Annotated in this window: 71 protein-coding genes (1 of these 71 cut by a window edge); 55 read left to right on the top strand and 16 right to left on the bottom strand. The window is 72.7% G+C overall.

The genetic code is table 11. From position 1 onward, the window contains the following. From OG294_RS39885 to OG294_RS39910, 6 genes are all read right to left on the bottom strand, one after another. Positions 1 to 283: the start of a DUF721 domain-containing protein gene (locus OG294_RS39885; protein ID WP_327071879.1), read on the bottom strand. Its footprint begins 539 nt before the window's first position; 283 of the gene's 822 nt are visible here — the first part of the coding sequence; it begins with the start codon at positions 281 to 283; its stop codon lies off the left edge, out of view. Beyond that, positions 280 to 1,944, bottom strand: coding sequence for a hypothetical protein (locus OG294_RS39890; RefSeq protein WP_327071880.1), 1,665 nt, complete (start codon positions 1,942 to 1,944; stop codon positions 280 to 282). The genes OG294_RS39885 and OG294_RS39890 overlap by 4 nt, the downstream gene beginning before the upstream one ends. A 1,134-nt stretch (positions 1,945 to 3,078) precedes the next feature. Continuing rightward, positions 3,079 to 3,930, bottom strand: coding sequence for an NAD(P)-dependent oxidoreductase (locus OG294_RS39895; RefSeq protein WP_327071881.1), 852 nt, complete (start codon positions 3,928 to 3,930; stop codon positions 3,079 to 3,081). Beyond that, positions 3,927 to 5,138 (bottom strand): HAD family hydrolase, encoded by a 1,212-nt coding sequence (locus tag OG294_RS39900; protein WP_327071882.1) that lies wholly within the window; start codon positions 5,136 to 5,138, stop codon positions 3,927 to 3,929. Before OG294_RS39900 ends, OG294_RS39895 begins: the two co-directional genes overlap by 4 nt. Next, positions 5,135 to 6,148 (bottom strand): AAA family ATPase, encoded by a 1,014-nt coding sequence (locus OG294_RS39905; RefSeq protein WP_442789397.1) that lies wholly within the window; start codon positions 6,146 to 6,148, stop codon positions 5,135 to 5,137. Before OG294_RS39905 ends, OG294_RS39900 begins: the two co-directional genes overlap by 4 nt. A 206-nt stretch (positions 6,149 to 6,354) precedes the next feature. Beyond that, positions 6,355 to 7,101, bottom strand: coding sequence for a GntR family transcriptional regulator (locus OG294_RS39910; RefSeq protein ID WP_327071884.1), 747 nt, complete (start codon positions 7,099 to 7,101; stop codon positions 6,355 to 6,357). A 384-nt stretch (positions 7,102 to 7,485) separates the two neighbouring features. Between OG294_RS39910 and OG294_RS39915 the strand changes: the two genes are divergently transcribed. From OG294_RS39915 to OG294_RS40060, 30 genes are all read left to right on the top strand, one after another. Next, complete coding sequence (locus tag OG294_RS39915; RefSeq protein ID WP_327071885.1) at positions 7,486 to 8,049, top strand: hypothetical protein; 564 nt, start codon at positions 7,486 to 7,488, stop codon at positions 8,047 to 8,049. Between the two features lie 109 nt (positions 8,050 to 8,158). After that, on the top strand, positions 8,159 to 8,386 hold the full coding sequence (locus OG294_RS39920) for a hypothetical protein (RefSeq protein ID WP_327071886.1): 228 nt from the start codon (positions 8,159 to 8,161) through the stop codon (positions 8,384 to 8,386). A 264-nt stretch (positions 8,387 to 8,650) separates the two neighbouring features. Then, positions 8,651 to 9,145: an ATP-binding protein gene (locus OG294_RS39925; protein WP_327071887.1), complete on the top strand. Its 495-nt coding sequence runs from the start codon at positions 8,651 to 8,653 to the stop codon at positions 9,143 to 9,145. A 94-nt stretch (positions 9,146 to 9,239) separates the two neighbouring features. After that, positions 9,240 to 9,695: a hypothetical protein gene (locus OG294_RS39930; protein WP_327071888.1), complete on the top strand. Its 456-nt coding sequence runs from the start codon at positions 9,240 to 9,242 to the stop codon at positions 9,693 to 9,695. 29 nt (positions 9,696 to 9,724) lie between these two features. Continuing rightward, positions 9,725 to 10,015, top strand: coding sequence for a WhiB family transcriptional regulator (locus tag OG294_RS39935; RefSeq protein WP_327071889.1), 291 nt, complete (start codon positions 9,725 to 9,727; stop codon positions 10,013 to 10,015). A 102-nt stretch (positions 10,016 to 10,117) separates the two neighbouring features. Next, positions 10,118 to 10,798 (top strand): hypothetical protein, encoded by a 681-nt coding sequence (locus OG294_RS39940; protein ID WP_327071890.1) that lies wholly within the window; start codon positions 10,118 to 10,120, stop codon positions 10,796 to 10,798. Between the two features lie 120 nt (positions 10,799 to 10,918). Further along, the gene (locus OG294_RS39945; RefSeq protein ID WP_327071891.1) at positions 10,919 to 11,512 is read left to right on the top strand and encodes a hypothetical protein; all 594 of its coding nucleotides are present in this window, start codon (positions 10,919 to 10,921) and stop codon (positions 11,510 to 11,512) included. Between the two features lie 48 nt (positions 11,513 to 11,560). Beyond that, complete coding sequence (locus OG294_RS39950; RefSeq protein ID WP_327071892.1) at positions 11,561 to 12,214, top strand: hypothetical protein; 654 nt, start codon at positions 11,561 to 11,563, stop codon at positions 12,212 to 12,214. Then, complete coding sequence (locus OG294_RS39955; RefSeq protein ID WP_327071893.1) at positions 12,211 to 13,818, top strand: hypothetical protein; 1,608 nt, start codon at positions 12,211 to 12,213, stop codon at positions 13,816 to 13,818. Before OG294_RS39950 ends, OG294_RS39955 begins: the two co-directional genes overlap by 4 nt. A gap of 133 nt (positions 13,819 to 13,951) precedes the next feature. Continuing rightward, complete coding sequence (locus tag OG294_RS39960) at positions 13,952 to 14,221, top strand: hypothetical protein (protein ID WP_327071894.1); 270 nt, start codon at positions 13,952 to 13,954, stop codon at positions 14,219 to 14,221. Between the two features lie 229 nt (positions 14,222 to 14,450). Then, positions 14,451 to 14,996 carry a hypothetical protein gene (locus OG294_RS39965; RefSeq protein ID WP_327071895.1) on the top strand — a complete coding sequence of 182 codons (546 nt, stop codon included), beginning with the start codon at positions 14,451 to 14,453 and terminating at the stop codon, positions 14,994 to 14,996. 16 nt (positions 14,997 to 15,012) lie between these two features. After that, positions 15,013 to 16,143: a hypothetical protein gene (locus OG294_RS39970; protein WP_327071896.1), complete on the top strand. Its 1,131-nt coding sequence runs from the start codon at positions 15,013 to 15,015 to the stop codon at positions 16,141 to 16,143. A 49-nt stretch (positions 16,144 to 16,192) separates the two neighbouring features. Next, complete coding sequence (locus OG294_RS39975) at positions 16,193 to 16,567, top strand: hypothetical protein (RefSeq protein ID WP_327071897.1); 375 nt, start codon at positions 16,193 to 16,195, stop codon at positions 16,565 to 16,567. Between the two features lie 70 nt (positions 16,568 to 16,637). Further along, the gene (locus OG294_RS39980; RefSeq protein WP_327071898.1) at positions 16,638 to 16,784 is read left to right on the top strand and encodes a hypothetical protein; all 147 of its coding nucleotides are present in this window, start codon (positions 16,638 to 16,640) and stop codon (positions 16,782 to 16,784) included. 22 nt (positions 16,785 to 16,806) lie between these two features. Then, positions 16,807 to 18,936 (top strand): helix-turn-helix domain-containing protein, encoded by a 2,130-nt coding sequence (locus OG294_RS39985; protein ID WP_327071899.1) that lies wholly within the window; start codon positions 16,807 to 16,809, stop codon positions 18,934 to 18,936. A 68-nt stretch (positions 18,937 to 19,004) separates the two neighbouring features. Then, the gene (locus tag OG294_RS39990; protein WP_327071900.1) at positions 19,005 to 19,778 is read left to right on the top strand and encodes a hypothetical protein; all 774 of its coding nucleotides are present in this window, start codon (positions 19,005 to 19,007) and stop codon (positions 19,776 to 19,778) included. 147 nt (positions 19,779 to 19,925) lie between these two features. Further along, the gene (locus tag OG294_RS39995; RefSeq protein ID WP_327071901.1) at positions 19,926 to 20,561 is read left to right on the top strand and encodes a hypothetical protein; all 636 of its coding nucleotides are present in this window, start codon (positions 19,926 to 19,928) and stop codon (positions 20,559 to 20,561) included. Between the two features lie 30 nt (positions 20,562 to 20,591). Then, complete coding sequence (locus tag OG294_RS40000; RefSeq protein ID WP_327071902.1) at positions 20,592 to 20,816, top strand: hypothetical protein; 225 nt, start codon at positions 20,592 to 20,594, stop codon at positions 20,814 to 20,816. A gap of 116 nt (positions 20,817 to 20,932) precedes the next feature. Continuing rightward, positions 20,933 to 21,205 (top strand): hypothetical protein, encoded by a 273-nt coding sequence (locus tag OG294_RS40005; RefSeq protein WP_327071903.1) that lies wholly within the window; start codon positions 20,933 to 20,935, stop codon positions 21,203 to 21,205. Positions 21,206 to 21,218: 13 nt separating this feature from the next. After that, positions 21,219 to 21,614: an RRQRL motif-containing zinc-binding protein gene (locus tag OG294_RS40010; RefSeq protein WP_327071904.1), complete on the top strand. Its 396-nt coding sequence runs from the start codon at positions 21,219 to 21,221 to the stop codon at positions 21,612 to 21,614. A gap of 77 nt (positions 21,615 to 21,691) precedes the next feature. After that, positions 21,692 to 22,432: a hypothetical protein gene (locus OG294_RS40015; protein WP_327071905.1), complete on the top strand. Its 741-nt coding sequence runs from the start codon at positions 21,692 to 21,694 to the stop codon at positions 22,430 to 22,432. Between the two features lie 79 nt (positions 22,433 to 22,511). Further along, positions 22,512 to 22,751 carry a hypothetical protein gene (locus OG294_RS40020; protein ID WP_327071906.1) on the top strand — a complete coding sequence of 80 codons (240 nt, stop codon included), beginning with the start codon at positions 22,512 to 22,514 and terminating at the stop codon, positions 22,749 to 22,751. A 127-nt stretch (positions 22,752 to 22,878) separates the two neighbouring features. Beyond that, positions 22,879 to 23,328 (top strand): NUDIX hydrolase, encoded by a 450-nt coding sequence (locus tag OG294_RS40025; protein WP_327071907.1) that lies wholly within the window; start codon positions 22,879 to 22,881, stop codon positions 23,326 to 23,328. A 127-nt stretch (positions 23,329 to 23,455) separates the two neighbouring features. Then, a complete protein-coding gene (locus tag OG294_RS40030; protein WP_327071908.1) occupies positions 23,456 to 23,941 on the top strand; it encodes a hypothetical protein in 486 nt (161 codons plus the stop codon). 132 nt (positions 23,942 to 24,073) lie between these two features. Beyond that, complete coding sequence (locus OG294_RS40035; RefSeq protein ID WP_327071909.1) at positions 24,074 to 24,769, top strand: hypothetical protein; 696 nt, start codon at positions 24,074 to 24,076, stop codon at positions 24,767 to 24,769. A 139-nt stretch (positions 24,770 to 24,908) separates the two neighbouring features. After that, positions 24,909 to 25,325 (top strand): hypothetical protein, encoded by a 417-nt coding sequence (locus tag OG294_RS40040; RefSeq protein WP_327071910.1) that lies wholly within the window; start codon positions 24,909 to 24,911, stop codon positions 25,323 to 25,325. Positions 25,326 to 25,460: 135 nt separating this feature from the next. After that, positions 25,461 to 26,126 carry an OB-fold nucleic acid binding domain-containing protein gene (locus OG294_RS40045; protein ID WP_327071911.1) on the top strand — a complete coding sequence of 222 codons (666 nt, stop codon included), beginning with the start codon at positions 25,461 to 25,463 and terminating at the stop codon, positions 26,124 to 26,126. Beyond that, complete coding sequence (locus OG294_RS40050; RefSeq protein WP_327071912.1) at positions 26,126 to 26,533, top strand: Pycsar system effector family protein; 408 nt, start codon at positions 26,126 to 26,128, stop codon at positions 26,531 to 26,533. The genes OG294_RS40045 and OG294_RS40050 overlap by 1 nt, the downstream gene beginning before the upstream one ends. Positions 26,534 to 26,700: 167 nt before the next feature. Further along, positions 26,701 to 27,114 carry a hypothetical protein gene (locus tag OG294_RS40055; RefSeq protein ID WP_327071913.1) on the top strand — a complete coding sequence of 138 codons (414 nt, stop codon included), beginning with the start codon at positions 26,701 to 26,703 and terminating at the stop codon, positions 27,112 to 27,114. A gap of 119 nt (positions 27,115 to 27,233) precedes the next feature. Continuing rightward, positions 27,234 to 27,389 (top strand): hypothetical protein, encoded by a 156-nt coding sequence (locus OG294_RS40060; protein WP_327071914.1) that lies wholly within the window; start codon positions 27,234 to 27,236, stop codon positions 27,387 to 27,389. Between the two features lie 69 nt (positions 27,390 to 27,458). On the opposite strand, the gene OG294_RS40065 is transcribed toward OG294_RS40060, so the two are convergent. Then, a complete protein-coding gene (locus OG294_RS40065; protein WP_327071915.1) occupies positions 27,459 to 27,605 on the bottom strand; it encodes a hypothetical protein in 147 nt (48 codons plus the stop codon). Between the two features lie 205 nt (positions 27,606 to 27,810). Here OG294_RS40065 and OG294_RS40070 point away from each other — a divergent pair, with 205 nt between their 5' ends. The 11 genes from OG294_RS40070 (at position 27,811) to OG294_RS40120 (ending at position 34,070) form a co-directional block, all read left to right on the top strand. Beyond that, positions 27,811 to 28,710 carry a hypothetical protein gene (locus OG294_RS40070; protein WP_327071916.1) on the top strand — a complete coding sequence of 300 codons (900 nt, stop codon included), beginning with the start codon at positions 27,811 to 27,813 and terminating at the stop codon, positions 28,708 to 28,710. Positions 28,711 to 28,762: 52 nt separating this feature from the next. Further along, positions 28,763 to 29,116 carry a hypothetical protein gene (locus OG294_RS40075; RefSeq protein WP_327071917.1) on the top strand — a complete coding sequence of 118 codons (354 nt, stop codon included), beginning with the start codon at positions 28,763 to 28,765 and terminating at the stop codon, positions 29,114 to 29,116. Positions 29,117 to 29,249: 133 nt separating this feature from the next. Further along, positions 29,250 to 29,507: a hypothetical protein gene (locus OG294_RS40080; RefSeq protein ID WP_327071918.1), complete on the top strand. Its 258-nt coding sequence runs from the start codon at positions 29,250 to 29,252 to the stop codon at positions 29,505 to 29,507. Between the two features lie 43 nt (positions 29,508 to 29,550). After that, positions 29,551 to 30,288: a hypothetical protein gene (locus OG294_RS40085; RefSeq protein WP_327071919.1), complete on the top strand. Its 738-nt coding sequence runs from the start codon at positions 29,551 to 29,553 to the stop codon at positions 30,286 to 30,288. A 148-nt stretch (positions 30,289 to 30,436) separates the two neighbouring features. Then, entirely contained in the window at positions 30,437 to 30,718 is a 282-nt protein-coding gene (locus OG294_RS40090) for a hypothetical protein (protein WP_327071920.1), read from the top strand. Further along, positions 30,715 to 30,936, top strand: a complete 222-nt coding sequence (locus OG294_RS40095) for a hypothetical protein (RefSeq protein WP_327071921.1) — start codon at positions 30,715 to 30,717, stop codon at positions 30,934 to 30,936. Before OG294_RS40090 ends, OG294_RS40095 begins: the two co-directional genes overlap by 4 nt. After that, positions 30,933 to 31,340 carry a hypothetical protein gene (locus OG294_RS40100; protein WP_327071922.1) on the top strand — a complete coding sequence of 136 codons (408 nt, stop codon included), beginning with the start codon at positions 30,933 to 30,935 and terminating at the stop codon, positions 31,338 to 31,340. The genes OG294_RS40095 and OG294_RS40100 overlap by 4 nt, the downstream gene beginning before the upstream one ends. A gap of 3 nt (positions 31,341 to 31,343) precedes the next feature. Next, a complete protein-coding gene (locus OG294_RS40105; RefSeq protein ID WP_327071923.1) occupies positions 31,344 to 32,057 on the top strand; it encodes an Lsr2 family DNA-binding protein in 714 nt (237 codons plus the stop codon). 2 nt (positions 32,058 to 32,059) lie between these two features. Further along, positions 32,060 to 32,590, top strand: a complete 531-nt coding sequence (locus OG294_RS40110; RefSeq protein ID WP_327071924.1) for a hypothetical protein — start codon at positions 32,060 to 32,062, stop codon at positions 32,588 to 32,590. Positions 32,591 to 32,621: 31 nt separating this feature from the next. Then, a complete protein-coding gene (locus OG294_RS40115) occupies positions 32,622 to 33,323 on the top strand; it encodes a GGDEF domain-containing protein (RefSeq protein WP_327071925.1) in 702 nt (233 codons plus the stop codon). A gap of 21 nt (positions 33,324 to 33,344) precedes the next feature. Beyond that, positions 33,345 to 34,070, top strand: a complete 726-nt coding sequence (locus OG294_RS40120; protein WP_327071926.1) for a hypothetical protein — start codon at positions 33,345 to 33,347, stop codon at positions 34,068 to 34,070. 87 nt (positions 34,071 to 34,157) lie between these two features. On the opposite strand, the gene OG294_RS40125 is transcribed toward OG294_RS40120, so the two are convergent. After that, positions 34,158 to 34,979, bottom strand: a complete 822-nt coding sequence (locus tag OG294_RS40125) for a ParA family protein (RefSeq protein ID WP_327071927.1) — start codon at positions 34,977 to 34,979, stop codon at positions 34,158 to 34,160. Positions 34,980 to 35,058: 79 nt separating this feature from the next. Continuing rightward, on the bottom strand, positions 35,059 to 36,180 hold the full coding sequence (locus OG294_RS40130; protein WP_327071928.1) for a ParB/RepB/Spo0J family partition protein: 1,122 nt from the start codon (positions 36,178 to 36,180) through the stop codon (positions 35,059 to 35,061). 200 nt (positions 36,181 to 36,380) lie between these two features. Here OG294_RS40130 and OG294_RS40135 point away from each other — a divergent pair, with 200 nt between their 5' ends. Continuing rightward, on the top strand, positions 36,381 to 36,788 hold the full coding sequence (locus OG294_RS40135) for a hypothetical protein (RefSeq protein WP_327071929.1): 408 nt from the start codon (positions 36,381 to 36,383) through the stop codon (positions 36,786 to 36,788). Between the two features lie 82 nt (positions 36,789 to 36,870). Here the strand turns inward: OG294_RS40135 and OG294_RS40140 are convergent, their stop codons facing one another. Together OG294_RS40140 and OG294_RS40145 are read right to left on the bottom strand one after the other, a co-directional pair. Further along, positions 36,871 to 37,524 (bottom strand): GNAT family N-acetyltransferase, encoded by a 654-nt coding sequence (locus OG294_RS40140; protein ID WP_327071930.1) that lies wholly within the window; start codon positions 37,522 to 37,524, stop codon positions 36,871 to 36,873. A gap of 145 nt (positions 37,525 to 37,669) precedes the next feature. Then, entirely contained in the window at positions 37,670 to 38,536 is an 867-nt protein-coding gene (locus OG294_RS40145) for a hypothetical protein (RefSeq protein WP_327071931.1), read from the bottom strand. Between the two features lie 232 nt (positions 38,537 to 38,768). Here OG294_RS40145 and OG294_RS40150 point away from each other — a divergent pair, with 232 nt between their 5' ends. Then, on the top strand, positions 38,769 to 38,993 hold the full coding sequence (locus tag OG294_RS40150; protein ID WP_327071932.1) for a hypothetical protein: 225 nt from the start codon (positions 38,769 to 38,771) through the stop codon (positions 38,991 to 38,993). A gap of 60 nt (positions 38,994 to 39,053) precedes the next feature. Here OG294_RS40150 and OG294_RS40155 read toward each other — a convergent pair whose 3' ends face one another. Further along, positions 39,054 to 39,260 (bottom strand): hypothetical protein, encoded by a 207-nt coding sequence (locus tag OG294_RS40155; RefSeq protein WP_327071933.1) that lies wholly within the window; start codon positions 39,258 to 39,260, stop codon positions 39,054 to 39,056. Between the two features lie 152 nt (positions 39,261 to 39,412). On the opposite strand from OG294_RS40155, the gene OG294_RS40160 reads away from it, so the two are divergent. The 10 genes from OG294_RS40160 (at position 39,413) to OG294_RS40205 (ending at position 48,407) form a co-directional block, all read left to right on the top strand. Continuing rightward, positions 39,413 to 40,084 carry a hypothetical protein gene (locus tag OG294_RS40160; protein WP_327071934.1) on the top strand — a complete coding sequence of 224 codons (672 nt, stop codon included), beginning with the start codon at positions 39,413 to 39,415 and terminating at the stop codon, positions 40,082 to 40,084. A 5-nt stretch (positions 40,085 to 40,089) separates the two neighbouring features. Next, positions 40,090 to 42,603, top strand: a complete 2,514-nt coding sequence (locus OG294_RS40165; RefSeq protein WP_327071935.1) for a hypothetical protein — start codon at positions 40,090 to 40,092, stop codon at positions 42,601 to 42,603. After that, a complete protein-coding gene (locus OG294_RS40170) occupies positions 42,603 to 43,145 on the top strand; it encodes a hypothetical protein (protein ID WP_327071936.1) in 543 nt (180 codons plus the stop codon). Before OG294_RS40165 ends, OG294_RS40170 begins: the two co-directional genes overlap by 1 nt. Before the next feature lie 59 nt (positions 43,146 to 43,204). Then, on the top strand, positions 43,205 to 43,450 hold the full coding sequence (locus OG294_RS40175; protein ID WP_327071937.1) for a DUF6213 family protein: 246 nt from the start codon (positions 43,205 to 43,207) through the stop codon (positions 43,448 to 43,450). After that, on the top strand, positions 43,447 to 43,797 hold the full coding sequence (locus OG294_RS40180) for a hypothetical protein (RefSeq protein ID WP_327071938.1): 351 nt from the start codon (positions 43,447 to 43,449) through the stop codon (positions 43,795 to 43,797). Before OG294_RS40175 ends, OG294_RS40180 begins: the two co-directional genes overlap by 4 nt. Then, positions 43,787 to 44,683: a hypothetical protein gene (locus OG294_RS40185; protein ID WP_327071939.1), complete on the top strand. Its 897-nt coding sequence runs from the start codon at positions 43,787 to 43,789 to the stop codon at positions 44,681 to 44,683. Before OG294_RS40180 ends, OG294_RS40185 begins: the two co-directional genes overlap by 11 nt. 57 nt (positions 44,684 to 44,740) lie before the next feature. Then, positions 44,741 to 45,403, top strand: a complete 663-nt coding sequence (locus OG294_RS40190; RefSeq protein WP_327071940.1) for a Crp/Fnr family transcriptional regulator — start codon at positions 44,741 to 44,743, stop codon at positions 45,401 to 45,403. 78 nt (positions 45,404 to 45,481) lie between these two features. Further along, on the top strand, positions 45,482 to 46,000 hold the full coding sequence (locus tag OG294_RS40195) for a hypothetical protein (protein ID WP_327071941.1): 519 nt from the start codon (positions 45,482 to 45,484) through the stop codon (positions 45,998 to 46,000). 78 nt (positions 46,001 to 46,078) lie between these two features. Then, on the top strand, positions 46,079 to 47,005 hold the full coding sequence (locus OG294_RS40200) for a hypothetical protein (RefSeq protein ID WP_327071942.1): 927 nt from the start codon (positions 46,079 to 46,081) through the stop codon (positions 47,003 to 47,005). A 682-nt stretch (positions 47,006 to 47,687) separates the two neighbouring features. After that, on the top strand, positions 47,688 to 48,407 hold the full coding sequence (locus OG294_RS40205) for a hypothetical protein (protein ID WP_327071943.1): 720 nt from the start codon (positions 47,688 to 47,690) through the stop codon (positions 48,405 to 48,407). Between the two features lie 59 nt (positions 48,408 to 48,466). Here OG294_RS40205 and OG294_RS40210 read toward each other — a convergent pair whose 3' ends face one another. Beyond that, positions 48,467 to 48,673: a hypothetical protein gene (locus OG294_RS40210; RefSeq protein ID WP_327071944.1), complete on the bottom strand. Its 207-nt coding sequence runs from the start codon at positions 48,671 to 48,673 to the stop codon at positions 48,467 to 48,469. 9 nt (positions 48,674 to 48,682) lie between these two features. Beyond that, positions 48,683 to 49,258, bottom strand: a complete 576-nt coding sequence (locus OG294_RS40215; protein WP_327071945.1) for a hypothetical protein — start codon at positions 49,256 to 49,258, stop codon at positions 48,683 to 48,685. Between the two features lie 324 nt (positions 49,259 to 49,582). Between OG294_RS40215 and OG294_RS40220 the strand changes: the two genes are divergently transcribed. Together OG294_RS40220 and OG294_RS40225 are read left to right on the top strand one after the other, a co-directional pair. Continuing rightward, positions 49,583 to 49,909, top strand: a complete 327-nt coding sequence (locus tag OG294_RS40220) for a hypothetical protein (protein WP_327071946.1) — start codon at positions 49,583 to 49,585, stop codon at positions 49,907 to 49,909. A 16-nt stretch (positions 49,910 to 49,925) separates the two neighbouring features. Beyond that, positions 49,926 to 50,468 carry a bifunctional DNA primase/polymerase gene (locus tag OG294_RS40225; protein WP_327071947.1) on the top strand — a complete coding sequence of 181 codons (543 nt, stop codon included), beginning with the start codon at positions 49,926 to 49,928 and terminating at the stop codon, positions 50,466 to 50,468. A 78-nt stretch (positions 50,469 to 50,546) separates the two neighbouring features. Here the strand turns inward: OG294_RS40225 and OG294_RS40230 are convergent, their stop codons facing one another. Then, positions 50,547 to 50,960 (bottom strand): hypothetical protein, encoded by a 414-nt coding sequence (locus OG294_RS40230; protein WP_327071948.1) that lies wholly within the window; start codon positions 50,958 to 50,960, stop codon positions 50,547 to 50,549. Then, the coding region (locus tag OG294_RS40235) for a replication/maintenance protein RepL (RefSeq protein ID WP_327071949.1) at positions 50,954 to 51,558 on the bottom strand (605 nt) is incomplete at its 5' end. The genes OG294_RS40230 and OG294_RS40235, both read right to left, overlap by 7 nt.

The following is a 51,558-nucleotide window of genomic DNA, read 5'->3' on the forward strand; positions in this document are numbered from 1 at the left end:
GGTCGTAGCCGGCGAGGTGCCAGTGGGCGGCCGCCTCGGCGCCGACGATCGAGGGCCAGCGGTCGCGCAGGCCTCCGCCGGCGGTGCCGAGGGTCCAGCCGTGGGCAGCGACCAGGGCGAGGAACACGTCCGCGATCGGCTCGGGTTCGCGCGGGCCTCGCCGCGGTGCGGCCGTGGTCTGCCGGGTGGTGCGCTGGGCGGGGGCGTTGCCGCTGGTGCGGGCAGCCTGGCGGGCGGCGCGCAGAGCCGTTCGGGCGAGGTCGGCCCCGGTGGACGTGGTCACCAGCGGCTCCCGACGAGTTCGCGCTCACGGCGGCGGGCGGCCAGCTGCTCACGCAGGCTGATGCCCTCGGAGTGCTCCTCGGCCATCCAGGCCGGGACGGTGATGGGGGGCAGTTCGGCGCCGCCGATCGCCCGGGGAACCTTGGGCAGGGCGGGCTGGTCCAGCAACGGCGCGCACAGACCGCACGGCAGCACGGTCCGCACGTGCCGGTCGCAGTAGACCGGGAGCTGCTCCTCGGCCTGGTCGACGAGGTCGAGGGTGCCCGTCGGCGTGGGCGCCAGCGTGGTGTGGGCCGTGGCCTGCTCCCGCTCGGCCCGGCGGCGGATCGCGTGCCGGTGCTGGGCGCCTTCGACGTGGTACGCGCAGGTCTGGCACTCGCCGCCGCGCTCCACGTCCGTGCCGGACTCGCAGGTGGGCAGGTGGCAGCCGCGCCGGACCAGGCCGCGGTTGCGTCCGGGGACGGCGAGCCAGGCGTACGGGTCACGGATCTCGTCGCGCTCCAGGACGTACCGGCGCTCCAAGCGCTGGGCGACGCGCTCGACGTGGCCGCCGACCTCGCGGATCGCCTGGCCGATCGCCCGGGCCGCCTCCCGCTGCTGCCAGCGGTTCATCCGGTCCACCAGGTCCGGCACCAGGCGCAGCACCTGGTGGACCTCGGCGCTGACCGTCATCGGCGGTAGGGCCGAGGTCCCGTTCGTGGGGTTGGTCGTGGTCGCGCTGGGGGTCTTCGGCGGTTCCGGCGAAGCCGCAACCAGGCCAGCCACGACGTCGGTCTGCTCGGCGACGGCGGGTACCGGCTCGACCGCCGGGGCGGCCTCGGCCTCGCGTACGCGCGTGTCGCCCGGTACGGACGTTGCGGCTTCGCCGGAACCGCAACCACCAACGGCGCGCAGAGGCTTGTTCACAAGAGCTTGATCAAGAGAGCTTGATTGTGGAGCCGAAACGAGGGGGGAGGGTGGAGCCAGATCGAGGGGGGAGGATGGAGCCGAAACGAGGGGGGTCTCCACCGACTCCACCAGGGAGAACAGGTCGAGCTGACCCGGGCAGACGGACACCTCCTCGACCACCTCGTGGTCGGCCGGCTCCGCCAGTGGACGGGCCTGCTGGGGCTGCGCGAACAGCGCCTCCTGCGTCACCACGCCGACCAGCGGCGCCGCGTGCACGGTGTACCGGTACGCCCCGCCGCGCTCTCCCTCCCGGCTGACCCAGCCCTCCGCCACCAGCTGCGCTGCGACCACGCGGGCGGTCTCGGTCCGCAGCCCGCAGAGCGCGGCGAGCTGCTTCGCCGAGGTCGTTGTCTCCAGGTGCTCCCGGTAGGCCAGCGCGCAGTAGACCTTGAACCTGGTGCCGGCCAGCAGGTTCCGGGCGACCGCCGAGATCCACACCGCGCGCACGTCCCGGCCGGCCTGCTCGACCCGGCGGGCGATCGTGCCGCCCTGACGGTGCTCGCACTCCACCAGGACGCCCTCCACCTCGCGCAGCAGCGAGGCCACCGTCTTCTCGTGCAGGCCCAGCCCGCCCGCGATCGTCGCGTTCGACGCCCAGCAGTACCCGGCCTTGCTCCGGCAGTAGTCGCCCACCACGGTCACGGCACGGATCTGGTCCCCGGTGAACCGGGCGAGCCAGGCGACCGGGAAGCGGGTACCGAACGCGTCCTCCACAGCGTCGGCTTCGGGACGCGCGGGAGCCGGGGGCTCCGTTGACCCGCTGACCCGCTGGCCGGGAACGGCCGGAGCGGCCAGAACCGCCCGGTTCGGACCTGACCGTGTGACACCCAGAGCCTCACCCGAACGAGTGATGTGCGTCACATTGGCGGCCGAGTGCGTGGCGTATTCGACAACCGGTCCGCCAACCGGTCCCTCAACGAATCCCATGGCAGCACGGGGGGAGGAGAGATCTCCCCCCTCCCTCCCGGCATCCTCCGAGCTCAAACCGGGGACACCACTCGCCGCCACGGGGACACGGCGGGACTGGAACGGGCTCCTGACCTGCTGCAAAATGGCGTTGCTCCCTACAGCTACATGGGGACGCAGCGGCGCCCCCTCGGGGGTGTTCGTGAAAAGCACCCCTCGTGGGTGTTGGAAAGACCCCCTCCGGGGGGTGCCGAACTGCCTCCCTTCTTCTCGTCTCGTGCGGGTCGTGGGTGTCGGTGCGGTGCAGCCGAGGCCCCGGCAAGGGCCCCGACCGCGAACGGCTCCTGGCAAGGGAGCCGGGTACTGCGAGTGGCCCTTGGAAAGGGGCCGGTTGTGGTGCGAACCAGGTAGTGCAGCCGGTGGTCGGTTGGAAGCCGATCTCCAGCGAGCCCCGCTCGACGGTTTGGAAGCCCGAGAGCGAGGTGGAGCAGGTGGCCGCGTTGATCCGGGTGGAAAGTCCGGTGAGCGGCCAGCGGAGCTAGACCCCTAGGAAGGTCGAGCACCGCAGACGAGGGCTAGGTCACGGAACACCCCCGCCTCGGGGGCCGCCGTGGCCGGCCACATACACGACGACGGCACCCCGCCGGAGCGAGACCCGGGACTTCCCGGTCGACTCCACGGCGGGGTGCCGCGCGTATGAGGGGGTGCCACTGCGGGTACCCTGCATCACGTCACCACCTCCTACGTGGCTGACCGGGACGGGCCCCTGGCAGGGGGCGCCGATCCACTTGAACGCCGTCCGGACCCTCGGGTCCGGACGGCGAAGTTCGTTTTGGATCACTGACGATGCCACCCTACCCCTGTGGACAATTCGCGGAGTAGCGGCGGCCTCACCGTGTCGATCTGACGCTCCGACGGCCTGACGGCCCGGCAGGCCGTCGCTCATGTGGACTCCCGCAGCATCCTGAGGGCGCCCTCAAGCGAGAGCTCACCGTCGTCCTTCGCATCCGCCCAATGCTGGAGCGTGTTGGCCACCGCGCGCAGCACCTCGTCCGGCAGCCCCGCCGCCCGCAGGGTGTCGGCAGCCTCCTCCAGCTCCGGCGCCCACCTCCACGCCCGGGCCGCGGTCTTGGCGATGTAGTCGGGCTCGGCCAGGTAGCTGCCTTGCCGCTTGCTGGCCACCTCCAGCAGCGCCTCGTCAACACCGTGATGCTGCGCCAGGCCGTACGAGAGCGCGGCGAGCACCCGGTCGGCCTTCTGGTAGGTGGTGTAAGAGACCTTCAGCGCTGACGCCTGACCGATCGCCTCACCCATGAGCGGTGTCGAGACCGACGTGCCGGCGAACAGCTCCGAGACCAGCTCGGTAGCAGCCGGCGGGCCGGACAGAAACAGTCGCGTGCGCTTCGCCTTGATCGGCGGCGACCCGATCACCGCGCCGTCGACCACCGCCGAAGCGCTGCGGCCCACCAGCCTGCCGATCCGCTCTGCCCTCGCAGGGCTGATCGCGTTGCCCTCGACGAACACGCCTGCGAACCCGTAGCTGGCGACCTCGCGGGCCACGTCCTCGGCAGCGGCAGGCGGGCACAGGCTCAGCACCACCTCAGCCCGCTCCAGCAGCTCACGCAGCTCGGCCACCGGCTGCAGCCCGGCCTGCTCGGCGCGCCGCACCGTTGCCGCGCTGCGTCCGGCCGGACACCAGAGCACCTCTGCGCCAGCCGACGCGGCGCAGGCTGCGACGGCCGCGCCCATACTGCCCGGGTGGAGCACGCCGAGTACCGACCGCCGAGCCATCATTGGGCACCGCCGAGCACGTGCTCCAGCGCGTCCAGGATGTTAGAGGCGCTGTAGTCCGGTTCGGGACCGCCCGGCCAGGGGCGGCCGTGGGAGATCCATACGGTGCGCAGCCCGGCCTCGCGGCCGCCGACTACGTCCAGCTCCGCGTTGTCGCCGATCATCCATCCGCCCTCGGAGAGGTCCCGGGCCACGCTGGCGGCCGCGGCCTCGAAGATGAGCCGGCTCGGCTTCCGGGCGCCGATTTCCTCGGAGATGCACACGGCGTCGACCACCTCGGCGATGCCAGAGGTCTGCAGCTTGGCGCGCTGGATCTCGGTGCCGCCGTTGGTGACGACGACGACCTGGTGACCGGCTTCCCGGGCCGAGGCCAGCGCCTCCACCGTCCCGGGGAACGGCTTGACCGACGCGGCGAGTTCCGGCTCGTACCGGGCCCAGAGGGCCTCGGCGGAGTCCGGCAGTCCTAGGTCCGCGGCCAGGCGCTCGAACGTGGCCGGGTCGGTTCGGACGCGCATCGCATCCAGCATCCGCTCCTCGGCCACCGCCCCGAGCGTGTACTCCGCGCAGTACCCGGCCACCCAGGCGGCCACCGCGGCATGGCGGTCGATCAGAGTGTCGTCGAAGTCCGTCAGGATCAGCGAACTGCCGCGTTGGGCGAGCGCTTGGCGGATCTGGTCGGCTGCCCGCTCGGGCGAGACAGTGTCGGTACGGATCGTCAGATCGAACGTGAAGTCTGGGTTGGCCTCGAGGTCGGCATGGGTTGCGTCCCATGCGGCCAGCCGTGCCGGAGTGTCCGCGTCACCCCGGCCAACCGACCGAGCCGCAGTCGCTTCCCGCGGACACCACAGCAGCACGGTCAGCCAGGCCGCCGGGTAGCCGTCGAGCACCGCCCGTACCCCCTCAACCTGGCCGAGGTGCATCACCGGCGTGCCGGCCGCGAATGCCTGGTGGAGGCCGGGCCGGTCGGTCACGTAGACGGCGTCATACCGGCTGTTCTCATAGACCACCGCGTCGGCAGCGCGCAGTCTGGCCAACAATTCCGGGCTGCCCATTCGGTAGCCGGTCGAACGGCCAGGGCCGACCTTGACTCGGGCGAACAGGGCGAAGGCCGGATCGAGTGCGACGAGCGCGCGAGTGACGGTGTCCTTCCCGGAGGCGGGCGGCCCGTAGAGGATCACGCCAACACCGCGCTTGGCGTGCTGCTCGCTCACGCGTAGACCTCCCGGATTGCCTGCCGAGCCTGATCCGCGAGCGAGATTGCCGCGCCGAGACGGTTGTCGACCACCAGGTGCGGCACAGCCGGCCGCAGGTCGGTGTCGATGGTCTGGAGGTACTCGTCCCAGCGCTGCAGCTTCCAGGCGTCCCGGGCAGCCGAGCGGAACGTGATGTACTCGCGCATCGACTCCGGGTCGCATCGAACCCAGATCGGTGCAACATCGACGCCGAGAGAGGCACACCGGTTCGTGAGCCGCTGCATCCAGTCCGGGTTGGTCATCTCCGAGATGAACGGCGCGGACAGCACGGTGCTGATACGGCAGTTGATGTTGGCCCAGGCCGCCTGCATCAGGCAGTCGTACTCGATGTTGCGCACCTGCTCGCGGTACAGGTCGGTGTGCCGGTCATGCGGGTCACCGCCGAGTGCCACCAGCAGTCGTTCCACCAGCGGCCGGGTCAGCGGATCCTTGTCCAGCAGCGGCCAGCCGGTCAACTGGGTCAGGAACTTGGCGAACTCGCTCTTCCCACTGCCGGCATACCCGCCGACCAGGACAACGACCGGCCGGTGCGGGTCGCCACCGGTGTGCCGGCGCTTCCAGGCGTCCAGGATCCGCTGCTGCACGCCCATGTGGTCGGCCTCGTCGTTGCCAGGGGCGATCCGGTGGATCGCCCGCTCGACAGCAAGCACGTGCGTCCCGTTGTGATCGTCGCTGGCCGGCGTCAGACGGAACTTCGTCTCCTCACCCGGCAGAGCAGCCCGGAACCCGAGCTCAGGATCCGTCGCCCTGTAGAGAAGGCAGTACGCCCGACGGTAGTGCGGGCCGGGGTAGACCTCACCCTGCTCGTGCTGCCACAACGTCTGCGGGTTCGCGGCCGGGATGCCCTTGAGCTTCGCCTCCTCGGCGACCTGGCGCAGCCGCTCCCCCGCCTTCTCCAACGTCAGCCCGTGCGCTTCCCGCTGCGCGCGCAGCAGGTCAGGCCGCCACCCCGTACGTCCCTTGGCCATGCCCCCGCCCTCCAGTGTCACCATGCCCGGCAGCCTAGGGCTGACCAGCCAAAACCCATGTGTACGCAGATGTGAATACGTGTGTATGAACGTGTTGATGGAGCTAATGACGTCGTTGTGATTCTTCGTCAGGTCCCCAGCCGCTGTGATGGGTCTCGCAGCCAGCCGTGAGTTGGAGGACGGACGTGAGCTTGATGTGTAAGAAGTCAGCCGGCGATGCTCAGTGTCAGCAGATGGTGCAGAGGCGCGGTGTTGACCGTCACGAAGACCGTGGCCTCCTGTGGGTCCCGAGCAATACTCAGGATCCGGAAGCCGGGGGTGCCCTCTGCCACACCGAGCGCTGCGGCCGCGGCCTGATCCATGGGTTCGGCAGAGATCACAGTATCGGTGCGCTGTACGTTCCAGCCGAGCCAGTCCGCGAAGCGGACCCCGTCCGGGGGAGACATGCGGGCGGCTCCGACTGGAGCCAGCAAGGGCGGGACCCCTTCGTGGCCCTCAGGCTGACGAGAGGCCAGCTCGTACGGCACGATGGTCAGCTTGTGCTGAACCGGGACGCCATCTACCGAGCGGACCCGCGTGCGCTCCACGACATCAGTGCCAGCGATCCCCCACGCTGCCATGTGGGGTGGTGCAGGCAGCTGACGGACAAGGGTGGTGTCTTCGCTGGCCTCACCACCGGTAGCCGGCTTCCAGATCGGGACGCTCAGATCAGGGGGGCCGAACGTGCCGAGGTGAGCTTCGGCGGTTCGGCCAGCGGTCACGACGGTACCGCTGCCGGGCTCGGTGCGGACCATACCTAGGGCCGCCAACTGGGCGTAGGCCGCAGCGACAGTCTGCTGACTTACGCCGCGTTCCTCAGCCAACTTGCGAACTGCGGGAAGGCGCGTCCCGTGGCGGTAGCGCCCAAGGGAGATCCCTTCTCGGATCTCGGCCGCGATGGTGCTGGCGTTCAACTTCAGTCTCCTATCGAGCAGCTACTTGGCTACAGGCTATCGCGTCAAGCGACGAGAGTCGTCATCTTGACGGTCGTCACGACACAGCAAAAGCATCTTGACACTTCCGGGATGGGCCCCTAACGTCGATTGCACCGGGCCGGTCACGGTCCGCGACGAAGGAGCTAGGCCGTAAGCGAGCCGCCGTCGATGTCTGTTCCTTGAGAACTCCATAGCTCGATCTGCCGGACCCAGTGTTGGGGTGACGAACCACGAGGTCCCCTAAGCACTGGCTACGGCAGTCCCTACCGCAGCGATTGAGCTGCCCGCTCTCCACGGCCCCCTCCGGCCGTGGCGGACGGAGAACTCAACCGCCCCCGACGCCTCCAAGACCAGGGAGAACCAGTGCGTCACAACGGCCGGCCTGTCCTGAAGGCCTCGAAGATCCGCCCGTCCGACATCACGCTCTACCTCGGCGAGCCTGTCACCGTGGTCTGCGGCGACTGCCGCACCTGGCGTCAGCTCACCCGGTCGATGATCCCGGCGCACCGCTCCACCGACCTCGGCCGCAGTCTGCGCGACGACGAGGGCAACCTGATCAAGCGCGACACTCGGTGCCCTGGCAGCGGTCAGCGCATCGAGGTCGACCTCAAGCCCGCTCAGTGGGCGGCGCGGATCGAGGACGGCCTCACCGAGGTCGCTTCCCGCCGACCGACCAAGGTCTTGCGCAAGGTCAAGGCTCCACAGCCCGCCGCGGTCCTCCAGATCGCGCAGCCCCGACCGGCGGCCCCGGCGCCGACCGGCGCGGAGCGCACCCAGCAGTGGGCCGACGTGCTCCGGTCGGTGAAAGAAGCCGACACCCAGCGGTCCAAGCCGTTGAAGGGCGCGCGCGGCCCGATCTTCGGGCTGACCCTGCCGGAGGAGACGCCGGCCAAGCGGCACAAGCTCCCCTCGGGCCGCGTCGTCTGACCCCCGCCCCCGGGCCCCCGGCCCGGTTCCAGAACTGAATCACCCTCACCAGCCAACCGCGGCGGCCCGGGACTCTCCGGGCCGCCGCTTCGCATCCCAGGAGATCCCCGTGCGCTACGCCATCGTTCCCCGCGCCCTGCTTGAGCAGCTCATCGAGATCAGCACCCCGAAGGTGAAGAAGAACGCCGGCGCCGAGCAGCCCCGCACCGACGAACGCCGCACGCCCGCCGAGGACCGGCTGGTCGCTGCCCGCAGCCCGCTGCGGTCCGGACCGCGCTGGGTGTTCCGCCGGCCGATGCTCTACGCCTCCGGCGCCCCGGCCCCCGTCCACGCCTGATCCGCGCATCTCTCCTGCGACGCTGCCCGTCGCCGCCGCCCCGGAACCCGGTGCGGCGACGGCGGGGGGACGGCAGGACCGAGCCCCGCCAACAGCGACGGCCCCGGGATTCGCTCTCCCGGGGCCGTCCACGTCGCCTGAACTGGAGGCAACGATCGTGCTGCACAACATCATCGCACGTCCCGCGCTGCTGAACACCGCGCCCGGCGACAGCGACCCCGACATGGACGAGGAGCTGCGCAGGGCCCGGGGAGGTGGCCGGTGATGGCCACCACCGTCTTCGGCACCGGCACCGCGCCCGATCTGACCGCGCAGGAGCCGATCCTGCCCGCCCCGCGCCCCGGCCTGTACCTGGTGCACCGCCTCGGCGGGATCACCGCCCACTTGACGGCCGACCAGGACACCGTGCAGACCGTGCGGGCCCTGGTCCTGACCGTCCTGGTCGCCCACGGCGTCGACCTGGAGACCGCCGAGTCCGCGCAGCTGGTCCTGTCCGAGCTGATCGGCAACGCGGTGCGCGCCTGCGGGCCCCACGCCCCGCTGGTCGTGGAGGTCCACCGCGTCGAGCACGACGCGGTCGTCACCGTCCACGACCCGCTCGCCGGCGCCGGCCCCCGCCGCACCGACACCGGCATCGACAGCGACGAGGCGGAGTCCGGCCGCGGCCTGCTCATCCTCGACGTCCTCGCCCCCGGCTGGACCGTCAAGGCCTCCGCGATCGGCAAGTGCATCCGCGCTCGCATCCCCGCGGCCAGCTGACGAAGCGTCCCCTCTCTCCGCGCCGCTGCGCCCGGGCCTGACACGGTCCGGGGCGCAGCGGCGCCCGCGAACATCTCCAGCTCGGAGGCAATCCGTGAAGCACCGCAACCGCATCTCTTCCCCTGCCCGCCGCGCGTACTACGAGGCCGCCCGCTACAAGCGGTGGGTCGCCCGCCAGATCGGCCCGCGCCGCGTCGGCGGCATCTACCGCTCCGCCTACATCACCGACATCCCCTACGAGGTCCTGGCGATCGAGCCTGGCCCGCGCGAGGGCTGGCCGACCTGGCAGATCACCGTGCGCACCGTCGGCGAGGACCGGATCCGCCGGCACTGCGCCGCCTGGGACCACGAGCGCGATGTCGTCATCGCGCAGCCCGAGGACGAGAACTTCGCCCAGGCGTGGGCGGCCTGGCAGCTGGCCCACGACCCGGACCCGTGGGCGCGGCGCGAGGCGGACAGCCCGGCCTGGCGGCACGTCCTGGACGAGATCGCCCACCCGGCCACGACCGCCGCGCTCCAGCGCCTGGCCCACGCCGCCCAGCTCGTTTGACCGCACCACGACGCAGAAGGAGTCAGCAGATGAGCACCACGATCACGCTCTCCACGGCCGCTGAGGACGACTGGCGGATGCGCGCTGTGTGCGCCGAGGAGGACCCCGAGCTGTTCTTCCCGATCGGCAACACCGGCCCGGCTCTGCTGCAGATCGAGGAGGCCAAGGCCGTCTGCCGCCGCCGCTGCCCGGTCACGGAGCAGTGCCTGACCTGGGCGCTGACGAACGGTGAGGACGCCGGCGTCTGGGGCGGGATGTCGGAGGACGAGCGGCGGGCGATGAAGCGCCGCGCCGCCCGCAACCGTGCCCGCACCTCCTGATCGACCGCAGCGGTTGCTGTCGTTCGCCCCCGCGCCGGGATCGCCGGCTGCGGGGGTGTTCGACGGTGCCCGACGCACCCGTACACCACCTCGGAGGTCATCATGTTCGTGATCAGCCCCGCCGACTTCGACAAGGCTGCCCCGCAGCTCGAGGGCCGCCACCACCCGCACTTCCAGGGCACCGCGAAGACCGAGTTCGGCAACCTCGTCTTCACCTTCAAGCCGTTCACCGGCACCGAGGAGGAGCCGGCGACGCCCGCGGGCATCTGGCAGGACGCCTCGCTCACCCGCGAGGCCCGCGAGGTCCTGGCCGCCGAGTATGCCGACGCCTACGCGCAGTGGAGCGACGCCAAGTACGTGGCCGCCCTCAAGCGAGCCGTGACCGACGCCGGCATTGCCAGCCGCTGGACCGCCTACATCCAGGCCCGCCAGGAGATGGACGCCCTGTTCTCGCAGCTGCGTGCTACCGCGGACACCCACTGGCGTGCCTCCGTCTCCAAGCTCGTGGACGCCCAGGAGCTGGTGCTGGCCGCGGCCGAGTCGTGGGACCGCAAGGGCCTTGAGATCGCCCGCATCCACCACGCGCACCGCCACAGCGACCTCAGCTACAGCGAGGCCTACAGGCGCGCTGGCATCGAGGCCGACTCCTGGGCCGTCGACCACATCGACGCCTACGACCCCTACGACGGCGGGCCGCTGACCCGCGGCGCCGTCAAGGCCGTCGAGGCGCAGCGCGAGCACCTGCGCATGGTCGCCGCCCTGACCGGTGACCGCTCCGTCTGACCAGCCGTCGGCCAGTTGTCGTTCGCCGCCGCGCCCCGCCCAGGACCGACCCGGTGCGGGGCGCGGCGGCGTTCGACGGTGCCCGACGCACCTACCCCCTCTCCCCTAATAGGAGGACCCATGAGCAAGCCGACCTGGATGGCCTCGCACCTCGGCACGCAGCACACCGCCGACCCACTGGAGCAGCTGCTCGAGCTGGGCCGCTGGCTGAGCGAACCGGCCCGCCGCCTGGCCTGGCGCACCGCCCGCAAGCAGCGGCAGGCGGACGCCATCGACGCCGAGCGCGCCTACAACGACGCCCAGCGCCCCAGCCTGCAGACCCCGGCCGCCCAGATCACCGACCTGCACGAGCACCTGCACCTGGCCCAGGGCCGCGCTGGCCTGCTCGCCCTGGTCGAGGAGCTCGCCGAGCGGACCCGGCTGCGCGTCACCACCACGGTGCTGCACCCCGACCAGCAGCATGACCTCGACCCGCAGGCGCTGCGCCTGCGGGCGACGCGGATCAACACCGGCATCCGCCAACTCCTCACCGACCTGGCGGCCGACTTCGCCTACCCCGACGAGGTCCACCGCACCGCGGAGGCCGCCCTCCGCCCGCTCACCAGCCGACTCCGGGCGGTGGAGGCCACCGGCGAGCCGGACGAGCTGAGCAGCTGGGCCGAGGCGATCGAGTTCGCCGGGGCCGTCATCCAGACCGCCCCCACCCGCGCCTGACCAGGCGCCGCCGGCCAGGGACGACCACCACCCGGACGAGGAGTTCCCGTGCTGACCATCACCATCACCAGCAAGCTCGACCAGCTGCGTCACCGCGCCGCCCAGGCCGACACCGCCGAGACCGCTCTCACCGACACCAACCGCCGGTTGGAGCAGCTCCTGGAGCAGCGGCGCGAAGCGAGCCAGGAGCTGCTGGACATGCGCAACGACCGCACCGCCGTGCAGGACAAGCTGGAGGCCGCGCAGAAGCTCGCCGACGAGGCGAAGGCCAGCGAGGCCCGGCTGCGCCGCTCCGAGCAGCTCATGCGTCAGGGCGTGGACTCGCTGCTCGCCACCCGCGACCGCACCATCGCCGAGCTGCGCGCCGATCTGGAGCGGGCCCGCAACACCCGGTCGGCGGCCGAGTCGGAGCTGCCGGAGCACACCGTGCTGCAGTTCCGCACCGTCGGCGGCGGCCTGGCCGTGGTGACCGGCGAGCCCACGACGTACTACTCCGACCGCTACTGCGAGCCGCTGGACGAGCCGGTCGATGGCCACCGCTACGCCTGGCAGTGCCTCACGTGCGGCGACGACAGCGGCGGCTACACCACCTGGGACCGCGACGACATGCGTCGCCGGGCCAACGAGCACGCCGCCGGCTGCCGGGCGATCCCGGCCGGGACCGGCGACACCACGACGAAGAAGGAGAAGGGGACGAGGTGACCATCACCGTCGACAACCCGGCCCGCACCAACCCGGTGCCGGCCGCACGCCACCCAGCCCCCGCGGGCGGCCAGGCCCCGGCGGCCGCCGCCGGCCTGGTCCATGTGGTGACCCGCCAGGAGTACCTGGCGGCGAAGAAGGCGCTGGAGAAGCTGGAGCGTCTCGGCGACCTGATCACCCGCTCGCTGATGACCATCGGCGGCGGCGCCCTCATCTTCACCTGCGTCAACGTCACGTTGTTCGCCATGTCGCACAACATCCCGGGCTGGATCGCCTGGATGCTCGACCCGCTGGCCTCCCTGGCGCTGATCACCGTGCTCTACGTGGACGGTGTGCTGACCGAGCAGGGCGGCGAGCGGGCCAAGGGCTGGCCTTTCCTGCTGCGCTGGTTCGCCGGCCTGTCCACCTGGTCCATGAACGCCTGGACGAGCCTGTTCCCGGACGGCGTCTTCCACGTGGTGCCCCAGCACCCGGACGCCGGCGGCCTGCTGCTCCACTCCGTGGCCCCGTTCCTGCTGATCACCCTGGCCGAGGCCTCCTCCGGCTACCGCGCCTACCTGGCCCGGCGGCTGGCGGAGCTGCGCCAGGTGATCCAGGCCTACGAGGACCAGGAGCAGGCTGCCAAGAAGGAGCGCGAGGACCGAGCCCGGGCCGAGCGCGAGAAGGCCGAGGCCGAACGCGTCGAGGCCGAGCGTGCCGAGCGCGAGGAGCGCAGGCTTCGCGAGGACCGCGAGTACGAGGAGCGCCGGGAACGCGAGCGGATCGCGGCGATGGCCGAGCAGGCCGAGCGCGCTTCGAAGGCGGAAATCGAGCGACTCCGCGAGCAGGCCACGCTCGAGGACGCGAGGGCCCAGCGTGAAGCCGAGGCTGCTCAGCGAGAGCGCGCTGCGGAAATCGAGCGACTCCGCGAGCAGCGGGAGCTGGAGAACGCGAGGGCCCAGCGCGAGGCCGAGCAGGCCCGGCTCGCTCAGGAAAACGAGGACGCCAAGGCCCGCCGCGAGCAGGAAATCGAGGCCGAGCGCGAGCGCCTCGCGCGGGAAACCGAGGAGGCTCGCAAGCGGGCCGACGCGGAGGCCGAGGCGCTGCGGATCAAGGCCGAGGGCGAGGCTCAGGCCAAGATCCTGCTGGCGGAAGAGCAGGTCAGGCAGCAGCAGGTGGCCGAGCGGGAGCGCCGGGAGAAGGAGGCCGCGGAGGCGGAGGAGAAGCGCCGCAAGGCGGAGGAGCGCGCCGCTGCGAGGCAGCAGCGGCTGTCCTCGCAGACCGCTCGCACCTCCCGTACCGGCACCTCGCGTTTCCCCTCGGAAATCGCCTCGCAAAACGGCGGCACGGTCCCTCGCGAACTGCGCTCGCAGCTGCGCGAGCAGGCCGAGCGCGAGGTCGCGCGGCTGATGCTGGAGGGCTCGGAGATCGACCAGAAGGCGATCGGCGAGCGCTACGGCAAGGGCGAGACGTGGGTCGGAGACCGCATCCGGAACGCGAAGAAGCGCCTCGCGGACGACTCGCAGTTCGGGGACGAGGTCATCGCCTCCGCGCTGGAGGACGAGATGCCGGTCTCGGACGAGACGAAGAACAGCGACCAGGACGGCGGCGAAGCAGCCGCCTGACGGATCGTCGGCTTTTCCGCTGGCCACCAGGGCGCTCAAATCGCCCTGGTGACCGGCGAAGGCGCCGAAGCGCCGAACACCACGGTAGCGATCGGATCAGCCCCGGCGGAGCCGATCCAGGAAGGAGGCACCAGTGAGCAGCCCCGCCCAGCCGCCGGCCTGGCGGCGCAAGCGGACCGAGAAGCGCAGCGAGCAGCGGGCCCGGCGGGTCGGCGCACACGCCGCGCAGCTGCGCAACGAGGCGGCGGCCGACGGCCCGAGAGGGGCTGCGGCGGCCGAGTGGAACATCCTGCGATCGACGATCAGCCGGCTGCCCGAGGCGGCCCAGGACGGCGAGTGGATGCAGCTCGCCACCGCGCTGAAGCAGCTCTCCACGGCCCTGGCGAAGCGTCACGGTCAGTGACGGCCGCTGGGGCCGATCGCGAATTTCGCATCGCGCATTCGCATCCCTACGCGTAGCCGCGTGGGCCTAACGCGTAGGCGGGCGCACGGGCGCGCGCGAGAGTACCCGCCCACTATGCGTAACCGCAAGTCGCCGCCTGCGGCGGCTGCAACCGATCTTCCGGGCCGTCACCAGGCGGCCCACGACCTCTGTTTGGTGATCCACAACACCCCTTGGGAGGGGACCGATCATGGCTGTCATCGAGGCTGTTGTCGGCGCCGGAGTCGGCGTCGCGAGCATGGCCCTGTCCGTGGCGATGCAGGTGCTCGCCAGCGGCGGGCAGACCGTCACCGCCGGGATGGGCCGGCGCCACCGTGGCGGCGCCGGCCGCTCCGGCGGCGGGGTGTCCGGGGCGCTGAACACGGCGCTGGCGAAGCTGGAGATGCCCCGGCTGCACATCGCGATGTTCACCGCGGGCGGGGTGGGCCTGGCCGGCACCGGCCTGGGGCACCTGATCTCGACGGCCACCACCTGGGCCAACCACACGGTGGCCGGCCTGATGACCGACTGGGTCGGCGTCGGGCTGGGCTGGCTGGTGTCGCTGGGCGCGGCGGTGGTCCTGCTGATCGACATCCGCGACGACCGGTGCACCCCGCGCACCCTGGCGCTCGCCGCCACCATGCCGTTCTTCGTGACGGCGATCCCCGGCAAGGTCGGCGAGGGCGCGGCCGCCGCGATCAGCGCCATCGCCCACTTCGTCGGCCACCTGGTGGCCTCCGCCTTCGGCATGCAGTGAAAGAGGAGCACCCTCGATGGAACTGCTGATCATGATGGCGCTCGCGTACGCGCTCGGCGGCGGGGTCACCGCCGGGCGCGAGACCGCCGCCCAGCACACCAAGACCCCCAAGCCGCCCAAGCCGATCGACCGCACCGAGACGGGCAAGAAGATCGCGCAGGGCGCGATCAACTCGGTCGCCCGCGTCTACACCTTCACCTCCGGGGCGAAGGAGGGCTGGCGAAAGGCCTGGCCGGAGACCAAGACGGCCATCACCGAGCGCCGCGCGAAGGTCAAGGCCGACAAGGCCGAGCGGACGGCGGCCAAGGAGGCCGCCAAGGCCGCCAAGGTCGCCGGGCAGCCGGAGCCGGACGAGGACGGGATCGTCGACGCGGAGATCGTCGAGGACGAGGTGGTCAACACCGGCGGCCCGAAGGCACCCAGCCCGGAGAAGGTCGCCGAGGCGAAGGAGGCGGCCGACGCCGCCGCGAAGGCCGACGCCACCGTCCACGTCCACGTCCACACCGACCCGCCGCCCACCCCCGCCCCGGCTCCGGCTTCGTCGGCACCGCCCACCACCCCGCCCCCGGCCGCCGCTCCGGCGTCGCCGGCCCCGGTCGTTCCGGCTCCGGCCGCGCCGGCCGACACGGTGGGGGCGGTGCCGCCCGCGCCCGGAGCGGACTACCCGCCGCTGCGGATCGTCAAGGACGCCGAGCCCGCCGCCGGTGGCGGCGGGACCGCAACCGCCACCGCACCGAGGAGCACCATGACCAACCTGCCCACCGCCACCACGCTGGTCACCGAGGTGAACGGCGTCGAGTCCCTCATGAAGTACCTGGCCCAGCTGGCGCGCTGGGCCCGGATGGAGAAGGACGACGCCACCGCCGCCGTCACCCGCCTGACCGAGCTGCGCTCCAAGGCCGAGCACGCCCTGAACGCCGCGACGGCCGCCAAGTACGACAAGAAGACGCTCGCCGAGCTCGCCTCGATCGTGGAGAAGCTCACCGAGCTGAAGACCACCCGCGAGGAGGACCTGCGCACCTCCGACCTCGCCGAACGCAACGCCGCCCAGTCGTCGGCCAACGTGTGGGCCCGCCACGGCGGCATGCAGGAAGCCCGCAACCAGTCGGACGTCGACATGGCCGAGACCACCACCTACGGCGACTGACCACCCGCCACCCGACCAACCATCACCTCGAAGAAGGGGCCACCCCCGCATGGCAGAGATCAGCTACAGCCAGATCCAGGACGGCCTGGCGGCCCTCGTCGCCGCCACGGCCGTGGAGGAGGCCGCCGCCCGCGAACGCTTCGCGCGGATCAACTTCAAGGTCCGCGAAGCGGAGCGCAACTACCACGCCATCCGCGAACTCGGCTTCGACCCGCTGACCCTGAACGACTTCCAGCAGGTCGGCGCCGCACTCGTCGGCCAGGCCACCGCGGTGGCCGCCGCCGCGAACAGCGCGATCGAGCTGAACGGCATGGCCCGCCAGGCCGGCCTCGCGATCGAGCAGCGCCACGGCGGCTACGACCGGGCGGTTGCCTCGGCCCCGGTGCCGGCCGCCCGCCGCGAGGCCTACAACAACCGGCTCTGACCCACGGCTGCGCCGTCCCGGTCGGGCACCAGGCCGCCCGCTCCACCAGCCAGGTGGGGCGGGCGGCCTGGTGCCCGGCCGAGGTGCCACAACCGGTACCCGCACCCGCCGACACGAAAGGGAGAGGCCGATGCGCCGCGACCCCATGGACCTGATCTACCTGCTCGGCATGTTCGGGCCGGTCATCGTCCTGCTCGTCATCCTGCTCGCCCACTGAACCCGGAAGGAACCCGCACACCGTGAAGAAGCGCACCCCCGCCCCGGCCGGGACGGACACCGCCGCCGAGCAGGGCGCACCGCTGAGAAGCCGGCTCGCGCGCGGCGCCTGGCGGCGCCTGCACCGCAACCGCCGCCACCTGCCCCCGCTGGCCGCCTCCCTCGTCCTGGCCGGCTACGGCCAGGCCCTGACCAACGCCCCGCACGGCGTCATCGGCGCCATCGCCGCCGACGCAGCCCTGCCCGCCGCCGTCTTCGCCGCCCGCGCCTGGCGGGCGAAGAAGCCCTACACCGGACGCACCGCGAAGTTCCTGCACCGCCACCGGGCGCTGCCGGCCCCGCCGGACCGGCCGATGCGCCGCGCCGAGCTGGTGCGCACCTCGGCGGCCGCCACGGCCTGCGGGCTGCTGCTGACCGCGATGCCGATCACGCACACCGGCCCCTTCGAGGTGCCGATGACGGGCTGGTGGTGGCTGGCGCTCACCCCCGCCACCGCGATCCCGTGGTGGTGGCGGCGCCGGATCCGCGCCACCACCGAGACTGCCCCGCTCGGCCAGGAGGAGCGGATCGCCCGCTGGGCGGAGAAGGTCGGCGCCAGCCGCGGCGCGCTGCCCGGCTCGACCCTGGTCGATCCGGTCGACACCGGCGAGGGTGCCTGGGAGGCGGTGATCGAGCTGGACGGCGGTCGGCAGACCACCGCGACCGCGATCTCCGCCACCACGATGATCGCCTCCGCCTACGGGCTGCCGATCTCCTCCATCGCGGTCGACGGCGTGCCCGGCGGCGCGGCCGACAAGGCCAAGCTGCTGGTCTACGACAAGAACCCGCTCAAGAAGGTGCCGGTCTTCCCCGGGCCCGAGGCGCTGGACGTGAAGACCGGCATCGCCCGCCTCGGCCTGCACATCGACGGCGGCCCCGCCCAGTACCAGATGTGGCGGCCGGGCTGGGGCGCGGTCCACACCCACATCTCGGGTGCGACCGGCTCCGGCAAGTCCGCGCTGCTGCGCTCGCTGTTCGCGATCGAGCGGCACTCCGGCCTGGTCACCTCCTGGGGCGGGGACCCGCAGGAAGGCAAGTCCTTCGGGTTCTGGCAGGACTACCTGTCCTACTTCGCCCCCGGCGTGGACGAGTGCATGGGCATGCTGATCGCCGCCGACGCCGAGCTCACCCGCCGCTCCAAGGCGAGCGCGCTGACCGTCTGGTACGACGAGGACGGCGACCTGATGTTCGGCGACACCGACTGGTCTCCCACCCCGGAGGAGCCGCTCATCTCGGTGACGATCGACGAGTGGCAGGACGTGTGGGGCAACTACCCCGAGGCCCTGGACTACGCGGTGCGGATCGCGATCCTGGGCCGCAAGGTCGGCATCAAGCTGCGCCTGGTCACCCACCTGCCCACCCTCGACTCGCTCGGCACGCCGAAGCTGCGCCAGCCGCTGACCGCGGGCAACAACATCGCCTTCCGCACCACCGAGCGCTCCGCCGGGTACGTGATCAACCTGCCCGCCGACCCGAACGACATCCCGGCGGTGTGGCCCGACGAGCCCGGGGTGCCGACCTCCGGCATGGGCTACCTCAAGGGCGTCGAGGAGCGGGCCGCGATGTTCCGCGGCTGGTCCCCCGAGCGGTCGGGGATCGCCACCCGGTGGGCCAAGCGCGGCACCCCGGCGGTCGTCTCCGCCGAGGCCGCCGAGGAGATCGGCCCGCTGTACACCGAGTGGCGCGACCGCCTGGCGGCCCGCCGGCGCGGCGAGCTCCCGGCCGTCCCCGGGGTCACCGACGAGCCGCAGGAGGAGACCGCCGACGCCAAGCCGGCCGGGAAGGGCAAGCCGCAGAAGAAGGGCAGCGGCGCCGGCACGGTCGCCGCGGCGAAGGTGTCCTTCGACAAGCTGTCCGCCCCCGCCGTCTCCTTCGACCAACTGGTCACCACCACGGTCACCACCGGCAGCACCCCGGCCCGCGGCGACAAGAAGAAGGCGATCCTCGCCTTCCTCGAGCGCGAGGAGCAGGCCACCACCGGCATCATCGCCGCCCAGCTCAAGATGCCGCTGTCCACCGTCTCCTCCACCCTCAAGCGCGCCGCCGAGAAGGGCGAGGTCATCGACCTCGGCCACGGCGCCTGGGGCTCCCTGACCGCCCTGGCCGCCGCCTGACCCACCCACCCTGCCCGCCGCCCCGACCCCGGGGCGGCGGGCACCACGCACTCCGGAAGGACCACGCCATGGACATCCGCCACCCGCTCATCACCGGCACCCCCACCAGCGGCAAGACCAGCCTGATCCTCGAGGCCGAGGAGGCCGCCCTCCTGGCCACCTCGGTGCCCCGGCCGCCGGCCGACCAGCTCCTCGACGCCGCCGCCGGCACCGTCGCGATCGGCCGCCACACCGACGGCTCCCAGGCCCTGCTGCCGCTGTGGAACCAGTACGGCGCCGCCCACACCCTGATCGCCGCGCCCACCGGCTCCGGCACCAGCACCCTGCTCGACCACCTGGCCGCCGCCGAGGCGACCACGCCCCTGATCGACTCCCGCCTCATCGACGGCCGCGCCGTCGCCCACGGCTTCGGCACCACCGGCCGGACCGACCACGGCGTCCGCACCGCCACCGAGCGCGGCCAGGCCCTGGAGATGCTCGGCGACCTCTTCGACACCATCGGCCGGCGCCGCTCCGGCACCGACCCCGACCTGCCCTACGCGCCCACCCCGCAGCGGCCGCTGATCACCCTGACCCTGACCGACTGGCCGGAGATCGCCGCCGACGAGGAGATCGCGCGCCTGGCCCACGCCATCTGCGTGATGGGCCGCAGCGCCGGCGTCGGGCTGCGGGTGGCGGCCTGGTCGGTGCGGCTGATCGACGGCGCCGCGCTGAACCACCGCCTGACCCGGGCGACCCGGATCCACCTCACCGCCCGGTCCGCACCGGGCCAGGGCACCCTGGCCCCGCACGCGGCCGCCCCCGCCCGGGCGTTCCGCACCTGGGCGCCCGCCGCCCGCTGACCCGGCCTCACACGCCCCTCTCCCGGCCTCTCCTGGGGCCGCCGGACCTGCCCGCCACCGGGCCGGGCCCGGCGGCCCTGGAAGGCGCCGAGCCGCCCCATACACCCGCTTCCCCGCCCCGCACCCAGCCCCTCGAAGGAGCCCCCGGTGAACACCCCCACCAATGCCTCGCACACCGCCGCCGACCGGGCGGCGGACCCCCAGATCAACATCCTGGAGGCCGGATACACCCCGGTCATCCTCGACGGCCAGATCCTCGCCGTCCCGCTGCGCCCCGCGCCCGGTGGCCCCGAGTTCGTGCCCGCGATCGTGGGCGGCGAGGCCGTCGCGGTGCCGGTCCACAACCCGCTCGCCATCGCGGCCGCGGAGCCGCAGCCGGTCCCCGCAGCCCCGGTGCAGCCCGCTCCCGAGCAGGGCATGCCGCTGGCGGTGCGCCAGTACCTGCTCGTCGGCTCCGTCACGGCGCTCGCGGCCAGCGGCGCGGTGTGGGTGATCGGCGCCGCCGTCGCCGAGGTCGCCCCGCACGCCGACAAGCTCGGCGAGGTCCTCAAGTGGGCCGCCGTCCTGGTCGGCGCCGTCGTCATCGGCGTTGCCGCGTTGATCGGCAAGCTGCGCTCCGTCACCTCCGGCGCCACCAGCGGCAGCGGGGCCTCCGCCACGGCCAGCGGCGACGGGGCGAGTGCGACCGGCACCGTCCTGGCCCTGGTCCACCGCACCCACCAGACCAACATCGGCAAGCAGTCCGCCGGGTGGCGCGGCTCCATCACCAACCACAACGGCTGAGCCAACCGACATCAACCGAAGGACAAGCCCGTGCGACTGCGACTCGCCCGCCTGCTCCAGCTCCTGAACCGCCGCCCCGCCCCGCTGTGGGAGGACGACCTGCCCGGCATCTACCTGCCCGTCGGCGAAGAGCAGCCGGCCCCCGATCCGGACCCGGAACCGGTCTGGTGCACCGCGGGCCCTCTCGTCCGGGAACCCCTCGAAGCCGCCACCGCCGAAGCCGACCGACTCCGCACCGCCGCGAACGGCTCCTGACCCCGGCCGACCGGTCTCGTCCCCGAGCCGCATCCCGCCCACCCTGCCGCACTCCGGCCGGGTGGGCGGCGCGCTTCGGGGGCGGGGCCGGCCGACCGGCCGGAACCCAGACCGCCTTGGAGGACCTGATGGGCTACGCCTACTACACCGTCACCCGTGCCGACGGCATCGAGATCGAGGCCGGCTACGCCGTCGAGGCCGTCTGCGAGCAGGACGGCTGCACCGAGCCGATCGACCGCGGCGTGGACAACCTGTGCGGATCCTGGCCCGGCACGCCCGACGACGGCTGCGGTGGCTACTTCTGCTCCCGCCACCTCGGCTACAGGGACTGGGAGAGCGAGGAGCCGCAGCCGGAGAACTGCAAGTCCTGCTTCGAGAAGCGCGACTGACAGGGGGCCTGTCGTGCGCGCATCCGATCTCGACCCGACCGGCGAGCGGCACGGCGGGCTGCCGACCTACCCATGGCGCTACGCCCCCAAGGGCCTTGCCACCCGGCGTCAGCTGCGCGGCATGGGCCTGCGCCCGGCGGGCCAGGAACCGACAGCCCAGGTGGTCTGTCGGCGCGGCAAGCGCATCGGCTTCCTGTACCGCGTCGAGCAGGCCCTTCCCGTGCGGGCGATGACGCCGGGCCGCGCCACCGCCCTGGAGCGGGCGATGGCCGCCCGTCAGACCTGCCCGCTGTGCCGCACCCGCTACGACCACTGCCTGCCGCTCAAGACCATCGGCAGCTGCCTGCCCTGCACGGACCTCACCGACGCCGAACGCGACCAGCTCGCCGCCCTCACCACCGCTGCCTGACCGTCCAGCAGTTCCTGCCGGCCGCCGCCTTGAACGGCGGCCGGCTGCCCAGCCTGTCCTGACAAGGAGTCAGCCCGATGTCCCAGCAGCACCTCGCCGCCGCCCAGCAGAGCACCCGCCCCGACACCGAGGAGCCCGACCTGACCTGGAACACCGCCCACACCAATCGGTTGCGTGCCGCCTACGACGAACGGGACTGGCGCGCGGCCGCCGTGCTCGCGCTCTTCTCGCTGACCATCCTGACCGTGCTGGTCCTCAGCCTCGGCCCGTACGTGTTGCACTCCCTGCGGTGGATCATCCAGCCCGAGCACTCCACCATCCCCGCGAGCCGGTTGTGGAACACGGTCAACCAGCCGATCCACGCTTACCTCGCGCAGCACAGCACGGGCCTGGCCGCCGGGCCCCGCACCCTCTACACCGCCTGGGGGCTGGCCGGCGCCCTCATCCTGATCCGGGCCCTGCGCCGGGGCGCCACCGTCGGCGTCCAGCTCGGCGCCCTGGTCTTCGGCGCGCTGACCGTCGCCATGGTCTGGTCCGGCACCAACACCCAGGCCCGGCCCGTCGCCGCCGGACTGGCCGCCCTCGCCTGGGCCGTGCTCGCCGCCCTGGCTCTGACCGGCAGCTGGATCACCACCCACCTCACCGTCGTCAACGAGCCGCCCGCCCAGCCCACCACCGCCCCGGCCCCGGCGCCGGTGGTCCCGGTCACCGTCCAGGTGCCCGAGCCGCGCATCGAGGCCGTCGTCGTTGACGTCCAGCGCCTGCAGGTTGACATCAACGGCCGCCGCCTCGCAGGCGGCGACACCGGCCAGAACTGACCCCGCCGACACCCGCCCTGCCGGGGCCGCCAACTGCGGCCCCGGCCCGCACCGCCGAGCCACGAGAGGACCAACCCCAATGACCTGGGCCATATCCCGCGACGCCCGCCTCGCCGAACTGCGCGCCCTCATGGCCGAACGCGCCGCCGTCCTCGGCAACCTGCCGCCCGGCGCCGCCGCCCACGACGGCATGACGAAGGAGGTCAACGCCATCTACGCCGAGATCAAGGAACTCGAAGCATCCCGCGGCATCTCCCCGCAGCTCCTGCTGGTCCTCCTCGGCCTGGTCGCCCTCTTCCTGTGGCACCTCGCCAGCTGACCTGTTCCGGGCACTGACGCTGCCCACCACCGCGCCCCGCCTCCGTGCCGCCCAGGCCTGGCAGGCGGGGCGCGGTGGTGGGCGGCGCGGCCGCTCGGCCGGACCCACCACTGCCAGGAGAGTTGATATGACCGAAGTCTTCGAGCCGATCCGGTTCACCGCCGACGTGGTCGCCACCACGCCGGACGGCCACGTCCTGCTGATCGAACGTGGCTGGCCGCCCTTCGAGGGCGCCTGGGCTTTGCCGGGTGGCCATGTCGATCCCGGAGAGACCAGTCGGGCCGCTGCTGCCCGCGAGCTGTTCGAGGAGACGGGCGTGCGCGTGAACAGCGCGGACCTGCTCCAGCTCGGTGCCTGGGACCAGCCCGGCCGCGACCCGCGCGGCCGGTACGTCACCGTCGCCTACCTCGCCGTCGTCCCGGGTGACACCCCCATCACCGCCGGGGACGACGCCCGCACCGCCCGCTGGTGGAAGTACGACGACCTGCCCCAGCTGGCGTTCGACCACGCCGCCATCCTCGCCACGGCCCTCAAGGGAGCGCCGGCCACTACCGACCCCGCCGGCACCGCGGCCTGACCGGGCGCTGACGCTGCCCACCACCGCGCCCCGCCTCCGTGCCGCCCAGGCCCGGCGGGCGGGGTGCCGTGGTGCACGGCGCGGCCACCCGGCCGGACATCACCCCAGCAACGGACGGAGAACCACTGTGACCGCCACCGACCGCGCCGCCCGCTTCGCCACCTCCTACGCCCTCCTGCGGGCCGCTGCCGCTATCGGTGATATGTGGGTCCAGACGGACACCTGCGCACGGATCAAGGGCGCCACCGACACCAACCCCGTCGTCGACCGCGACGAGGAGACCGGCGCCGAGACCGTGCACGGCACCCGCGAAGGCCAGCTCGCCTGCCTCCACCACTGCGCGACCTACACCGCCACCCAGGCCGGCGCCCTCCTGCTCGGCTCGCGCCTGCTGGGCCTGCGCCTCAAGCCCGGTCGCGTCGCCGCCGCCCTGGCCGTCTCGTTCGCGACCCACTACGTCGCGGACAGGCGACTTCCGCTGGCCCGCCTCGCCAAGGCCACCGGCAAGGGCGCCTTCTACGAGCGCCTGTCCCCGATCTGCGGGTCCTTTGAGCTCGATCAGGCGTTCCACCACGGCTGCGAAACGGCCGCTGCTCTCCTCCTGGCCCGCTGACCCCGTCCCGGGCGCTCACGCTGCCCACCGGCCCCTGCACCGCCACCCGGCCACCAGCCGGGTATCGGGGCGGGGCCCGGTGAGCGGCGCGGCCGCTCGGCCGAGACCACCAGCTTGGAAGGAACCGCAGCGATGCAGTCCTGGAACACCCCCGACCACCACATCGCCGACACCGAGCACGGCACCCTCCACTTCGCCGACGGCGTCCAGATGGTGATCGCCGACTGGGAGATCACCGAGGACGCCCCCGACGCCGACGGCCGCGTCTACGCCGCGGTACGCGGCTGGCTGGCCAACGGCGGCGGCACCGGCCGGCACGGAGACCCCTACACCCAGCCGATCGCCGCCGGCCGCGCCCGCCTCGTCACCACCGAGCTGCGCGGCCGCCAGGCCATCACCGACCGCGACGTCCACGTCCACTTCCACAGCCCCGGCCGGCCCCACCCGAACACCTGGGACCACCAGGGCCTGCTGGTCACCATCGAGTGGATGGACCGGCACCTCGACGGCGAGGGCCGGCCGGTCCCCGAGACCGAGATCGGCCTGACCTCCTGGACCCACCCCGAGACCGGCCGGGTCTTCGACCTGACCGTCGCCTACCTGCCCGAGGGCGAGCACTACCACCCGCTCGGCTTCACCTGGCGGCACTACGACCACTGGAGCAGCGGCGCCCCGCTGTTGGAGGCGTTCTACGGCGACCACGCCGTCCCCAGCGGCGCCGGCGTCCGCTCCCTCACCGACGGCGAGTGGGTCCCGGTCAGCCAGGCACCCACCCACCCCGTGCTCGGCCTCTCCATCGAGGACGCGGTGGCCGCCGCCCGTTCCTGACCGGTCGGCCCCCGGGTACTGACGCTGCCCACCACCGCGCCCCGCCTCCGTGCCGCCCAGGCCCGGCGGGCGGGGCGCCGTGGTGCGCGGCGCGGCCACCCGGCCGAACCCCTCACCGCCACCCCGTACCGGAGGATCCGTGACCGCCCGCCTGCTCCGCCTCCTGCCCGCCCGACTGCTCCGCGCCCTCGGCTACCACTACGCCCACCTCGAGCCGGCCGAGCTCGCCACCGCACTCGAGGACGCCCACACCGACGCCTGGTCGGTCCAGCCCGCCGACCTCCGCAAGGCCCTACCGCGCCTGACCGAGCCCGGCCACTTCCAGCCCGGCCTGGTCGACCTGCACCGCGAGCAGGCGCACACCACCGCCTACCTCAACACCCTCGCCGCGGCCGCCGAGATCAACCTCGACCCCGCTGACCCCGACCAGCGGGCCCTGTACGCGGACCTGCTGGCCGCGGCCCGTGCAGCGGAGGACTTCGAGCGCCAGATCGCCGCCGCCACCACCCGCACCTTGCCCACCATCCCGGCATCCGCCGCGCTCCAGCACAGCTGACCGTCCCACCCCGGCACTGACGCTGCCCACCGGTCCGCGCCCCTCTCTCGGCACCCAGCCAGGAGGCGAGGCGAGGCGCGGCCCGGTGAGCGGCGCGGCCGCCCGGCCGAGACCACGACCGCCCTGGAGGACCACGTGATCATCGCTCAGGCCGTCTGCCCGCCGCAGACCCCGACCCGCCCGACCATCGCCGACCTGCGCACCTCGGGCCGCACCGAGGGGGAGGTCCGGCTGACCGGCACCATCACCCAGGCCCGCCGGCACACCAACAAGTCCGGCAACGAGTGGGCCACCCTCACGCTCGCCGACGTCACCGGGCAGATCGACCTGCGGGTCTTCCCGCGCACCTGGATGGCGCTGCGCGACCGAGACTTCGTCGAGGTCGGGCAGCCGGTGACGGTCACCGGCCGGATCAACATCCCTGGCCGCGACCAGGTGGAGGTCTACTGCCACGACCTGGCCCCGGCCCCCGCGCAGGCGCTGCCGCCCCAGGACAGCGACCCGGTGACCGTCCGGACGCTGATCGGCCGTCACGCCACGGGCCTGGCCGACCTGGCCGCGACCGACGAGCGCACCGCCCTCTCCCCGGCGGCGTTCACCGCGCTGGTCCGCGACGCCGCCCACCTGCTCCTGGACACCCGGCTCCACGCGGCTGGCCAGCACCTCCTCGCCGCGGGCCAGTACCTGCGGGCCATCCCCGCGGCGGCCGGCGAGCACCAGCAGCAGCTGCTCGACTTCGCGGCCGCCCACTTGGCCCAGGCCCAGGACTGCGCGGACTTCCCCCGCAGCGAGGCCTTCTGATGGCCGGCGAGATCGCCCGCACCGACAGCAAGGCTTCGCTCCTCCTCGCCCTCGACGGTGTCCTGGTCGCGGCCGTCGCCGCGCTCGGCAAGGCACCCCTGCTCGCCTCCGTACTGGCCGCGATCGGCACGGCGAGCCTGGTCGGTGCCGCCGTCCTCGCGGTCCTGGTCGTCAGGCCCCGCCTCGACCACGCCCGCAGCAACAGCTTCTCCCGCTGGGCCGCCTGCAAGAACACGGACGAACTGGCCGCGGCCCTGACCCACGATGTCCGCCTCTCCCGCCTCCAGGCGCTCTGCGCCATCTGCGACCGCAAGATGCGCCTGCTGGTCTGGGCGGCGGACCTCAGCGTCGTCACCGTCATCACGGTCGCCACGGCCGCCCTCCTCACCGTCGGCGGCGCCGCGTGAGCGAGCAGACCATCGACCAGCGCACCAACCGGGCTCGCTGACCCTGAACCGGGTGCTCACGCTGCCCACCGGACCACGCACCCGCCCGGCCACCCGCCCGGCCGGAGCGGGGGCCGGTGCGCGGCGCGGCCGCCCGGCCGGACCCCGTCACCGCCTCTGGAGGTCCCGTGAACCGCCTGCTCCGCTTCCTGCCCGCCCGCCTGGCACGCCGCCTCGGCTACGAGTTCGCCCTGCACGACCCGGCCGCCCTGGCCGCCGCCCTGGAGGCCAACTACGCCGCTGCCAGCGCCGGCCACGACACCGATCTCCACGCCGCCTTGCAGAAGCTGACCAGCCCGCTCGCGTTCCAGCCCGGCCTGGTCGGCCTGCACCAGGAAAGTGCCGACGTCGTGGTCTACCTGTGCAGCCTCGCGGCCGCGGCAGAGACCAACCTCGACCTCAACGATCCCGGCCAGTACGCGCTCTACCGGGAACTGCTCGACTCCGTCCGAGCCGCTGAGGAGCTGCGCCAGCGTGTGGCCGCCGCCGCGTCCCGGGCCTTGCCCGTCGCCCAGAGCAGCGCCGAGCTCCAGCACCTCTGACCTTCGTCCGGGCCTGGATGCTGCCTGCCACGTCGCCCCGCCCCGAGCCAGCCAGGCCCGGGGCGGGGCGACGTGGTGGGCGGCGCGGCCGCCCGGCCGGACCCCGACAGGAGGACTCCGTGACCACCGACACCACCACGCCCACCCTGGCCGCCACCGCCTACGAGCCGTTCAACCAGCCCGGGAGAACCTTCCGTCAGGACAGCATCCTGGGCGAGGCCACCGACTGGGAGCTGGCCCGCCTCGCGCTCTCCGAGCGCAGCTTCGCAACCTAACGTCGTGCGGTTCCCAGGCCCCGGGCCGGCCGTCGGCCGGCCCGGGGCAGCGCCGCCGGAGGGCACCGGTCACTGCGCGTCCGCCGGGCGCTCGCGGCGCTTCTTCTTGACCCAGTCGTGCATCGCCTCGATGAGCGCGTCGGACGGGGTTCGCTGCTCGGCAGCCGCGAGTCCCTCGAACTCCTCCCGCAGCGCCTTCGGGGGGCGGAACCCCATCACTTTGGTCTGCCCCGTCGCCGGACGCCCCATCTCACCTCTCCGTTTCTGTTGAACAGAATCTAGTCTCCGCCTGCGCAAGCGGGTTGACAAGTCAGTGGTGGCAAGTGTTTTCTGTTTAACAGAAACGGCCGATGGCCAGCAGTACTGAACTCTCCTGAACCACCTGGCAACCACCGACCCCCCCAGAACTAAGGAGAACCGCATGTCCACCGCCACCACCCGGAGCACCCGCAAGCGCCTGCTGGCCGAGATGGGACGCCTGTTCGCTGACGACGCCGGCCTGGGCGTCCTGGTGAAGTACAACGGTCGCCCCGACCTCACCGAGCAGGCCAAGACCGTGCAGACGGCCTGGGCGCGCGCACTGATCGCCGTGCACGGCCGCGACAGGGCCGCCTCCGTCTACGCCGAGTACGCCGGCGAGCGGCAGGACACCGTCACCGAGGCGATCGGCTCCTGGAACAACCTGGTCCTCAACACCGCGCCGATCCGCGACTGGACGCGGGACCTCCACGGCTTCATCTGCTGCTGCTGCGGAGGCCCGTTCAGCTCGGTGGTCATCGATGGCATCGACTCCGTGTGCAACAAGTGCGCGCGCGAGAACAGCACCGTCGAGGACGCCAAGCCCGAATGGCACGCCTACAGCCGCAGCGAGTTCATCTTCCCGGGCCTGCTCCCCGAGGAGACGCCCAAGGGGGAGAGCGCGATCACCTTCCGGTACCAGGACGGAGAGGTACGCGACTACGTCACCGGCGAGGCCGGCCTGTTCGTGGAGAACATCACCAGCCTGCCCGGCTTCACCCGCTCCACCGGCCAGACCCACGGCGAGAGCCGCGACCGGATCCACTTCACCGTGGAGGCCCGCACCGAACACCAGCGCCACAGCTTCGACATCCTCGCCACCTTCACCTACGACCCGAACCACGAGGGCTGGGAGAAGCATGCCTACGGCTTCCGGTTCAACTCCGCCCGGCTCACCTACCGCCGCCGGCCGCTGGGTCACTACGACGTGACCGACCCGACCATCACTGAGCACACCGACCTGTACCAGACGATCGACGCCCTGCTCACCGGGCTGTACGGCACGGCGCTCCTGGAGGCATGACCAAGCGCAGGCCCGCAGATTCAGCTCGTCTTCGACCTACGAGGAGAAGCTCTTGTCCACCGCACTCGACCCCACCGATCTCGTCCACCAAGCGCAGCACGCCCTCACGGCAGCCCAGGCCGCCACCGCGGTTCTGGCCGACCACCCCGAGCTGCCGGTGGCACGCATGCACGCCACCGGCAGCGACGCCGGCGGAAAGGCCGGGGCCTTCCTGGAGATCCAGCTTGACGAGGACCTGGAAGCCGTCACGCAGTGGGCCGCCAAAGTCGGCGTGCCGGTCACCGTGACCCCTTTCCTCCGCCGGGCCCAGCACACGGCCAGCGCCACCCTTCACGACGTCACCGTGCACGTCACGGCCTTCTGTGACACCAACGAGCCGGACGAGGACGACGGCCTCTACTGCTGACCGGCGGTCCCGGGCCGTCACCGTCACCACTCCTGCGGTATCCGCCGGAACTAACCGGTAGCGGAGCCCCGCCTCGCTACCGGTTCCCTGAACACAAGAACTTGACAGGGAACAACACCGACCTGCTGCGCACGTGCGCGCCGGCCTGCTCGCCCGAGCCCGCTACTGGCAGCGCCCGGCCGCCGCGCTGCTGTTCACCGCCGACCTCGAGCTCAGCCGGAAACGCAACGCCGGCCGGGCCCGCGTCGTGCCTGACCACGTCCTGGTCGAGCAGCACCGCTTCCTGCCCACCGTCGCCCAGCTGCCCGGCGAGGGGTTCGCCCACGTCCAGGAGATCCGGGACGGCGGCGACACCGGGGTCAGCGACGACCTCACCAGCGCCTGGACCTGACCACCCGACACCCCGCCCACCAGCAACCGGAGGACGAATCACGATGCGCACCACCTTGCTGACCGCGGCCTGCACGGTCACCGTGCTGGCCACCACCGGCATCGCCCTGGGCCTGCGCCGCAGCACCAGCACCACGACCCCCACCCCCGCCGCGGTCCCGGAGGCGACCGAGCCGACCAGCCAGAAGGAGCTGGGACCGTACGGCCCGCGCGTGTTCGGCGGCGAGGTGGAGCAGCTGCACGACTGGCTGGCCTCCGGCACCTGGTCGGACCCGACCGAGGTGCTGGAAGCGCTGCGGGAGCAGGCTCCTGCCTACTTCCTGGCGGACCTGGTCCGCGACCTGACCGCCGACCTGTCCGCGGCAGGCCACCGCGAGGAGGCCGACCGGCTGGGCGAGGCCGAGCGGCTGCTGTGCCAGGCCGCCGCTGTGTTGGGCGAGAGGGACTACGACGAGGACGGCTCGACGTGCCCGGACGAGCCGCACGACGCTGATTGCGTCGGGGGGTGCGGTGGTACCGGGATGGTGCTGGAGATCATGACCTGGGACGACCAGGGCGACGGGATCTACGTGCCGGTCCACCAGGAGCCCGTCGACTGCCCGGCCGGCCGCACCCACTACGCCCACGGCCAGGACTGCGGCTGCGGCGGCAGCGGCTTCACCTTCGAGGGCGGCTACCGGCACCTCTGCCTCGGCACCACGCCGCCCCAGCCGTACTCGCCGACCGACGAGGACCCCTGGGACGGCGTCGTGAAGGCCACCCCCGACGACTGCCCGTTCTGACCCACCAACAGCAACACCACCGAGGCCCGCCCGGCGACCACGTCGGGCGGGCCTCGACCGCGCCCGGGCACGGCCGGCCACGACCTCTCACAGCCGACCGGCCTCACCCGAGCGCGCCCTCCGACACGAGACCGAAGGACAACTCAGTATGGCGACCGCGCTCCTCACCCACACCGTCTCCGCCCGCACCCCGTCCTCGGACCAGCGGCGCCAGGCCGCGCTGACGATCCGCTCGATCGGCCGCCTGGCCCCGCGCCCGAGCCGGGCCCGCTACGCCTGCGCCTCCTGCTCCACGGCCTGGTCCGGCCCGGAGGCCGACTGCTGGAACTGCGGCCTGCCCGCCACCCACTCCAGCAACGACGCCTCCCTGCTCCACCTGCTACTCATGAGCCCCGTCATCGTCGGCGCGCCGAAGGCCGGCACCCGGTGACCGGCCAACTGCCCGACGAGCTGGACCGGCGCCTGGCCGCCGAGCTCGTCCCCCAGTGCCCCGCCCTCCGGCCGACCCGCCGCCCCATCCCCGCGGTCCGGCCCCTCGGCGCCGCCGTGCTGCCCGACCCGCGTGCGGCCGAGCACCGCGCCGAACTCCTCGCCGCCCTCCGCCGCCCCACCGCCAGCACGTCGAGCCCGAAGGAGACCGCAGCATGAGCACTGACGACCACGGCCACACCGTGCCGCTGGACCTGATCCTCGGCCCGCACCTGGCCGCCACCCTGATCCGCCGCATCGCCACCGGCCTGCAGCGCGACGACCTGCTGCCCGAACCCGTCGCGCTCAGGTTGGCGTGCGAGCGCGCCACCGACGGCGACCCGCTGGTCCTCGCCGCCCCCGGCCAGATCTGGGAGCTGCGCCCGGAGGTGGCCATCGACGACGCCCCGGCCCGCCGCCTCGCGGTCCACCTGCGCCTGAGCGAGCCGCCGTGCGTCTACGTCTCCGACGCGGACGCCGGGGACGACGCTGAGATCGACGAGCTGCTCCTGGAGGTTCTGGACCTCTACACCCTGGCGTCCTGGGACACGCGCTTCCTCGTCGCGCCGACCGCGATCGGCTAACCGATGCCCAGCGACACCGCCAACCCGGCCACCGTCCTGATCGCCGCCGAAAGCATCGACCTGTCCCCCACCGAGCCGCAGCAGGACGCCGACGCCGCCGTGCGCACCGCCCGCAGCGCCCGCGACGAGGAGGACCTGGTCCTGCTCCTGGCCGCGCTCGGTCTGCCCAGCGGCGAGGACGACCTCGCTCGGCTCGCACCGCACCTCGCCACCCAGGCCGGGACCGCCGGCCGTCCCGACCAGACCCACGGAGGTACCACCGTGTCCGACACCCTCACCGCCGAACAGACCGAGGCCGGGCCGGACTCGGAGTTCGGCACCGCCGTGGACGAGCTCCTCGCCTGGGCCGCGCAGCACCCGCAGGCCAAGGTCCAGCGCCTGGCCGACCAGGCCCGCCAGGCGCTGGAGAAGCTCACCGCGCAGCGCACCGCCGACCAGGCCGTGGCCGCCTACGAGGCCAAGGTCGCCAACCTCAGGGCGCAGCTGGCGAAAGCGGAGCAGGCGCTGCGTGAGGCGAAGGCCGGCAAGTCCACCACTGCGGCTCCGGCCGCCGCGTCCGGCGGGTCCGAGTTGGCGCAGCCCGCCGACAAGGCCACCCGCGACATCATCCGCGCCTGGGCTAACCAGAACGGCCGCCCGGTCGCGGACCGCGGTTCCATCCCCCAGACGGTGCTGCGCGACTGGTACGCCGCGCACCCCGACACGCTCGCCGGCTGACCATGGCCGGCCGCCCGACCGCTGGGCCGGGCCACGTCACCGGTGCGGGGCAGGCCACCCTGTCCCGCACCGGCGGCGGCGCCGGCCCCGACTGGGGCGCCTACGCCCTCCTCTACACCTCCCGGCCCCTGCCCGGTGGCGGCAGCGAGGCCGTGATCGGCTACTGCCCGCCCGACGCCGACCTGCTCGACCCCGCCTGGGGCCTGCACCAGCCCCGGCCGTACGGCCCGGCCGGCTCCGCGATCCGACCGCTCGGCGACTACGTCAGCGCCTCCACCCCGGCCCGGGCGAAGAGCGAGTCCCCGGCCGTCTACAGCCAGCGGATGGCGCTGTTCCTGCTGCGCATCGCCACCGCGACCCGCGTCAACGCCTCCAGCCCGCACGTGATCGACCTGCCCTGGGCCGCCTGGACGCTCGCCACCGAGCAGCACGTGGTGCTCGCCGTCGACCCGGACCATCCGCACCGCGGCTGGGCCGGCCACCACCAGGTCCGCGTCGGCCGCCTGATCGCCCTGCAGCCCAAGCAGCCCTGACCAACCACCTGCCATCGAGGGGAGCACCGCCATGCCCGGCACCATCACCGCCGGCCTGCCCGAGGCGATAGCCCGCACCCAGGCCAGCCTGGCCCGTTACCAGCATGCGCTCGGCCCCGGCCCGGACTCCGACCCGGCGATCGACGCCGCCTGGACGCTGCACCGCGACGTCGCCGCCCTGCTGCCCGCCGCCCTGGCGCTCCTCGCCGAACGCGACGACCTCGCCCGGCGCCTGGAGACCGCGCGCCGCGACCCGCTCACCGGCTTGCCCACCCGCGCCGCCTTCACCACCGCCGCCGAGCAGCTGCTCACCACCGCGCCGGCGGTGGTCCTGCTCGACCTGGTGGACTTCAAGGCGGTCAACGACACCCACGGCCACGAGACCGGGGACGCGGTCCTGGCCGCTGTCGGCCGCCGCCTCGCCGACTGGGCCGGGCCCGCCGCCGCGTGCGGTCGGCTCGGTGGCGACGAGTTCACCGTCGTTCTCGACACCGACCCCGCCGACCTGCCCGAGCGGATCGTCAAGCTCCGCGCCTTGCTCGAGCAGCCCGTCGAGCACGACGGCCAGGTCCTCGCCGTCGGCGCCTCGATCGGCACCGCCACCCGCACCACCGGCCACCCCGACCTCGGCCTGTCGGCGCTCCTGCACGCCGCCGACCAGGCGATGTACGCCGACAAGGGCCGCGGCCGCCGCGGCCGCCGCCAGACCCTCACCCACACCCTCGCCGCCTAACACCGGGAAGGAACCCGCCCGATGGCCCGCGTGACCATGCCCATCACCCCCGTCCACACCGACGGCACCCCCTGCACCCACCAGGTCAACCAGCGCACCGGCCACCCCAAGGACCCGACCAGCGACTGCACCGGCCGCACCGGCTACGCCGCCACCTGCTCCGCCTGCGACCGAGGTCACCAAGCACCTGCGCCAGCACTCCAACTGACCACCAGGAGGACCACCGACATGACCGTCCCCACCGGCTTCACCACCCTTTACGGCCTGACCATCGCCACCTGCGACGAAGACGCCGAAGCCTTCCTCGCCCTCGGCCACCACGACCCCCGCCGCATGACCGCCGCCGCCAACCGCCTGCTGCGCACCGAACGAGTCGAGCGCTACCGGCCGATGGTCGGCGAGCTTCCGCGCATCACCCACACCTTCGGCACCCTCACCGGGCAGCCGGTCGACGAGGACGGCGAAGGCGGCTGGAGCTTCGAGTTCGCCAACCCCGATGAGGCCAGCGCCCAGGCGGTCACCCTGCTCGAGGTCCCCGGCCTGGGCGACTTCGAGCTGCTGGCCGTTTCCAGCCGCTGCCCCGACTGCAGCCGCCTGACCACCACCGGCCACTACATGTCGGCCAGGATGCGAGCCCTCAGCACCCCCAGCCCGCTCGGCCACGAGTGTCGCATCTGCGGCGCCATCTGGCCCGCCGCCTCCCGTGCCATCGGTCTGGACCGTGCCGACGGCCGCGTCCCGGCCTGACCCCGTACGCGCAAATGGGCCCGTTCTCCGATCCGAGAACGGGCCCATTTTGCGTTTCCGGCTGCCCCTGTTCCTGGGGCGCAATCTTTACGGCGTAAAGACGGCTGCCGGTTTGGTGAGTCCCATGGCCGCGGCGACAGCTCGGTACTCCTTGGCGGGCTCGCTGTTCGGGGCCCACAGCAGGAGCGGCATCTGCGCGGAGTATGCCTCGGCAACCTTCGTGCTGCGCCGGACGGACGGCCTCACGACCAGGTCGCCGTAGGCCTCGCGGAGCTGGCTCTCGGCGTCCTCGTAGACCTTGCCCTGGCTCTTGTCGCTCACGGCTTCCCCTATCACCACCCAGTCCACCTGAAGGCTGATGCCGAGCTCACCGAACGCCTCGTTGATGGCCGCCAGGGTCAGCTCCAGCTCAGTGAGCGCGCGCGCTTCCTTCTCCTGGCTCTTGACGCAGGCCATCACCTCGTCACCCGCCAGCAGCGCACCCTTGGTGGTCAGCTTCAGGTCACCGGGGCAGTCGATGAAGATGACGTCGAACCGGCCGCGCAACAAGGGCATCATCTTGCGCAGCCACAGCTCACGCATCATCGTGCCGATGAGCTTCTCGTCCAGGTCCTTGAGGTTGCGGGACCCGGGGATCAGCCAGAGGTTGGGGATCGCCGGCCCGCCTTCGCCGCGCCGGGCGGGAATGACGGCCTCGTCCAGGGTGGCGATGCCGTCCACCACGTCCCAGAGCGTCGCGATGTTCTCATCGGCGTCCGGGTCGTCGCAGCCCATGATGTGCGACAGGTCGCGCTGGCTGTCCGCCTCCAGGGCGAGTGTCTGCAGGCCGGCCTCTGCCGCGGCTGCGGCGAGCGCGCTGACAGTGGTTGTCTTGATGGAACCGCCGGACTCGTTGACCGCGACGATCACACGGGTCTCTCGGCCGTCGTCCTCCGGGATGCGGAGGGCGACCTGGGCGTCTGGGTCGGTCATCATGTCCTCCGGATCTTTACGCCGTAAAGGCGTGGTCGGTGCCGAGCAGCTGGCGCTCGTGGTCCGTCAGCTCGTACTCGTGCGCCGCGAGCCACCCGAGGTATACCAGGTCGCACTCCGCCCTCGTGGACGATGAGGCGTAGCGCAGCTCGCAGTGGGCGAGAGCCAACGCGAGCGCCGCCTGGTCGGGACTATCGGCCGCCCACTCGCTGAACGCCCGCTCGGCGCCGTCCCATCGGGTGAGGAAGTCGCCGGCGAGCGACTCGGCTTCCCCGGCCGACGTGTGGCCGCCCTGAAGTGCCGCCAGAACCAGTGGCGCGGAGCTGGCGAGCGCGCCCTTCAGGGCGAGAACACACGCCGCCCGCCGCCGGTCCGAAGCAGCGTCTGCAGCCTGACGCTCCACTTGGGCTGGAACCGTCCGCTTCTTGGCGGCCTTGGCGCGCCGAGCAGGCTTGGGTCCGGCACCGGCCTTGGCCGCCTTCAGAGCGGCGAGCGCCTCGGTCTGTACCGCCGGGTCCTTCTCCTTGCCGAGCTCGCGAGCCTCTTCGATGTTCAGCTCGCCGCCCTTGAACGCCTCAAGAGCCTCAGGTGTCAGGTTGCCGAGACGCCGACGCTGCGACACCCAGCCCTCAGACTTGCCCAGGGCCTGCGCCACTGCGGCGTACGTACCCAGCACCGCCTTCAGCTCCTCGATCGCCTTCAGCTCCTCGATGGCCGACAGGTCCTCGCGCTGGATGTTCTCCACCAGGGAGAGGACCACGATCTCCGTACGCGTCCGGGCCGTGGTGTTGACCAGGAAGGGCACCTCCGCGAGGCCAGCCACCTTGGCCGCCGCCAAGCGCCGGTTCCCGTTGACCACGACGTACGGAACCCCGGACACCGCCTCCGAGTGCTCGGGGAATGCCTCGCAGAACACACTGGACGGGATGACCGTCAACGCCTGCGCGATCCCGGTCTCGCGGATGCTGTCCGCGAGCTCCTCGAGCTGAGGCAGGGCCTGCCGAGGATTGGCCGGGTTCTCCGCCAGCGCGGTGACGGAGACAGTGACCTGCGGGGACGAACCCTTTCGTCGCGCCTCCTCTTCCTGCCTCTGGCGGCGGCGCTCAGCGATGGACAAGGTGTTCTGCAGGCCAGTCACGGCAACTCCGGGTAGATGCGGGTGTACCACCGGACACTATCTCGCAAGGTCATCGCGCTGAGCGCCCGGCACGTCTTTACGTCGTAAAGATGCGACACGGCGGCTTGCCTCAGCTACCGACACCGACGCTTGTCTGACCTTGTGCGCCGGTCCGGCGAGCCGTCGGCGCAGGCCGGAGCGGTGCGTGGCTAGCTGGCCTGATGGACGACATCACCGAGGTCATCAAATTCCGGAACTGGCTCAGCGACCTCATGCACGAGCGGTTCCGGCAGGCAACGCCCACGGCCTACCAAGCGGCGACCGGGGTAGCCAATCTGCTGGCCGAAGTCCTCCCGGCCGACAGGCTCGCCACATTCTTCCGCGTCGCGGTCGAAGCCGAGGAGGAGTCCCGGCAGCCTGCCCGCTTCCTGGCCGGCACCTACTCGGACTGTCTCGACCGGGGCCTGGGTCGGGCTTTCAAGGATCTGTACGAGGACGACCCGGGACTCAACGTCGCGTGGCATCTGGGACGGGTCTTCCCGAACCTCTTGCCACGCGGGGAGTTCACCCCGTTCATCCAGCTCGCACAGAAAGCCCTGGAGCGGGCCGCCGCCCTCCCCGCAAGTTAGGCGCCTTATCTGACCCGACCGGTGGGCCCGAGGTAAGAAGGTCTTACCTGGGGCCCACGGCTGAGGCTGCCCTCTCTGGAGTTCAGCGCGGCAGGTCGAGCACCATCAGATGGTGGGGGGCTGCGCCGTCCCAGGGGATCGCGGTGCCGGCGCAGCGGTAGCCCCACGCGCGGTAGGCGGCCTGTGCGGCGGCCGCCTCGGGCCTGCTGTTCAGCATCACCCGCTCGTTGGTCACCGCTTCGGTCAGCGCGGTGTGCAGCCGGGTGGCGATGCCCTGGCGCCGCCAGGTCGGCCGGACCGCGAGCTCGAACAGCCCGAAGGTCCGGGTGCCGTCCTCGCGCCGCAGCTCGTCCGGCGCGGGTTCGGTGAGGGTGTCCCACCACCTGGTGGTGGCGGCGAGCGGGTAGCCGTACGCCATCCCCACGACCTGGTCACCCTGGTCGAAGGCGACGGCGGCGAGGAAGCCGGCCTTGCGGGTCTGGGAGCGGAACCGGCGGAACGCGCGGTCGACGTCATCGGGCCCGCCCTCGCCGTAGGGCGGCTCGGCGAACGCCTCGGCGAACACCGCCTTCAGGCCGTCCTCCAGCTGCGCGGTCGCCTTGCCGTCCAGCAGTCGCACCGTCACCTCGCCCGCCTGGGCCTGCTCGCTCACCGCGTCCTCCCGCTGCTCCTGGTCGTCCTGGCCGCGGTGGGCGCTGGTCCGTTGCGCGCTGGAGGACCAGGCCAGCGGCGCCATGCACGTCGACCCCGGCACCAGGGACTACCGGTACAGCCGCACCGAGGTGGAGTCACTGATCGCCATGGCCGCTGCCCTACTGCGCCTGCTGCCCTGACCTCTGAACGGCCCCGGCCCGCAGCGGCCGGGGCCGCGTCGTCAGTCGTCAGTCGTCGTCGGCCGGCGGTCGCGGGTGGTCGGTGGCGTCGACCTGCCCCCAGCGCAGAGCGTGTCGGACGGCGGTGGTCATCCAGCCCATGGCCTGCTCGGGGCTGGGCTGGGTGAGCTTGTAGACCTCGCAGACGATCCTCATGCCGCCGTTGTGCGCGGCGCGGCCGACCAGGTTGTCCCACAGGTCGATCCGCGGCTCCCACGGCTGGTTCCGTTGGCGCGGTGCCGGGGCGGGCTCCTGGGCGCGGACCCAGGCGCCGTCGCGCTCCAGGTCGGCGTCGCCGTGGCAGGCCCGCAGCAGGACGTCGTTCCACTCGTCGCCGATGGCCGGGTGGGGGAGGAACTCCCGGGTGCTGTCACGGAACCAGCCGTGCAGGAGGTCGTCGTCGTCCGCGATGCGATCCTGACCGCCGCCGTCGACCAGGGCGCCGATCAGCCGGCCGAGCTGCGCTACCGGCTCCAGGTCGCCGGTCCACCAGTAGTCGGTGGCGACCATGACCCGCCACGTCTGCTCCACCCAGCGTCCCCGGCTCGGTTCGGTGCCGATGCCCCAGCCGGCCCCCAGGCGGATCGCCTGCCACATGTTCATGCCCTTGGGTCCGACGAACTTGCCGCTCGTCAGGCCGACCAGGTGGACCGGGATGTGCGGGGTGCGGGCGCGGTGGAAGCCGAGTTCCGGGGACCAGCACCAGGGGTTGGTCTTGAAGTTCTTGCGGAACTCGGGCTCGTCCACCAGTCCTTCGTCCCACCAGCGGTCGAGGTCCCAGCCGCTGTAGGGCTGGCAGGTGTGGCCGCGGTACGCGGGGAAGCGGCCGTCACGGCCGGGCCGACGCGGCGCTGGTACGGAGACAGTCTTCGTCACGCCCTGTCAAACGGTCCCGCGGCCCGGCGGACACGCGTGGTGCTGAGCCCGGTCCGGTGATCCGCGCGGCGCCGGGGCCAAGTCGTGTCCGCACGCGTTACCAGTCCAGATATTGCGTGCCCGATCGTGGAGGAAACCCCAGGTCATGGACGTTTCTGCGCCCGGGTCCTGTCCGATGGACCGCGAGCACTTCGAAGGGGTGATAGAGAAACCCATCCCGAAGGAGGGCGCGATGACGTCCGGTCAGACCGTTCTGCAGTTCCTCTTCGAGGTCCTGGCCGGCCCGCAGGCCGACCACCTCGCCCACGCCGTCCGCAACGTCGGCTCCGTCCTCTCCGGCGTCTCGGGCACCGCGAACGCGGTCGGCGCCGTCCGCAAGCTGCGCGCCCGCAAGGCCCCGGCCGCCCCGTGCTGCTGCGGGTCGTGCCCGCCCCGCCCGGAGGCCGGCGCTGAGTAGGGCCCGCACGGTCCGGTCCGGCCACCACACGGTGGCCGGACCGGACCGTGCGGGCCTACGTCAGGCCTTGCTCACCGCCAGCGCGATGCACGCGGTCAGCGCCGCGAGCTGCACGCCGTTGACGCCGGCCGAGCGGGCCTGGCGACGGATCGCGCCACCGAGCAGCTGGTCGACGGCGATCAGCGCGCCCAGGGTGAGCAGCGCCTTCTGGTTCTTCGTCGTGTTCTTCACCTCCCATCGCAGGTAGTGCTGTTGGTAACCGATCACGGTCCCACACGGCACTTACGAGGCATGGTCCGCCTTGCACGCGGCGCGCCCGCCCCCGTTCGGGTGAAGCGGTGGCGAGCCACGCACGCACGGTGATACTCTGGGGAAAACCTTGAATACTGACTTTGAAGTTAAACGAGGAGGTACAGGAGATGGTGGACGGTGAAGACCGTGAACCCCTGAGCGAAGGACCAAGCCACACGCGGTTTCTGCTCGGGCGGATCGCCGAGGAGGCGCAGCGCGCCCAGGAACTCGAGGACCCGCTGGAGCAGGCGAAGGCCCTCGCGCTGCTGATCCAGCCGTACGCGGGCTGGGCACTGCGCGAGGCGGTCTGGGACTGCCGGGGCAACGACATGAAGTGGTCGGTGATCGCGCCGGAGGTCGGCCTGTCGCAGGCCGTGCTGTCCCGGCAGGTCAAGGCCAACGGGCCGGTGGTCACCATCACCCCGTACTACGGGCTGGACAGCCGCAACGCCGACGGGCAGACCCCGCTGCGCCTGGCCGCCTTCAGCCTGGAGAAGCGGGTGATCGCGCTGGCGATGACCACCACCGACGAGCGAAGCCCGCTGCTGGCCAGGCTCTACATCCCGGTGCTTGCCATGGGCCAGGCGATGGCGGCCAATCAGGCCGAACCGCTGCTGAAGACGGTGAAGGAGGTGCTCCGCCAGGCCGACGGCCTGGACTCCGCCGCCGCCGGCACCGAGCAGGAGCAGGCCGTACTCGACTCGGTCGGCGAACTGGGGACCGCGTTCGAGCGATACCAGGGCACGATCCGCGTCGCCGCGGAGCTCAAGCAGACCACCGAGTCACAGAAGGGGGAGTAAGCCTGATGGACCGCAAGACGTACACCGCGGGGCTCGCCTCGCTGCGTGAGCTGCGTACCGAGATCATCGCCGCCGAGAAGGCCGTCCTGGCCACGCAGAAGGAGCTGGACAGGCTCACCTCCCAGCGCTTGCGCCGGGTGGCCGGGCTCGCGGGGTACGAAGGCGCGCAGGCCGCACCGGTCGCCGAGGCGTCCGGCCTGACGCTGGCCGACGTCGTGCGGATCGCTCCGCTGCTCGACTCGACCCCGGCCCCGGTCGAGTCCGCTCCGCTGGCCGAGCCCGTCGACCACGCCCCCGCCGCCGCCTCGTCGCCGGTCCCGGCTGTACCAGAGGCGTCTGCCGACCCGGCGTCCGAGCAGGACGCCGCTTGGGCGCCGCAGCCGGTGATGCTCGACCAGAACCCGGACGGCTCGCTGGTGATGGGCGAGGCGGCGCCGTGCGTACAGTGCGGCCAGCCCTCCGTCTACCGCGCCCAGGGCCGTCCGATGCACCTGGGCGGCTGGTGCCGCCCCGCCGCCCCTGCGCCCGCAGCCCCTGTCGCCGTCACCCAGCCGGAGGTCCAGGCCCCGGCCGCGACCGCGCCCGGCAGCGCTGCGCCGGTCCAGCCCGCCACCGCGGTTGCGCCGGCCGCGCCCGCTCCGGTCGCTGCGGCGCCGGCGGCCGGTCGGCGCCCCGCGCCGTCCCGCGCCCCGAACCGTCCCGCTGCGGCGCGTCCCTCCGCTCCCGCTGGCGCGACTGCTGCTGCCCGGTGGTGGCCGGCGGTCGCGCTGGACGTCGCCGAGGACGGCGGCTGGCTGCTGGACGTCCCGCAGATTCCGGCCCCGGCCGGACCGAAGCTGGGCGACTGGTTCGCGTGGCTGGGCACCGGTCTGCCGTTGCGCGTCGAGCGGGCGCATGCGGCCGGGCGTGGCGGCGACGGCATGGTGTGCCTGAGCGCCGCCGCGCTCAAGCAGCTCGGGCTCCCGGCTGCGCTGCCGGCGACTGAGAAGGCCCTGGCGGCGCTCCAGGCCAAGCTGGTGAAGGCCGCCGCGACGGTGGGCATGGAGATCAGCGACCAGATCGGTCCGAGCTTCCACGTCTTCCGCCGCAAGGGGTCGGCCGGCGGCCCGAGGACCTCGGTCCGCGTCACGGTCGCGCCGTGGCTGGGCCAGGGGGACTCCCGCCAGCAGGCCACCAGCGCCCTGGCCGCCCCGCTGGCCACCGCGCCCGACGGCACCAAGGACGCGCCCACCCTCGCGCGCCGCTACCGGGCCTTTACCGCCGACCTGGGCGTCGCGCCGGGTGCGTCGACGGCCTCCACCGGGATGCTGCTGCTGGACGCGGTGCGCCCGCGGGTGGAGTGGGTCAAGGACGAGGCGACGGGGGAGTGGTCCTCACACCTGCGCGAGGGCGCGCTGCCGGCCGGGGACCTGTGCGTGCCGCCGGCCGCCGGGGCCCGGCACCCGCTCACCCGCAAGCTGCTCTCGCGCGGTGAGGCGGTGTGCGAGGAGGAGGACTACAAGTGGTGGGCCCGCGACCTCACCACGGGGGAGGCGGGGCAGGCGTTCGCGGTCGCGGTCGACGTCTGCGCGTCCTACCTGTCGGTCACCGAGTCCCTGCGCCTGCCCGTCGGCCCGGCCGAGTACGTGGAGGCCCCGGTGTGGGACGGCGGCAAGACCGCCGGCATCTGGTGGTGCGACTTCACCACCACGGCGGTGGACGAGTTGCTGCCGCACCCGGCCACCTTCCACGGCCGCCCGCCGACCGGGCCCAGCTGGTACGCCACCCCGACCGTCGCCTACATGATCTCCACCTACGGCTTCGACCCGGCGACCATCACCGCCGCCTACCTGTCCACGCACACCGCGCCGCTGCTCAAGGAGTGGACCGGCCGCATCCGGGGCGGGTACAAGCGCACCTACGCCGTGCTGGGCCTGACCGACGGCCAGAGCCCCGAGGAGTTCCTCGCCGCCTACGCCGTGCACAAGGACGTCGGCACCGACGCGGAGCGCGCGGACGCCCTGGTCCTGGCCGGGCTCTACAAGTCCGTCTACAAGGGCGGCATCGGCAAGTGGGCCGACTCCGCCCGCCACCTCGACGACGCCACCTGGCTGGAGAAAATCGCCGCAGCCTGGTCCTACAACCCCCTCCTGCGGTTCACCATCGTCGCCACCGCCCGCATCGCCGCCCACCGCCGCCTGCGCAAGACCCTCCAGCTCACCGGACGGGCCCCCTTCGCGGTCAACCGCGACTCCTACCTCTACGCCACCGACGCCCCCTCCCCGCTGGAGCTGTTGCCGGTCAAGGACGACGGCACCCCGGTCCCCGGCGCGCTGCGCCTGGGGATCGCCCCGGGCAGTCACAAGCACGAGTCCTCGATCCCGCTCACGGCTGTGGTCGAGGCGATGGGGCGCCGTGAGCACCCCTCCAAGCTGGTCCACGACTACGCCACCGACGGCACCTCGGTCGCCCAGGAGCAGACCGGTGCCGACGGCGGGGCGATCGCCACCGGCAACGACGATGAGGAAGGCGGGAACTGATGGCGGGCAAGGGGTTGTTCGGGCGGGTGCGGGAGGCGTTGTTCCCCTCGCGGAAGGCGCCGGTGCAGTCCACGACGCAGGCCGGGCAGGTGCGGGAGCGCAAGTACGGCGGCAACACCGCGGCGATGGCCGCGGCCTACGGCGTCGCGCCGCGCACCGTGCTGCGCTGGATCGACGGCTCCCGCCACCCCGTCGAGCACCAGGAGCGGCTGCAGCGCGAGGCGGTCGACGTGCAGACCACCGAGCGTGGCCGGGAGCGCAAGGCCAAGCAGCTCGCGCAGCGCGGCACGCTCTCCGGGATCGGGGCGCGGGTCGGGCGCGCCGTGACGTTCGAGATCCGCGGGTCGGACGCGGTCCGGGCCCGCGACATCCACCTCGACCTGTCGGGCGAGCAGGCCGCCGCCCTGGCCATCGCGCAGGACGACGTCGAGGTGCGGGCCGTGATCGGCCAGGCCCTCGCGGACTACTTCAACGGCGGCCCCTACGGCGGCTTCTCGGCCGACGACTTCGACTTCGACCCGGGCGACTTCGACCTCAACTGACCACCGACCCCGTCGGCGCCCTCAACCAGCACGACTCGACAAGCCAAGGGAGTTCCACCGTGACCGCCACTGGAGTACCGCTCGAACTGCGGGAGATGGACGGCGAGCAGCACCTGGCCGTCGCCGACGTGACCGCCATGCTGCGCTCCTTCTCCCACATCTGGCAGGGCTGGGCCACCACCGGCCACGCCGACCTCGACCCGTACACCGTCGGCCTGCTCGGCTCCGCCCTCGGCGGCTTCGCCGACCGGCTCGACGTCGAAGCCATCGCCCGCACCGCCCCGGTCGGGGCGGTCGGCCGGTGAGCGAGCACCCCGCGACCACCCCGGCCGGAACGGCCCGCTTCACCGGCACGCCGGCAGCCGACCGCGCGGCGCTCGGCCTGCCCGGCCACTGCGACACCTGCGTGCTCGTCGGCCACCAGGCCGCCCACCCCGAGCTCGGCTGCGCCGCAGTCGGCTGCGCCCAGGCCCACGGCCCCACCGGAGCCGGCCTGCCGCGGTGCGCGGACTGCCACCTGCCGATCACCGGGGCGTGGCTGTCGGATCTGCCGCTGCCTGGCGAGCAGGGCGACGGCCAGCTGCGGTACTGGCACACCGGGCCGAGCGCGTGCGCCCAGGCCGTGGAGGAGGCGGGACACGATGGCGAGTAGCTCGACTGCGGGTGCGGGTGCGCGGCTTCGGCGGCACGTCTACGGGCTGGCAAAGGTCTACGACTGCCACGACCTGGACGTGAAGTCGGAGGGGCGGGGGAAGTGGCGGGTGACGTGGACGGACGGCCCCTCCATCACCGTGGTCCGCACCAGCCTCGACCGCGAGTTCCCCGACCTCGCCGAGGCGGTCCGCTACGACCGCGAGCACGAGCGGCGCGCGATGGTGCTCGGGGCCCTTCGGGTGGCCGCCGCCGCCTCGGAGGACGACTGGGACAGCCTGGACGACCACTGGCTGTCCTGGAAGGCGCGGGAGTGCCTGGAGGACGTCACCGACCCGTGGTCGGGCGCCAGCGCCCGGGAGCGGGCGATGGTGGACCGCCTACTGGCCGTGACCGCGTTGCGCGACGGCTGGGGCGATGTCCTCGACGAGGACGAGTACCGGGCGATCGAGGAGCTGGTGCGCCGGCGCGGAGTGGGCTGGCTGCTGGACACGACCACCACCTCAGCCACCGCCCCGGACCGTCAGGCAGAGCCTGACGCCGTCCCGGAAGGGCTGGAGCTGACGCCGCTGGAGCTGCTCACCGTCCGGTACGCGGCTGGCCCGGACCGCCGCGCGTGGGTGCAGCAGGCCCGGCCGATGCCCGCCGACCAGGCCCTCGCCGCCGCCACCGCCGACAACTCCGTCACCAAGGCGAATGCCCTCGCAGCCCTCGCCCTGGTGGCCGGCCTGCGGGCCGACCTGGACGCCGCCGAAGCGCGGATCACCGACGCGGCCCGCACCGCCGGCGCCACCTGGAGCGAGGTCGGGGCCACCCTCGGCACGAGCGAGCAGGCCGCAGCCGAACGCCGCACCCGCCTGGGCAGCACCGCGTCAGGCAACGCCTGACACCCGCTCCGGGCAGCTGTGGACGAGCGCCCACCCGACTCCAAGGGGGAACCACTTGTGACCGACGCCAGCACCGCCACGACATCCAGCACCCTGGACGGCCTGTTCACCGAACACGGCTCCACCCTGCGGTTCACCGCCGGTCAGACGATCATCCGTCAGGGCGACCTGTCAGACCACGTGCTGGCGCTGCGCACCGGCGCCGCCAAAGTGGTGCTGCGCGGCGAGGACGACGCGGAAATCGTCCTGGCCCTGCGGGAGCCGCCCGAGATCATCGGCGAGCAGGCTGCCCTCACCGGCGGCCCGCGGTTCAGCTCGGTGGTCGCGCTGACCGACGTGACCGCGCTCGCCGTCCCGGCCGCCGCCCTGCGCGACCTGGTCGAGGCCGACACGGACGCGGCACTCGCGATCTACCGGATCGTCGCTGGGCGGCACCGCGACTCGGAGCGGGCCCGGGTGGAGCTGGCCTCCCGTACCGTCGCCCAGCGGGCCGCCGCGCAACTGCTCGCCCTGGCGCCCCGGATCGGCGCCGTGGACGAGACCACGGGCGCCGTGCGGCTGCCCCTCACCCAGCAGGACCTGGCCGGGTGGGTGGGCGCGTCCCGAGAGGCCATCGTCCGGACGCTTCGGCAGATGCGCGACGACGGCATCGTGACCACCGAACGCGCGACGATCATCATCCACGACCTGGAGGCCCTGCGCGTCAAGGCACCCACCTGACCGTGTCCGCCCCTGGAGACCGCGTGACGGCGCGGAGCCCGACCCGCGCCGACCGTCTGACGACCCGAAAGGCCGGCCATGACCGCCGACACCACCACGACCACCGACCGGCCCGGCCGTCTCCAGTCCGGGGCCGGGCCGGGCGTCCAGCACTCCCCGCCTACGCCGGCCACACCGTCACTCAGCTCCCCGCCGGTGCTGATCCTGGACCCCGGCGCGATCGCCGATCCGGTGGAGCGCGAGCAGGCCCTGGCGCGGCTGCTCCGCTACCAGATCCAGGTCCGCACCGCCCATCTGCGCCTGGAGGAGGGGGATCGGGTGCGGCTGCTGGAGCCGGTGCGCGCGACGTGGATCGACGAGGACCTGGCCGACGAGGAGTACTGGGAGGAGGACGCCCGCGTCCGCGTGGACGTCCCGGCCGGGACACTGGGCGTCATCACCCGGGTCCGCCGCCATCCGTCGCCGTGGCCGTACGTCGTCGCGTTCGACCGCGGCCCCGAGTGCGCGGTGCGCGACCTCCAGATCGAGCGCACCGCCGACCAGTCGCTCACCCTCGCGCAGCCGCCGGCCCCCGTTCCGGAGCCGTGGATGTGCTGACCGCCCGGGCGGCCACCACCAGGCGGTGGCCGTCGCCGTTAGACCGGATGCACCATCACCTTGGGGAGAGAGCAGCCGATGGAGAAGCAGAACTCGGCCGTGGACCGGCCGACCGAGTACACCTGGTGGGGCGAGGTCCCCGACCACCTGGTCACCAAGACCCGTCTCGCCGACCTGGACCTGCCCCGCCAGCCCGGCGGCCCCGTCCGCGCCACCATCACCGCCCGCGGCCCGGGCGGCAAGGGCACCTTCAACCTGTACGACATCCGCGAGTCCACCCCCACCGCGACCACGGTCGCCCAGCTCGCCGCCCGCCGCACCAACAGCTCGCGCACCTGCGAGGAGTGCGGCGCCCACCCCGAGACCCCCTGCACCGAGACCCCCGACGGCGAGCTGCTCTGCGCCGCGTGCGCCCACATCCACCGCCTGCGGGCCAAGCAGCAGGAAGCCGCCGACCGCGCCCGGGTCGTCGGCGAGCAGGCCGTCGAGCACCTGGCCGACGAGCACCTGGTCGTCCTCTCCGTCCACTACACCCACCGCCCGCCCACCGAAAGCGGCAAGCCCCGCCCGCCGGCCGCCGCCCGCATCACCGTCCTCGACCCCCACGACGCCCTCCCGCTCTACGACCGCACCCTGCGCCTGACCGGCCCCCGAACCCCCGGCGCCCCCGTCGACGCCGTCGACCCCGCCCCGGCCCTCGACGACCTGGCCACCCTGCTCGCCGACCGCACCGTGGCGCTGTGGGACAACGAACTGCAGCCCCTGTCCGACGCGCTGCGCCACCTCAAGGTGAAGTACCGGTCGTTCCTGCCGTCCGGCTACCGGCGAGTGGTCAAGCTCCAGGTACTCGTCAGCCTGTGGCGCGCCGACCTCGACCCCGCCACCGGCCAATACCGCGTCCCTGTCCCGCCCGGCAGCGCCGAGCGCCTGCTCTACCTGCTGCGCGCGATGGCCGGCGCCGTCCCGGTCCAGCGCGTCGGCGAAGCCGCGCTTCCCGGCCTGTGACACCCGGAGCCGCGGGGCCTGCCTTCCACCAGAGGGAGGGCAGGCCCCGCGCATGTCCAGGCATCGACCAACCCTCGCGGCCTATTTCACCAACTGCCCCTACGACGAGTTGCCGACCGACGACGTCGCCTTCGACGCTGACGGCTTCGACCTGAACTGACCCCCTCTCCTGCTCAACTAGCCCAGCCCAATGCTCGGTTCGTGGCGGATGCGGCCGGGCCTGACGGCCATGGTCCGATCGGCTCCCGCTCCCGGGCCGAGCCGGGCGCGACCAGCTGATCGGGCCATCGTGAGGGCTTCACGGGCAATTCGACCGAAGGGAGCGGCCCGGCCGCCGGACAACGAATTACCGAACCGAATTCCCCGCGCCACCCAAACGGCCACCGCGCACTAATTCCCGAAGAGCACGACCACAGAAAATCCGACCGGAATTCCAGCGACGGGAAGAACCGTGACGACGAACGGCGACAGCCACCATGACGGCCCTCACCGGGGCGACGCCGCTCGGGAGCTCCTGGACATCGAGGCGGCATGGGAGCTGACGCCGGCGCCGGTGGCGCTGCGCCCACGGCCGGGCAGCAGATCGGGCGCCTCCGCGTTGAAGATGATCCTAAATCGGCAAATGGTGAGCAGAACTGACAGTTGCTCACCATCTTGGATCTAGTGGGCTACTGTGCCGGGCATGGAGCAGAGCGAGACCGTCGTCACCACCGTCACGATCGGGCAGCGCGGGCGCCTCATCCTCCCCGCCCAGGTCCAGCGCGCCACCGGCATCACCCAGGGTGCGCGCGTCGCGGTGCGCACCGCGCCGGACGGCACGATCACCATCGAGCCGCTGTGGGCGGTGCGGGCCCGCCTGCGGGCCACCTACAGCCCGCTGCTGACCGACCACCTGCCCCTTTACCCAGCCCGGCTGCACGCCGGCGGGCTCGGTGTCGACGCCGACCCCGGCGACCTCGGCCCGGTCCTGCATCCGCTGCCCGAGCGGGATCCCGGTTCCGGCCGCCGGGTGTACCGGGACGACCAACGGGTGGTGGTCACCGCCCGTGCGGTGCTGGCCTGGCTCACCGCCGGCCCCGGCAGCCTCGTCGAGTACGCGCTGCCGAACGCGGTACTGCCCGAGGCCGGCGTCGGCGAGCTCATCACCGTCCTGGCTCGGGCCGGCGCCCACCAGGACGCCGACGCCCTGCTCGCCGAGCTCGCCGTCATCGGCCTGCGGCTGCCCAGCCCCGCGAAGTACCGCACCACGCTCGCGGAAGACACCGCCATCGCACTGGAACTGACCCAGGACGCCGTCCGCGCCGGCTACACAATCACCCTGCCCGACGCGCTGTGCGCCGCCACTGCCCTGCGCCTGGAGGCGCCGCTGGTCGCCGCCGACCTCCTCACCCCCGCTTCCTGACCACGGCCTGGCAGGCCGGCCAGGCCGTCCGGATCGGGGCACGGAGTTGCCGCGCTCGGTCAACCGACGGCCGCGGCCTCCTGCGCCTCGTCCAGCTGCAGCGCCGCGATCTGGGAGCTGACCTCGTCCAGCTCCCGGGCCTGCGGGGAGTCGCCGCGCTGGAAGACGACCTCCCAGCGCAGCTCCCGCGCCCGGTCCTGCAGAACCTGCACCTGCGGGGACAGCGGGGCGGCCTCGGGGCGGCGAAGGAAGCTGGGCAGACGCATCACGCCAGGCTAGAGACCCGCTCCGGCGTCTGTTCCTGCGGGGTCGGCCGCATACCGGGTCGGACGGACCGGTCGCCACCGCTGCTCCGCCCGGTCCCAGCGCGTCTTCCAGCGCTCCCGGATCGTGGTGACCACCGGCTCGGGAGCGGGCATGCGTCCGACCGCGACGGCCGCCGCCAAGGCGTGCACCTGGGCCTGGGTCACATGGAAGACGGCTACGTGCTGGTCGGCTCCCTCACCGGCGAATTCCTCGGTGCGATGGCTCCCCACCCGGTGGAGGCAGATCCTGCACCAGACGTCCCACGGCCACTCGGCCGCGCGCCGCCTCTCCTGGTGGTCGGCGAGCCGCAGCTCGGCTTCCGAAATGTGCTTCACGTAGGCGATCGGCTCCAGCTCCGGCGGCGGCGCAGACGCCCGCCCGGTGGCAGCCAGCGCTTCCAGCTCCGCCATCGCGGCCTGCGCCTCGGTGTCGAGCTCCGCCGCTTGCGCCACCATCGTCAGCGCCCGGGAGAGCAGCTGGCGTGCGGCCGGGCTCAGCGGCGCTGCGGCCAAGCCGTCTCGCGGGTTGGCGAGTACGTCACTCATCGAGACTCCCAGGGCTGAGGTGCGGGTGCGAGGGCCTGCGGCGGCAGCGCGGGCAAGACCGGCCCCGTGCGGGCAGCTTCATCATGTCGGACTCGCCGGTCGGGTTCGCCCCGTTCAGCCGGTTGATGTCGGCGTGGTCCGCTACCGTTGACGGGCGGTCAGTGACCGTGGGCCCGGCTCGCCAGGCCCGGCATCCGTCCGGCCCGTGACCGGACGCGGCCGAAGGTGCCACGCGCCGAGCCGCTGCTCCACCTCAGCTTGTTCTCCGGTCGCCTTCCTGCGCGGCGGGTCACGGGATCGCCGCAGCCCTGGGAGGGGCCTGCCATGCCGATCAACCACACCCGCAAGACCCAGCTCGCCGCGCTGAAGAGCACCTATGGCGTCAAGCACGCCGACGCCATCGCGCTGCTGGACCACCCTGACGGATACCGGCGCGCCGCGCTGTGCAACGTGCTCGCCAACACCCCGGGCGTGAACACCTACAAGGACGCCGTCGCCCACCTCGCCGAGCAGGACCGCATCACGGCCGCCGCGATGCAGGACGAGTGGGACGACCCGGACTTCTGCGACTGCGGGTATCCCCTCGGCGAGGGCTACCGCTTCCACTGCTGCGAGTGCGGTGCCGGCCATGAGTACCACTGTGTCTGCTGACCCAGTGTCAACCACTGTGGTGTCAACCACCGTGGCGGCCGTCGACCTGGCGATGCGCGGGCTGGCGGTGTTCGCTCTGCCGCCCGGCGGCCGCCGTCCCGAGGCTGCGGGCTGGAGTGCGCGGTGCTGGGTCGACCCGGACCAGGTGCGCCGGCGGTGGCGAGAGGGCGACAACATCGGCGTCGGCTGCCGTGCCAGCAGCATCGTCGGCCTGGACCTGGACGTCGAGGGAGCCGGCCGGGACGTCCTCGCTGCCCTGGCAGCCAGCGTGGGCGAGCCGTGGCCGGACACGTTGACCGTCACCAGCCCGTCGGGCGGAGCGCATCTGTACTTCCGCGTGCCGCCCGCCTGTTCCACCGCGTCCGTCTCCGGCGGCCGGACGGCGCTGGGGCCGGGCATCGACGTCCGCGGCCCGGGCCGGGGCAGCGGCGGCTACCTGATCGGTCCTGGCTCCGTCGTCGGTCGCGTCCGGTACGCCATCGAACGCGACCTGCCGGTCGCGCCGATGCCGGCCTGGATCACGGAGCGCTTGGCCGTGGGCAGCGGCCGGCGGCCCTGACCCCGGGGGACACGAAACCTGCCCGAAGGTCGGCTCTGCGCTGACGTTCGGGCAGGCGGGTCGTGTATCGCGGGGGCCTTACGCGGTCTGCCGGGTGGGCACCGCGGTCAAGTGCCGTACGGGGGCCGGCACCGCGGGCTCGGGCAGTTCCCCGTTCCGGATGGCCAGCACTGCGTTCTCGATCGCCGCCTCGAGCTGCTCCGTGGTGGAGTAGCCGGCGAACAGCGGGTGGATCTGGTAGCTGCGGTAGCGGCGGCGGGCCGCGCCCTCCGAGTCGGGGCGCAGGACGACGTGCCGCTCGACGAGCTGGTTCATCGCGATGGACGTGCGGTTCTTGCTCAGTCCCACCCGGGCCGCCAGCTCGGCCTGTGAGGCGTTGACCTCGCCTCCGGGGTGCTGGACGTCCATCATCGCGCTCAGGAGGTCGTAGGCGGCCTTGGAGAGCTCCAGACGGTGCAGCTGCGCGAAGCCGAGGTGTGCCTGGATCAGCATGCCTGTTCCTCCACCACGTCGTCGTTGTCGCCGAACGCCAGCTGCCGGGTGCGAGGCGGCGGCACCTTCGGCGGCGTGAAGGTCGGAAACAGGCCCTGCGCCGCCGTCTTCACCTCATCCTCCCGCATCTCCGGGAAGTGCCGCCGAAGGGCGGCCTTGGCGTCACCACGCAGCTGCTCCAGCGCCTCCTCCTGGAGGTCGCCGTTGCCCATGAAGCAGATCAGCGGGTTCACCACGAGCAGCGAGTTCGCCCGGCGCTGGATCATGTGCCAGCCCTCCAGCGTGCCCAGGGCCCGGGTAACGTTCGCCCGCTCGATCCCCAGGTGCACCGCGATCTTCGCGTGGGTGATCCGCAACCGCCCCTCGCGCTGGCGGCCCATGCAGAACACCAGCACCGCCGACTGCGCCGGCGACATCCCGTGCCGGGCGATCAGCACCGCCAGCACCTCGGACAGGAACTCGTTGCTGACCTGGCTGTAGCCCTTGCGCCCGTACACCTTGTGCGGGGCCCGGTAGGTCCAGTCGACCTTCGCCGACCGGACCGGCCGGCCCGGCGCCGGAGGCCGCTGCTCCATCGCCTTGGCGAAGCTGTCCGCCA

The organism is Kitasatospora sp. NBC_01302, assembly GCF_035976515.1.
Lineage (GTDB): Bacteria > Actinomycetota > Actinomycetes > Streptomycetales > Streptomycetaceae > Kitasatospora.

Coding starts and splice junctions, on each gene's coding strand:
- OG294_RS39895 (WP_327071881.1), bottom strand. CDS start 3,930: ATGATGGCTCGGCGGTCGGTACTCGGCGTGCTCCACCCGGGCAGTATG.
- OG294_RS39905 (WP_442789397.1), bottom strand. CDS start 6,148: ATGGCCAAGGGACGTACGGGGTGGCGGCCTGACCTGCTGCGCGCGCAG.
- OG294_RS39925 (WP_327071887.1), top strand. CDS start 8,651: ATGGCCACCACCGTCTTCGGCACCGGCACCGCGCCCGATCTGACCGCG.
- OG294_RS39935 (WP_327071889.1), top strand. CDS start 9,725: ATGAGCACCACGATCACGCTCTCCACGGCCGCTGAGGACGACTGGCGG.
- OG294_RS39940 (WP_327071890.1), top strand. CDS start 10,118: ATGTTCGTGATCAGCCCCGCCGACTTCGACAAGGCTGCCCCGCAGCTC.
- OG294_RS39945 (WP_327071891.1), top strand. CDS start 10,919: ATGAGCAAGCCGACCTGGATGGCCTCGCACCTCGGCACGCAGCACACC.
- OG294_RS39965 (WP_327071895.1), top strand. CDS start 14,451: ATGGCTGTCATCGAGGCTGTTGTCGGCGCCGGAGTCGGCGTCGCGAGC.
- OG294_RS39970 (WP_327071896.1), top strand. CDS start 15,013: ATGGAACTGCTGATCATGATGGCGCTCGCGTACGCGCTCGGCGGCGGG.
- OG294_RS39975 (WP_327071897.1), top strand. CDS start 16,193: ATGGCAGAGATCAGCTACAGCCAGATCCAGGACGGCCTGGCGGCCCTC.
- OG294_RS39990 (WP_327071900.1), top strand. CDS start 19,005: ATGGACATCCGCCACCCGCTCATCACCGGCACCCCCACCAGCGGCAAG.
- OG294_RS40015 (WP_327071905.1), top strand. CDS start 21,692: ATGTCCCAGCAGCACCTCGCCGCCGCCCAGCAGAGCACCCGCCCCGAC.
- OG294_RS40020 (WP_327071906.1), top strand. CDS start 22,512: ATGACCTGGGCCATATCCCGCGACGCCCGCCTCGCCGAACTGCGCGCC.
- OG294_RS40025 (WP_327071907.1), top strand. CDS start 22,879: ATGACCGAAGTCTTCGAGCCGATCCGGTTCACCGCCGACGTGGTCGCC.
- OG294_RS40035 (WP_327071909.1), top strand. CDS start 24,074: ATGCAGTCCTGGAACACCCCCGACCACCACATCGCCGACACCGAGCAC.
- OG294_RS40050 (WP_327071912.1), top strand. CDS start 26,126: ATGGCCGGCGAGATCGCCCGCACCGACAGCAAGGCTTCGCTCCTCCTC.
- OG294_RS40065 (WP_327071915.1), bottom strand. CDS start 27,605: ATGGGGTTCCGCCCCCCGAAGGCGCTGCGGGAGGAGTTCGAGGGACTC.
- OG294_RS40070 (WP_327071916.1), top strand. CDS start 27,811: ATGTCCACCGCCACCACCCGGAGCACCCGCAAGCGCCTGCTGGCCGAG.
- OG294_RS40085 (WP_327071919.1), top strand. CDS start 29,551: ATGCGCACCACCTTGCTGACCGCGGCCTGCACGGTCACCGTGCTGGCC.
- OG294_RS40090 (WP_327071920.1), top strand. CDS start 30,437: ATGGCGACCGCGCTCCTCACCCACACCGTCTCCGCCCGCACCCCGTCC.
- OG294_RS40100 (WP_327071922.1), top strand. CDS start 30,933: ATGAGCACTGACGACCACGGCCACACCGTGCCGCTGGACCTGATCCTC.
- OG294_RS40105 (WP_327071923.1), top strand. CDS start 31,344: ATGCCCAGCGACACCGCCAACCCGGCCACCGTCCTGATCGCCGCCGAA.
- OG294_RS40110 (WP_327071924.1), top strand. CDS start 32,060: ATGGCCGGCCGCCCGACCGCTGGGCCGGGCCACGTCACCGGTGCGGGG.
- OG294_RS40115 (WP_327071925.1), top strand. CDS start 32,622: ATGCCCGGCACCATCACCGCCGGCCTGCCCGAGGCGATAGCCCGCACC.
- OG294_RS40120 (WP_327071926.1), top strand. CDS start 33,345: ATGGCCCGCGTGACCATGCCCATCACCCCCGTCCACACCGACGGCACC.
- OG294_RS40135 (WP_327071929.1), top strand. CDS start 36,381: ATGGACGACATCACCGAGGTCATCAAATTCCGGAACTGGCTCAGCGAC.
- OG294_RS40140 (WP_327071930.1), bottom strand. CDS start 37,524: ATGGCGCCGCTGGCCTGGTCCTCCAGCGCGCAACGGACCAGCGCCCAC.
- OG294_RS40150 (WP_327071932.1), top strand. CDS start 38,769: ATGACGTCCGGTCAGACCGTTCTGCAGTTCCTCTTCGAGGTCCTGGCC.
- OG294_RS40160 (WP_327071934.1), top strand. CDS start 39,413: ATGGTGGACGGTGAAGACCGTGAACCCCTGAGCGAAGGACCAAGCCAC.
- OG294_RS40165 (WP_327071935.1), top strand. CDS start 40,090: ATGGACCGCAAGACGTACACCGCGGGGCTCGCCTCGCTGCGTGAGCTG.
- OG294_RS40170 (WP_327071936.1), top strand. CDS start 42,603: ATGGCGGGCAAGGGGTTGTTCGGGCGGGTGCGGGAGGCGTTGTTCCCC.
- OG294_RS40185 (WP_327071939.1), top strand. CDS start 43,787: ATGGCGAGTAGCTCGACTGCGGGTGCGGGTGCGCGGCTTCGGCGGCAC.
- OG294_RS40195 (WP_327071941.1), top strand. CDS start 45,482: ATGACCGCCGACACCACCACGACCACCGACCGGCCCGGCCGTCTCCAG.
- OG294_RS40200 (WP_327071942.1), top strand. CDS start 46,079: ATGGAGAAGCAGAACTCGGCCGTGGACCGGCCGACCGAGTACACCTGG.
- OG294_RS40205 (WP_327071943.1), top strand. CDS start 47,688: ATGGAGCAGAGCGAGACCGTCGTCACCACCGTCACGATCGGGCAGCGC.
- OG294_RS40210 (WP_327071944.1), bottom strand. CDS start 48,673: ATGCGTCTGCCCAGCTTCCTTCGCCGCCCCGAGGCCGCCCCGCTGTCC.
- OG294_RS40215 (WP_327071945.1), bottom strand. CDS start 49,258: ATGAGTGACGTACTCGCCAACCCGCGAGACGGCTTGGCCGCAGCGCCG.
- OG294_RS40220 (WP_327071946.1), top strand. CDS start 49,583: ATGCCGATCAACCACACCCGCAAGACCCAGCTCGCCGCGCTGAAGAGC.
- OG294_RS40230 (WP_327071948.1), bottom strand. CDS start 50,960: ATGCTGATCCAGGCACACCTCGGCTTCGCGCAGCTGCACCGTCTGGAG.